We start from the raw sequence: 57,264 nt of genomic DNA on the forward strand, positions 1-57,264 counted from the left end.
ACCTTCCAGTGCCATACGTGCCGAACCCTTGATGATTGGCAGGTCGTCGCCCGGGAACTCGTACTTCGAGAGCAGCTCGCGCACTTCCATTTCGACCAGTTCCAGCAGTTCTGCGTCGTCGACCAGGTCGCACTTGTTCAGGAACACGATGATGTAAGGCACGCCAACCTGACGGGCCAGCAGGATGTGTTCGCGGGTCTGCGGCATCGGGCCGTCAGCTGCGGAGCACACCAGGATCGCGCCGTCCATCTGCGCGGCACCGGTAATCATGTTCTTGATGTAGTCGGCGTGGCCTGGGCAGTCAACGTGCGCGTAGTGACGCGATGCCGTTTCGTACTCGACGTGAGCCGTGTTGATCGTGATGCCGCGTGCTTTTTCTTCCGGTGCTGCATCGATCTGGTCGTAGGCTTTCGCTTCGCCGCCGAATTTCTTCGACAGGACGGTTGCGATTGCTGCGGTCAGCGTGGTTTTGCCGTGGTCGACGTGACCGATGGTGCCAACGTTGACGTGCGGTTTGGTCCGCTCAAACTTACCTTTTGCCATTTTATTTCTTCCTTAGAACTTTGATTTAAGGTTGTCCGGCCGGGAGGGTCGCCCCCGGCCGATAAACGCTATTGTGATTTATTTTGCTTTCGCGGTCACGATCGCGTCGATAACGTGCTTCGGCGCTTCGGAGTAGTGCTTGAATTCCATCGTGTACGTTGCACGGCCTTGCGTTGCGGAACGCAGCGAGGTCGAGTAACCGAACATTTCCGACAGCGGGACTTCGGCCTTGATGATCTTGCCGCCGCCGCCCGGGATTTCGTCCATGCCCTGCACCATGCCGCGGCGGGACGACAGGTCGCCCATCACGTTACCGGCGTAGTCTTCCGGCGTTTCCACTTCCACGGCCATCATTGGCTCCAGGATGACCGGCGATGCTTTGCGGCAGCCGTCCTTGAAGGCCATCGAACCGGCCATGCGGAACGCGTTTTCGTTCGAGTCCACGTCGTGGTACGAACCGAAGGTCACGGTGACTTTCACGTCGACGACCGGGTAGCCGGCCAGCACGCCCGAATTCAGCGTCTCGCGCACACCCTTTTCCACCGCAGGGATGTATTCGCGAGGAATCACACCGCCCTTGATGGCGTCGACGAATTCGAAGCCCTTGCCCGGTTCCTGCGGCTCGATCGACAGCACGGCGTGGCCGTACTGACCGCGACCACCGGACTGCTTGACGAACTTGCCTTCGACGTCGGTGACGGCCTTGCGGATCGTTTCGCGGTAAGCCACCTGTGGCTTGCCGACGGTCGCTTCCACGCCGAATTCGCGCTTCATGCGGTCGACGATGATTTCCAGGTGCAGCTCGCCCATACCACCGATGATGGTCTGGCCCGATTCTTCGTCGGTCTTGACGCGGAACGACGGATCTTCCTGTGCCAGGCGGTTCAGCGCCAGGCCCATTTTTTCCTGGTCGGACTTGGTCTTCGGCTCAACGGCCTGCTGGATCACCGGCTCAGGGAAGACCATGCGTTCCAGGATGATCATGGCGGACGGGTCGCACAGCGTTTCGCCGGTCGTCACGTCCTTCAGGCCCACGGCAGCGGCGATGTCGCCAGCGCGCACTTCCTTGATCTCTTCACGCTGGTTGGCGTGCATCTGCAGAATACGACCCAGGCGCTCTTTACGGTTCTTGACCGAGTTCAGCACGGTGTCGCCGGAGTTCACGGTACCGGAGTACACGCGGAAGAACGCCAGCTGGCCCACGAACGGGTCGGTCATGATCTTGAAGGCCAGCGCCGAGAATTTCTCGTCGTCGGCGGCCTTGCGGGTGATCGGCTCTTCGTCGTCGTTCGTACCAGCGACCGGTGGAATGTCCAGCGGCGACGGCAGGTATTCGATGACGGCATCCAGCATGGCCTGCACGCCCTTGTTCTTGAACGCGGTACCGCACATCATCGGCACGATCTCGGAAGCGATCGTACGGGCGCGCAGCGCCTGCTTGATCTCGGCTTCCGTCAGGTCGCCTTCTTCCAGGTACTTGTTCATCAGTTCTTCGTTCGACTCGGCAGCCGCTTCGACCATCTTCTCGCGCCACTCGGCAGCGGAATCAGCCAGTTCGGCCGGGATCTCGACGTAGTCGAACTTCATGCCCTGGGAAGCTTCGTCCCACAGGATGGCCTTCATCTTGACCAGGTCGATCACGCCCTTGAAGTTGTCTTCGGCGCCGATCGGGATCTGGATCAGGACCGGGTTCGCCTTCAGGCGAGCGCGCATCTGCTCGTAGACCTTGAAGAAGTTGGCACCGGTACGGTCCATCTTGTTCACGAAGGCCAGGCGTGGCACCTTGTACTTGTTCGCCTGACGCCACACCGTTTCCGACTGCGGCTGCACGCCACCGACGGCGCAGTAGACCATGCATGCGCCGTCCAGCACGCGCATCGAACGTTCCACTTCGATCGTGAAGTCGACGTGGCCCGGCGTATCGATGATGTTGATGTGGTGCTCTGGGAAGTTGTTCGCCATGCCTTTCCAGAAGCAGGTCGTCGCGGCCGACGTGATCGTGATGCCGCGCTCTTGTTCCTGCTCCATCCAGTCCATGGTTGCTGCGCCGTCGTGCACTTCACCAATCTTGTGGTTCACGCCGGTGTAGAACAGCACGCGCTCGGTGGTGGTCGTCTTACCGGCGTCGATGTGAGCGGAAATACCGATGTTGCGGTAACGCTCGATGGGGGTCTTGCGGGCCATAATGGGATCCTAAATCTTTGAATGGACAAAACCGAGCAACATTCTTTCATGAAAAATGCGCCCGGCTTGAACAAATGGCCGGATTGCTCCGGCCGGACATATTAGAAGCGGAAGTGCGAGAACGCCTTGTTCGCTTCAGCCATGCGGTGCACTTCGTCACGACGCTTCATCGCGCCGCCGCGGCCTTCCGCGGCTTCCAGCAGCTCGCCACCGAGGCGTTGCGGCATGGATTTTTCGCTGCGCTTGTTGGCAGCTTCACGCAGCCAGCGCATCGACAGGGCCAGGCGGCGCACTGGACGCACTTCAACCGGCACCTGGTAGTTGGCGCCACCGACGCGGCGGGACTTCACTTCCACCATCGGCTTGGCGTTGTTGATCGCTGCGGTGAACACTTCCAGTGGATCCTTGCCGGATTTCGACTGGATGTGATCGAATGCACCGTAGATGATGTTCTCTGCGACCGATTTCTTACCGGACAGCATCAGAACGTTAACGAATTTGGCGACTTCGGTGTTGCCGAACTTTGGATCCGGCAGAATTTCGCGCTTGGGTACTTCACGACGACGTGGCATGTCTTTTCCTTCCTGTCTTCAGTTGAGTGCCGCATTTCAGCACTCGCGCGGGCCATCATGACCTCGCACTTACTCGGTCTCGCGACCGCCTCAACTCAAATGAATGTGCACGCAATGTGCACGGCGATTACTTCTTGGCAGCCTTGGCGCGCTTGGCACCGTACTTCGAGCGAGCCTGCTTGCGATCCTTGACGCCCTGGGTATCCAGCGAGCCGCGAACCATGTGGTAACGCACACCCGGCAAGTCTTTCACACGGCCGCCGCGCAGCAGCACGACACTGTGTTCCTGCAGGTTGTGGCCTTCGCCGCCGATGTACGAAATGACTTCGAAACCGTTGGTCAGGCGCACCTTGGCGACTTTACGCAGTGCCGAGTTAGGCTTCTTAGGAGTGGTGGTGTACACACGGGTGCACACGCCACGCTTTTGCGGGCAGTTTTCAAGTGCCGGCGATTTGCTTTTCACGACCAGAGCGGTACGTGGGCTGCGAATCAGTTGATTGATGGTTGGCATCGTTCTAAATCCAACAAAATTACTGCAGTTGACATCCCGGGCAACGAGTTATGTGCCGCCGGGGGCTAAAACCAGTCTCATGGCACCGACGCAAACAGCCACCTTCACAAAAGGCGGCTCGAAAAAGGCGTATACGAGGTGCAGGCTAAAATGAGAACTCGCGAGTATAGAGGTTCCGCAAGGCTCAGTCAACCGCTTTGCCAACCAATCGAACGGTGGACGGCGGCCGCGGCCGGCTGCCCGGCGCGGCAAAAGCACTCCATAATAGCGGCCGTCCCAATCTGTCCTGCCGAGCCACCTTGCCACGCCTGCCCCGCTTTCTGCAACTGCCGCCCTTTTCCGCCTTCGCGCCGGCACGTCGGGCCGCCGGTTCCTGGTCGTCCAGCTTTCTACTGCTGAGCTATCTGGCACTGTCCGCGGTACCGTGGATCCGCGTTCTGCTGGACAATCCCGTGCCGGAAGGCTGGCAGATCCTCGGCATCGAGATCGCCGCCTGGACCGCCGTCTGGGCCTTGTTCAGCCGTCCCGCCTGGTTCCACTGGCTGCTGATTCCCGCCTTCATGGCGCTGCCGACCGAAATCTACCTGCTGGTGTTCTACGGCCAGGGCATCTCCACGCACCACCTGGGCATCCTGGCCGAGACCAGTCCGATGGAGGCGATGGAGTTCCTCGGCAGTAAAGTCTGGACGATGCTGGCCGTGATGGCCCTCGTCGCGGCCTGGTGGGTGCTGACCTTCCGCGCCGCGCGGCAGGCCCGCCACCTGGACTGGACCGGCCCGTCGCGCTGGGTCGCCCTCGGCCTGCTGGCCGGCTTCGGACTGCTGGCGACCTATGCGTGGGAGTTCGGCGCCGGCGTGCCGCCCGCCGCTTCGGCGTCGGCCTCGGCGTCCGCATCGAAGGGCGCCAGCGGCACGCGGGGCGCGCACGTCACCGGCTGGACACTGGCGCCGCTGCCCGAATGGGCCCGCCCGCCCGTGCATTTTTCCGCCTTCATCGATTCCTGGCCGTTCGGGCTGGCCGCGCGCGGCGTCGACTTCTACCGCGAGCGGCGCTATCTCGCCGAGCTGAACGAAACCAGCCGCCGCTTCACCTTCCATGCCAACCAGCCAGCGGCGGACGACGTGCCGGAGACCGTGGTGATGGTGATCGGCGAATCGTCGCGCCAGGACCGCTGGCAGCTGTTCGGCTACGGGCGCGAGACCAACCCGCTGCTGGGCCAGGAGAAGAACCTGGTAACGCTGCCGGACGTGATCACCTCCGTTTCCGCCACCCGCCTGTCGGTGCCCGTGATCATTTCCCGCAAGCCGGCGCGCCAGAGCCTGAAGGATGGCTTCAACGAGAAGTCCTTCATCACCGCCTATAAGGAAGCGGGCTTCCGGACCTGGTGGCTGTCGAACCAGGTCTCGTTCGGCAAGTTCGACACGCCCGTCTCCGTGTTTGCCCGCGAGGCGGACGTGGTGCAGTTCCTCAACCTGGGCGGCTTCTCGAAGACCTCCAACCACGACGCCGTGCTGTTCGAGCCCCTGCGCCGGGCGATGGCCGATCCGGCGCCGAAGAAGCTGATCGTGCTGCACACGCTGGGCAGCCACTGGAACTACAGCCAGCGCTACCCGCAGGCGTTCGACAAGTGGCAGCCTTCGCTGTTCGGGGTCGACAACCCCGTCTACACGGACCTGGCCATCAAGACGCCGCTGAACAACAGCTACGACAACGCCATCCTCTACACCGACTGGTTCCTGGCCCAGGTGGTGGACCGCCTGAAGACGACGCTGACCTCCACCGCCCTGGTGTACGTGGCCGACCACGGCCAGACGCTGTACGACGGCACCTGCCGCCTCGCCTTCCACGGCCACAACACGCAGTTCGAGTTCCGCGTGCCCGCCTTCATGTGGTACTCGGACCAGTACCGCGACCGCTATCCGGACAAGGTCAAGCAGCTCCTCCGCCACCGCAAGGCGAAACTGGCAACGGAAAACATGTTCCATACGCTGCTGGACGTGGCCGACATCCGCTATCCGGACGACCGCCTCGAATGGAGCTTCCTGTCGCCCGCCTTCCAGCGCCACACCCGCTGGGTCGACAGCTACGGCTGGACCGACTACGACAACGCCACCTTGAAGGGCGACTGCCGCGAGATCATCGCGAAGAAGCCGAAGGCGCCGAAAAGCCGCTGACCGCTGCACTGCTCAGCCCGTGTCACATGGTGCCAGGCACCATGACACGAACTCATCCATGTCCTGGTGCCTGGCACCGGGACAACAGTTCAGCTCGTGTCAGGGTGCCAGGCACCATGACACGAACCCGGCAGTATCGGACGGTCGCGGACAGCGCGGACACCGGACAGCGGCGCGCCGAATCCAATGAAATCAAGCACTTGGCATCTGGCACGGTTCCTGCAGAGCATTGCGTATCTTCCACCGACCCGGCCCGACATGATCCGCGACACCTCCTTCCAGGACACCGCCCTTGCCCCGCCCCGCACGCAGGCATGGCGGCGCCGTGCGCTGATCGCTGGCGGGGCGGTCGCGCTGGTGGCCGCGTTTGCCGCCGCGGTCGGCAGCTGGCAGGCGGGCGAGCACAGCGTGGGCGCGGCGCGGCTGCGCATCGCCGAGGTCACGCGCGGCACGCTGGTGCGCGATGCCGCCGTCAATGGCCGCATCGTGGCCGCAATCAGTCCCACGCTGTATTCGACGGCGCCGTCGTCGACGGTGACCCTGCAGGTGCGCGCCGGCGACACGGTGAAGAAGGGCGACGTGCTGGCGACGCTGGAATCGCCCGACCTGGCCGACGAACTGAAGAAGGAACAATCGAGCTACCAGGAACTGGCGGCGGAGGTGGCCCGGCAGCAGATCCTGGCACGCAAGCAGAAGCTGCTGGCGCAGCGCGATGCCGACACGGCGGAGATCGAACGCCTGTCCGCGCAGCGCACGCTGGAGCGCTACGACAGCGTGGCCAACGAAGGCGTGGTCGCCAAGATCGATTACCAGAAGGCGAAGGATGCGCTGCACGCTGCCGAGATCCGCGCGAAGCACGCCACGCAGGCCTCGACCCTGGAGCAGGACGACGTGACGCTGGCGCTGCAGACCAAGACGGCCCAGCTGGCGCGCCAGAAGCTGTCGCTGGCCAATGCCCAGCGGCGCGTCGACGAGCTGACGGTGCGCGCGCCAGTCGATGGTTTCGTCGGCACGCTGAACGTGGCCAACCGCAGCGTGGTGCAGGCGAATACGCCGCTGATGACGCTGGTGGACCTGTCCGCGCTGGAAGTCGAACTCGAGGTGCCCGAGACCTATGTGACGGACCTGGGCCTGGGGATGCGCGCCGAGATCACGGTGAACGGCGCCACCGCTACCGGCAAGCTGTCGGCGCTGTCGCCGGAAGTGGTGAAGAACCAGGTGCTGGCGCGCGTGCGTTTCGATGGCGCCCAGCCGGACGGCCTGCGCCAGAGCCAGCGCGTGCAGGCGCGCCTGCTCATCGACGAGAAGCGCAACGTGCTGACGCTGCCGCGCGGCCCCTTCATGGAAGCCGAGGGCGGGCGCTACGCCTACCGGCTGCAGGACGGCGTGGCCGTACGCACGCCGATCCGCGTGGGCGCCACCAGCATCGGCGCCGTCGAGATCCTGGGCGGCCTGCAGCAGGGCGACAGGGTCGTCATCGCCGGCACCGACGCCTTCGACCATGCCCCGCGCATCCGCATCAACGACTGAACGCGTCGCTACACTCACCCACCGCATCACGTCACCGACAGGAGCCCCGCCATGCTGCGCATGCAGAACCTGAGCAAAGTCTACCGCACCCACATGATCGAAACGCACGCGCTGCGCGGCTTCGAGATCCACGTGAAGAGCGGCGAATTCGTCACCGTCACGGGCCCGTCCGGCTCCGGCAAGACCAGCTTCCTGAACATCGCCGGCCTGCTGGAGGAATTCACGGACGGCGAATACATCCTCGATGGCATCAACGTGAAAGGGCTGGACGACAATGCCCGCTCGAAGCTGCGCAACGAGAAGCTGGGCTTCATCTTCCAGGGCTTCAACCTGATTCCGGACCTGTCGCTGTTCGATAACGTCGACGTGCCGCTGCGCTACCGCGGCTTCAACGCGGCCGAGCGCAAGGAGCGTATCGAGGAAGCGCTGGCGAAGGTGGGCCTGGCCTCGCGCATGAAGCACTACCCGGCCGAACTCTCGGGCGGCCAGCAGCAGCGGGTGGCGATTGCCCGCGCGCTGGCCGGCGCACCGAAGCTGCTGCTGGCCGACGAACCGACCGGCAACCTCGATACGCAGATGGCGCGCGGCGTGATGGAACTGCTCGAAGAGATCAACGCGCAGGGCACCACGATCCTGATGGTCACGCACGATCCCGAGCTGGCCGCGCGCTCGCCGCGCAACGTGCACATCATCGACGGCCAGGTGTCGGACCTGGTGCGCAAATCACCCACGCTGGTGGCCTAGGAGCGCCGATGTTCACCTACTACCTGAAACTGGGTGCGCGCAACCTGCGCCGCAATCCCGCGCTGACGGCCCTGATGGTGCTGACGCTGGCCATCGGCGTGGCGGCCAGCGTGGCCACGCTGACGATCCTGCACGTGATGTCCGGCGACCCGCTGCCGCACAAGAGCAGCCGGCTGGTGGTACCGGCGTTCGACGTGGGAACGCTGGACCGCTGGACGCCCGGCACGCCGGCGGACGATGACCAGCACACCTACCGGGACGCGATGAACCTGCTGGCCGGCGGCCAGGGCGAACGGCGCACCGCGCTGATGGGCGTGGCCGGCCCGCTGCAGCCGGAGCGCCGCGACCTGCCGCCGTTCGACGTCGACGGCGGCGGCGCCACGCGCGATGTCTTCGCCATGTTCGAGATCCCGTTCCGCTTCGGCCAGGCGTGGAGCGCCGCGGACGACAAGGCCGGCGCGGATGTCATCGTCCTGACCCGCAAGCTGTCCGAAAAGCTGTACGGCGACGCCAATCCGGTCGGCCGGCGCGTACGCTTCAGCGGCTTCGATTTCGTCATCACGGGCGTGATGGAGCACTGGGATCCGGTACCGCGCTTCTACCGCGTGCTCGGCATGGGCGCGTTCGACCGCGAGGACGAATTCTTCCTGCCGCTGGCAAGCGCCGTGCGGCACGAGTTGCGCAACAATGGCAGCACCTGGTGCAACAAGCCGTTCGGCGCCGGCTACCAGGCGTTTCTCGACTCCGAATGCACCTGGCTGCAGGTGTGGTTCGAACTGCCGTCGGCGGCCGACCGCCCCGCCCTGCAGGACTGGCTGAACGGCTACACGGCCGAGCAGCGGCGCCTGGGCCGGCTGCCGCGCAAGGCGCCCGTCTACCTGTACGACCTGCCGGAGTGGCTGGTGCACCTGAAAGTGGTCGGCAACGACAACCGCCTGTCTGCCTGGCTGGCGCTCGGCTTCCTGGCACTCTGCCTCGTCAACACGATCGGCCTGCTGCTGGCGAAGTTCTCCGTGCGGGCGTCCGAGGTGGGCGTGCGGCGTGCGCTGGGCGCCACCCGCGGCGACATCTTCCGCCAGTTCCTCACGGAGAGCGCCGTCATCGGCCTGGCCGGCGGCGTGCTGGGCCTGCTGCTGGCGTTCGGTGCGCTGGCCCTGATCTCGCTGCAGTCGAAGGAGCTGGCGCTGGTGGCGCACATGGACTGGCTGATGCTGGCGGCCACGTTCGCGATGGCGGTCGGCGCCGCCGTGCTGGCCGGGCTGCTGCCCACCTGGCGTGCCTGCCAGGTGACGCCGGCGCTGCAGCTCAAATCCCAATAACCGCAGTTCCCACCACGGAGCCACGATCATGGAAATCCGCCCCATCCTGTCCGCCCTGCTGCGCAACAAGACCGGCCCGGTGCTGGTGGCCGTGCAGGTCGCGCTCAGCCTCGCCATCCTGGCCAACGCGCTGCACATCGTCAGCGTGCGCCAGGCAGTCGTCACCCGGCCTTCCGGCGTGGCACAGGAAGACGCCATCTTCACGCTGAAGGTCGGCAACGCGAACGTGAACGCCGGCTTCAACGAGCTGCGCTCCAGCCAGGAGCGCCACCTTGCCCTGCTGCGCGCCCTGCCCGGCGTGGCTGCCGCCGCACAGATCAACCAGGTCCCCCTGTCGACCTCCGGCAACGTCACCAGCATGTCGACCGATCCGAAGCGGGAGCAGGAGCCGGTCGGCGTGTCCTACTACGTGTCGCCCGGTGGACTGATCGATACCTGGGGCCTCAAGCTGGTCGAAGGACGCGCCTTCCTGCCGGCCGAGACGATGGAGATCGAGGTCGGGAAAAGCATGGACAAGCCGGACGTCGTCATCGTCACGAGGGCGCTGGCACGCAAGCTGTGGCCGGCGGGCGGCAGCCATGTGGGCAAGCTGGTCTACTTCGGCGGCGGCGACAGCAGCGCGCGTGTCGTCGGCGTGCTGGAGCGCCTGCAGACCACCACCGGCCAGGTCGACGAGGAAGGGGAATGGTCGATCCTGCAGCCGCTGCGCCGCGTCGCCGCCGGCGCCGCCTACACCGTGCGCGCCGCACCGGGCCAGCGCGACCGCGTGATGGCCGAAGCCGAAGCGGCGCTGCGCAAGGAGGCCAACAACCAGGTTGTGATCCATGCCAAGACGTTCGACCAGGTGCGGGCCGACCGCTACCGCGCCGACCGCGGCCTGGCCTGGATGCTGGTCGCCGTCAGCGTGCTGCTGGTGCTGGTGACGGCCAGCGGCATCGTCGGCATGGCCAGCCTGTGGGTCACGCAGCGCCGCAAGCAGATCGGCGTGCGCCGCGCGCTCGGTGCGCGCAAGGTGGACATCCTGCGCTACTTCATCACCGAGAACGTGATGATCACCAGCGCGGGCGTGGCGGGCGGCGTGCTGGGCGCGCTGGCGCTGAACCACCTGCTGGTCACGCGCCTGGAACTGGCGCGGCTGCCGCCCGGCTACCTGCTGGCCGGCGCCGCCGTGTTCTTCGTGCTCGGCATCGCCGCCGTGTATGGCCCGGCATGGCGCGCCGCCAGTACCTCGCCGGCCATCGCCACCCGCGGGGTCGTTTGAACCCCGGCACCGATGGTATGCTCGCGCCATGCCCACCGTACTGATCATCGACGACAACGCCGCCATCGCCATGGCGCTCGACGTGCTGTTCTCGCTGCACGACATCGACACGCTGCGCGCCGCATCGCCGCAGGAAGGCCTGGCGGTGCTGGAGCGCGCCGGCGCCGTCATCGACCTGGTGATCCAGGACATGAACTTCACGGCCGACACCACCTCCGGCGCGGAAGGCGTGGCGCTGTTCCGTGCGATCCGCGCCCGCCATCCCGACCTGCCGGTGATCCTGCTGACGGCCTGGACGCACCTCGATGCGGCGGTGGACCTGATCAAGGCCGGCGCCGCCGACTACCTGGCCAAGCCGTGGAACGACCACCGCCTGATCGCCACCGTGAAGAACCTGCTGGAACTGGGCCAGGCCAACCGCGCGCTGCGCCAGCGCCTGCAGGGCGACCTGCGGCAGCGCCGTGAACTGGAACAGCATGACCTGCGCGGCCTGGTGTGGCAGGACCCGGCCACCGAACGGGTGATCCACCTGGCCTGCCAGGTGGCGCGCGCCGATGTGCCGGTGCTGGTCAGCGGCCCGAACGGCACCGGCAAGGAACGCATCGCCGAGATCATCCAGGCCAACTCGCCGGTGGCGCACGGTCCGTTCGTGGTGCTCAACTGCGGCGCGCTGCCGGCCGAGCTGATCGAGGCCGAGCTGTTCGGCGCCGATGCGGGTGCCTACACGGGCGCGTCGAAGGCCCGGGAAGGCAAGTTCGAGGCGGCCGATGGCGGCACGCTGTTCCTCGACGAGATCGGCAACCTGCCGCTGGCCGGCCAGATGAAACTGCTGCGCGTGCTGGAAACGGGCCGCTTCGAGCGCCTCGGCTCGAACCGCGAACGCCAGGTGCAGGTGCGCATCGTCAGCGCCACCAATGCCGACCTGCCGGCAATGATCCGTGCCGGCACCTTCCGCGAAGACCTGTATTACCGCCTCAACGTGATCGAGCTGAAGCTGCCGGCGCTGGCGGCCCGGCCCGGCGACGTGCTGCCGCTGGCGCGCCACTTCCTGGGCGGGGAGAAGCGCCTGCGCCCGGACGCGGAGGCGGCGCTGCTGGCGCATTCCTGGCCTGGCAATGTGCGCGAGCTGAAGAACGTGATGGCGCGCGCGCGGCTGCTGGCCAGCGGCAGCGAGATCGGTGCGGCCGACCTGGGCCTGCCGCCGGCACCCGTGGCAGCCGTGGCGCCTTTGCCCGACGTGGAACCGGACCGCGACGCGATCGCCGGTGCCCTGGCGCGCGCCAGTGGCGTGGTGGCGCAGGCCGCCGCGGAACTGGGGCTGTCGCGCCAGGCGCTGTACCGCCGCATGGAGCGGCTCGGCATCGCGCGGCCCTGATGGCGGGGCAACCGGCGTCCGGCACGGGCCGGCGGCCAGCGCGCTTCCGCGTTTCCCTGCTCGTGCGCTGGTCCGCGCTGGTCGGCACGCTGCTGGCCGCCGCCGTCGTGTTCGCGCTGGTGCTCGACCGGTATCTCCCGCCTGGCCTGCCGCACCGTCCCGTGCTCGTCGTGGCGCTCTGCCTGCTGGGCACCCTGCCGCTCGCCGTGCTGGTCATCCGCGCCCACCTCGCGCCGGCCCTGTCGCTGTATCGCGCGCTGGCCGGCACCGTCACGAGCTACCGCGACGGCGACTTTTCCTTCGGCCTGCACTGGCCGCACGACGACGAACTGCGCGACCTGGTCGACGGCCACAATGCGCTGGGCGAAGTGCTGCGCGAGCAGCGCCTGAACCTGGTGCAGCGCGAACTGCTGCTCGACACGATGGTGCAGAACACGCCGGTGGCCATGCTGCTGGTGGCCGATGGCGTGGCCGAGAAGAAGCCCGAGAAGCAGGACGACGGCGCCGCCATCGTCTACGCGAACATCGCGGCGCGCCACCTGCTGGGCGAGGGCCGCAAGCTGGAAGGCCAGCGCCTGCCCGCCGTGCTGGAGCGCGCCGCGTCGGCCCTGCGCGAAGCCGTGGCGCGCGGCGGCGACGGCCTGTTCACCATCGGCGAAGGCGAGACCGAGGAAGTGTTCCACCTGGCGCGGCGCCGCTTCAACCTGAACGGGCGGCGCCACGAACTGCTGCTGCTGCGCCAGCTGACGCTGGAACTGCGCCGCCAGGAGGTGCAGACGTGGAAGAAGGTCATCCGCGTGATCAGCCATGAGCTGAACAATTCGCTGGCGCCATTGACGTCGCTGGCCCATTCCGGCGCGGAGCTGGTGCGGCGCGGCCAGGTGGAGCGCCTGCCGCAGATCCTGGCCACGATCGAGGAGCGCACGCGGCACCTGGAGAGCTTCATCCTGGGCTACGCCCGTTTCGCCAAGCTGCCGGCACCGCGCCGGGAAGCGCAGGCGTGGGCACCGTTCCTGGAGCGGCTGGCCGCGCAGGCCACCTTCATGCTGGCCGCGGAACCGCCCGCCGAGCCGGCCGCGTTCGACGCCGCGCAGCTCGAACAGGCCCTCCTGAACCTGGTGAAGAACGCCCACGAATCCGGCTCGCCGGCAGGCGCCGTCACGCTGGAAATCCGCCACCTGCAGGGCATGGCACGGATCGACGTGCAGGACCGCGGCCCCGGCATGAGCGACACGGTGCTGGCCAACGCACTGGTGCCCTTCTATTCGACCAAGCGCAGCGGCACGGGCCTGGGGCTGGCGCTGGCGCGCGAGATCGCCGAGGCGCATGGCGGGCGCATCACGCTGGCCAACCGCGCCGGCGGCGGCCTGGCCGTGACGCTCATCCTGCCGGTCGAAGGCAGCGGCGCGGCGCACTAGGAGGTGCCGCGTTCGAACGCGTCGGCGCGCTTGACGAATTGAGGGTCCGCACGCGGGCACGACAAAGCCCGGCCGGCGCTGCCGGGCAATCCTATTGTGTCCTTTGGGCGGTCCGCGGTGGACTGCCATTTTCTACGGGGACCATCATGAAACCGAGCATGCAACATCTTGCTGGCAGGTCGCTGCGACGGGCGGCACTGGCCATCGCGCTGCTGGCGGGCGGCGCCGTCCAGGCGGACGACATCGTCACCAACGTCAACCTGGGCGGCGACGTGCCCGGCGTACTGTCCGGCGGGTTCGGCGTCACGCACCTGGAAAGCGGCGCCTTCGAGGACAGGATCCACCTGTCACCCACCAGCGGCAGCTGGTTCGTCGATTCGTCCATCATCACGGTGGGCCTGCAGCCGGCCACGAACCTCGATTTCACGGCGGCGGACATCAACGGCTACGCCATGACGCTGACCGCGCCGGGGATTTTCGAGTACGGCTCGCTGATCGGCCAGGGCCCCATCACGGGGCCGCTGGTGCTCACCGTTCATGGCAATGTGCAGGGGATCGGCGGCGTGGCATCGGCCAGCTACGGCGGCACCGTCAATATCAGTCCGATACCGGAACCATCGACGGGTGCGATGTTGTTGGCTGGCATGGGGCTGGTGGCATATATTTCCCGGCGGCGACGTAATTAGTGCCTAAAAGCAGCGAAAATACGCTAAAAGATGCCAGAACGAAATTTTCGGCATCTTTTAGCATATAAATGTGTAACATTCTTAAGATACGATTGACTCAAGCTTAGAGCTCGCTTAACTTAGCGCTTCGACAAGAATGTCAATCAATTGAGGAAACACATGAACCTGAAATCACTCGTCCTGGCCGCCGCCCTCCTGCCTGCCGCCATCGGCTCCGCTTACGCTAACGACTACACGTCGCCGGTCATCGACCTGGCGGGCGGTCCGACCCAGTGGTCGACGTTCTTCGGCGCGACCCACACCGCTGGCGCGTTCACCGATACGTACACGTTCAGCTACTCGGGCGCCGATGCAGTCGCTCGCGGCCACTTCCTGAACACCGGCTTCCTGGGCATGTTCGACATCGACTTCACGTCGGCCACGCTGAACGGCACCGCCCTGAACACGTTCAACCTGGGCACGCCACTGCTGTCGGCCTCCGGCTCGCTGTTCAACGAAGTGCCGGTCGACGGTCTGGTGACCCTGGTCATCAAGGGCAACACCAAGAGCGATATCGCCAGCTACGCCGGCACGCTGAACCTGGTGTCGGCCGTGCCGGAACCAACCACCTACGGCATGCTGCTGGGTGGCATGGGCGTGCTGGCCTTCCTGGCCCGTCGCCGCAAGCAGAAGTAATCCGGATTCATTCCGAACAAAGGCGCTCCGGCGCCTTTTTTTACGCCCGCTGGCGATGCTGGCGTGGGCTGGTAAACTCACGCCATGCAGAACCTCCGTTTCGACCAGCCTGGCCACCCTCCCGCCACCATCACCGAATTCCAGGGCGTACGCTCGCTGCACCTCGGCACCTCCTGGGTGCAGGGCGCCATGCGCCTGGCGAAGCCCGATGCCATCGAGCTCGAATACGTGCAGATGATGATGATGTGGATGCTGTTCGTCGAGCAGCCACGCGCCATCGCGCAGCTGGGCCTGGGCAGCGCCGCACTCACCAAGTTCTGCTACCAGCGCTTCCCGCAGGCGCGCGTGGCGGCGGCCGAACTGAATCCGAACGTGATCGCGATCTGCGCATCGCAGTTCGGCCTGCCGCCCAACGATGCGCGGCTGGACGTGCGCGAGATGGATGCGCTGGACTTCGTCAACGACCCCGCCAACCATGGCCGCTTCGACGTGCTGCAGGTGGACCTGTACGACGAGGAAGCCCGCGGTCCCGTGCTCGACTCCCCCGAGTTCTACCAGGCTTGCAGCGACTGCCTTGCCGAAGGCGGCGTCATGACCGCCAATGTGTTCGGCGAATTCGACAACTACGACCGCAACCTGCAGCACATGGCGCTGGCGTTCGACGCGGTGGTGTGGCTGCCCGAGGTACACGATGCGAACATCGTGGTGGTGGCGTTCAAGAATGCGCCCGTGCTGGATTTCTCGGTGCTGTACGAGCGCGCCGCGGCCATCCGCAAGACCTACAACCTGCCGGCGAAGAAGTGGGTGGACGGCCTGAAGGAGTGGATGCTGGACCAGGCGTAGCCGGCCGCATGCGGGCACCGGCTTGCGCCCTGCAATTGTTGCAGAAAGGTTACATCGATCCCGATTTTCCAGCCACAAACGTGCCGAAGGGACAAGAGAATACGGGAGAGCCCGATATAAATCGAGCAATATTTTCACCCCGTCCATTCGACGCAACACCCATGTTACAACTTTGTTACGGGGCGGTTAGACTCAGCGCGGAACACCTCACCGCATGCTTCGCTAACCATACTACCGACGACAAAGACACATGAAGCAGACCACCTACCGCCGCACCGTACTGGCCAGCGCCGCACTGCTGCTGGCCGCCCAGGGCTACGCTCAAAATGCCGCCGCCCAGAATGCCTCTGCCGATCCCCAGGCCGAGCAACAAAGTGTGGTCGTGCTGGGCTCGCGCTCGGCGGCCCGTACCGCCCTCGACACCGCCGCGCCGGTGGGCCTGATCAACGTGAAGGACATGCAGACGGCCGGCCCGCTGGAACTGGGCAAGCTGCTGCAGACGCTCGACCCGTCGTTCAACTTCTCGTCGACCTTCATCAGCGACGGCACCGACATCATCCGCCCCGCCACCCTGCGCTCGCTGGGCCCTGACCAGCTGCTGGTGCTGATCAACGGCAAGCGCCGCCACCAGCAGGCGCTCGTCAACGTGCAGCAGACGGTGGGCCGCGGTTCGGCCGGTACCGACATCAACGCGATCCCGCTGTCCGCCATCCACCATATCGAGGTGCTGCGCGATGGCGCCGCCGCGCAGTACGGTTCCGATGCGATCGCCGGCGTGATCAACATCGTGCTGAAGTCGAACATCAACGAAACGCAGGTCTCCGGCCAGCTGGGCACCACGTCCGAAGGCGATGGCGACATGATCTCCGGCAGCGTCAACCGCGGCTGGGCGCTGGGCACCGATGGCGGCTACATCAACGTCTCCGTGGAAGGCCGCAGCCGCAAGGAAACCAATCGCGCCGGCCTCGATACGGCGCGCACCGATCCGCCCCGCGTCACGCAGCGCATCGGCGACAGCGATGCCAAGGATGCCTACCTGTGGGCCAATGCCGCGCTGCCGGCCGGCGCCGGCGGCGAGTTCTACGCGTTCGGCGGCGCCTCGAAGCGCAAGGGCGATTCGTCCGGCTTCTTCCGCCCGGCCGGCGACGACCGCACCGTGGCCGCCGTGTACCCGGACGGCTACCTGCCGAACATCCGCACCACGGTGAAGGATGCCTCGCTGGCGGTGGGCTTCCGCCAGGACCTGCCGAACGACTGGAAAGCCGACGTCTCCATCACCCACGGCCGCAGCGAACTCGACTTCCACGAGAAACAGACGATCAACGTCAGCTACTGGTACGAGCCCCGCCCGAACGGCGGCATCTATGGCGAATCGCCACTGGAAGCCGATACGGGCAAGCTGAAATTCAACCAGACCACGTTCAATGCCGACCTGAAGGGTCCCCTGACGACGGGACCGAACGGCCTGTTCTTCGCCACCGGCTTCGAGTGGCGCCGCGACGGCTACGAGATCGTGGCGGGCGACCCCGTGTCCTACCAGTACGGCCGCACCAACAACCCGGGGATCCAGATCCTGACGCCGGCCGGCACCATCGCCGGTTCCGGCACGCAGGGCTTCCCGGGCTACACGCCATCCACCGAGGTCGACGCCAGCCGCCACAACATCGCGCTGTACGGCGAACTGGAATGGCGCCCGGCCGACACGCTGGTGCTGAGCGGCGCGGCGCGCTACGAAAAATACTCGGACTTCGGCAACACCACCACCGGTAAAGTCACCGCGCGCTGGGATCCGTCGAAGCAGGTGGGCGTGCGCGGCAGTTATTCGTCCGGCTTCCGCGCCCCGGGCGTGCAGCAGGCGTTCTACAGCTCCGTGTCGACCAACCTGAACGCCGCCGGCGTGCTGACCGAAACGCTCACGGCGCGCCAGGACAGCGCCGTCACGCGTGCGCTGGGCATCGCGCCGCTGAAGGAGGAAACCTCGCGCAATGCCAGCGTGGGCCTGGTGCTGCGGCCCCTGCCGAACTTCTCGCTGACGGCGGACCTGTACCAGATCAAGATCAAGGACCGCATCGTGTTCTCCAGCACGATCGCGCCGGAAGCGAACGGCGGGCCGATCGCCAATGTGCTCACGCCGCTGAAGGTGGGCCAGGCGCAGTTCTTCACGAACGCCGTCGACACCAAGACGAAGGGCCTGGACATCGTGGCCGAGCACACCACGCGCTGGACCGGTTCCACGCTGGTGCTGTCCGGCCAGCTGGGCTTCAACAAGACGGAAGTGACGGGCCGCCACTCCACCTCGTCGATCCTGACGGGCGAGCAGCTGTTCGACGCCTCGCAGGTGACGCTGATCGAGCACGGCCAGCCGCGCAAGCACCACGTGCTGTCGGCCGACTACACCACCGGCCCTTGGAACGGCAATGTGCGCGCCAACTACTACGGCGAGGTGCAAGGCCAGGGCTTCACGCCGGGCTTCATCCAGACCTGGGAAGGCAAGTGGATCGCCGACATGACGCTGCGCTACAGCTTCACGAAGAAGCTCAGCGCGCAGTTCGGCGTGAACAACGTGTTCGACACCTATCCGACGGAGTGGGACAAGACGCGCGCCGCACCGTTCCCGCAGCTGGGCTTCACGCGCTGCTGGGAGACCTGCCCGTTCGGCATCAACGGCCGCAGCCTGTACGTGCGGGGTGACTACGCCTTCTGACGGCGCGGCGCCTGACGCACCCGAAGCGCCGGCTTGCCGGCGCTTTTCTTTTGCGCGTCCGGCGTGCCTCGTGCATTACTCTGGTATGCGGCCAGGTGGATCACGGCCGCCAGCCGTTTCACCAGGTCATCCATCTGCCCGGCCGGCACCTGCGCGTAGCCCAGCATGAGGCCATTCCACTGCGCGTTCCACTGGCCAGTGTTGCCAGGCGCCTCCCCCACCGCGTGCGCCGACAGCGCATTGACGATGATGCCCTCCTCCCGCGCCCCCGCGCGAATCGCGTCATCGTGCAGCGCATCGGGCAGGCGCAGCGACAGGTGCATGCCGGCCGAGGCGCCGTGCACTTCGGCGATGCTGCCCAGGTGCTGCCCGAGCGCCGCCACCAGCGCATCGCGCCGCTGCCGGTACAGGCGGCGCATGCGGCGCAGGTGCAGCGCGAACTGGCCGCTGCGCAGGAAAGCGGCCAGCGCCAGCTGCTCGGCCGGCCGGCCGCTCGATGCCGACTGCGCGCGCATCACAGCCAGCGCCGGCGCCAGTGCCGCCGGCACCACCAGGTAGCCGATGCGCAGGGCCGGGAACATCGTCTTGCTGAAGGTGCCGCTGTACAGCACCGGTGCATCGTCGGCCAGGCCCTGCATCGCCGGCAGCGGCGGGCCATCGTGGCGGAACTCGCTGTCGTAGTCGTCTTCGATGATCAGCGCGCCGGCGCGGCGGGCACCGTCCAGCAGGGCCAGGCGCCGCGGCAGCGACAGCACGGTGCCCACCGGGTACTGGTGCGATGGCGTGGTGTAGATAAGGCGGGGCCGGCGCGTCTTCCAGTCATCCGCCGCGGGTGCCATGCCATCGCCGTCCACAGCGATGCCTTCCACCGCCAGCTCGGCGGCGCGGAAGGCCGCCAGCGCGCCCTGGTAGCCGGGGTTTTCCATCCAGACGGTCTCGCCGCGGTCGGCGAAGGCGCGCGCGCACAGGTCCAGCGTGGCCTGGCTGCCGTCCGTGATGAACACCTGGTCCGCCTCGCACACCACGCCGCGCGAGGCGCGCAGGTAATCGGCGATCGCCGCGCGCAGCGCCGGTTCGCCGGCCGGGTCGCCGTAGTTCAGCTGCGCCGCGTCGAGCTCGCGCCAGGCGCGGTCCAGCAGGCGGCGCCAGTGCGCCAGCGGAAAGGCGGCCAGGTCCGGCACGCCCGGCACGAAGGCCGCGCCGCTGCGTGCGCCGGCCACCATGCGCCGCAGGTCCAGCGCACGGCGTGCCAGGCCCGCTTCCGGCACGGCCGCCGCATTGCGCCGTGGCGGCTTCACCGCACCGTTGTCGATGCGCGCGACCACCGTGCCACGCCGGTCCGGCACCACGAAGCCTTCGCTGGCCAGCTGCTCGTAGGCATACAGCACCGTGTTGCGTGCCACGCCCAGTTCGGCCGCCAGCGCGCGCGTGGCCACCAGCCGCGTGCCGGGCGCCAGCGTGCCGGCGCGGATCGCGTGGCGCAGGCATTCGTGCAGCAGGCGCTGGCGCGGCCAGCCATGGTGGCCGTGCTCGCGGCCGAACGAAGACAGCAGCAGCGCATAGTCCATCGTGGTTCCATCTTTTGATGCGCTCCTGGACCTGTTCCGGGAGCCAGCCAGGCCATTATAGTGGGCTGCATCACGACCATTCCACCACCGCCATTCATCCATGATCGGAGAGCATGAACACCCAGTCCCCTTCCCCGCGCACGCAAGTCAAACGGTCCGCGCACAATGCCAGCTACGAGCCCGCCCTGCTGCATGCCATCCTCGATGCGGCCTGGATCTGCCACATCGCCTTCGGGGATGCGAAGGGCATCCACTGCATTCCCACCGCGTGCTGGCGCAGCGGCGAGTACCTGTACATCCATGGTTCCAACGGCAGCCGCATGGTCAGGCAGCTGCTGGAACAGGAGTGCTGCGTGACGGTCACGCACGTGGACGGCCTGGTGCTGGCGCGCGCCGCGTTCAACCATTCGATGAACTACCGCAGCGCCGTGATCTATGGCCGCTTCGAGCTGGTCGAAGACGCCGGCAAGCGCGCCGCGCTCGATGCGTTCATGGCGCACCTGGTGCCGGGCCGCGAGCACGAAGCACGCCCCGGCAACGACCGGGAATTCGCCGCCACGACGGTGCTGCGCCTGCCGCTGGCGGAAGCCGCCTGCAAGACGCGCACGGGTCCGCCGAAGGACGACGAGGCGGACCTGGCGCTGCCCGTCTGGGCCGGCGTGCTGCCGCTGCGCGCGGCCGGCGGGGTACCGGTACCCGCGGAAGGCTGCACGACGCCGGCGCCGGCGTACGTGAGCGGCTGGCAGGATCGCCCGGACAACTAGGAAGCCCAGGACAGCCGGCTTAGAGGACGCTTGACCGCGCGATGTTTATTGCACATCATCGGCGGCACGCAGCCGCCGGCTGCATCAAGGAGACCCGCATGAAATTCATACTCGCCGCCGTACTGGCAGCCAGCTGCAGCGCCGCCGCCATGGCCGCACCGGCGCAGGACCAGGCATTGCAGGCCGCGCTGGCCGGCAGCCAGCGCACGCCGGACAACGTCAAGCGTGACACCTACCGCCACCCGTATGAAACGCTGACGTTCTTCGGCATCCGGCCGGACATGACGGTGGTGGAGCTGTCGCCGGGCGGCGGCTGGTACACGGAGATCCTGGCGCCCTACCTGCGCGACAAGGGCAAGCTGATCGCGGCCGGCGCCACGCCCGATTCGAAGTCGGCCAACGTGGCGAAATCGGGCGAGCGCTTCAAGGCGCGCCTCGATGCGAATCCCGGCGCCTTCGGCAAGGTGCAGCTGGGCGCGTTCGAGCCGGCCAACGGCGTCTATACGTATGCGCCGGCCGGCAGCGCAGACATGGTGCTCACGTTCCGCAACATCCACAACTGGATGGAAGATGGCGATGCGCGCCTGAAGGCAGTCTTCAAGAGCGCGCACGAGGCGCTGAAACCGGGCGGCGTATTCGGCGTCGTCGAGCACCGCCTGCCCGCGGCGAAAACGCAGGATGCCAGCGCATCGAGCGGCTACGTGCACGAGGCCTATGTGATCAAGGTGGCCGAAGCGGCCGGCTTCAAACTCGAGGGGAAATCGGAGGTGAACGCCAACCCGAAGGACACGGCCGACCATCCGGGCGGCGTGTGGGCGCTGCCGCCGACCTATGCGAACAAGGATGCGGACCGGGCGAAGTATGCGGCGATCGGCGAGAGCGATCGCATGACGCTGAAGTTCGTGAAGCGCTAGGCTTCACGGACCGGTGAAGATGGATCAGCGAGCCTTGCGCTGGAGGCGGCTCATCAGGGTACAGAAGGCCACGAAGACCACCACCATGGAGCCGCACACCGCGGCTACCGACAACATCAGCTCGTTCATGCTCACGCAACTTTCACTCTATGACAACAACGAGATTATGCTGCATTTGCACATGAAACATTCTCACTGAAACTCACTGTTACAACCATTTACTTGTTTCTTTTCATCACCAGCGGCTTGTGCAGTGCGATATGCGTGCTTCCCCTGCCAACGCGCGTGCTTCTCGACATATCGGACCGGCGCCCGGCCTTGCAAACCAGTGTTGCAAATCGGTTCCGCCGGGCTGTTCCGATACGCCGCGCGTGACTGCTAGTCCGGCGTGGCGGCCGTCGCAGCCTTCACCGGCGTCAGCGCCAGGTCATGGAAGTCGTAGCTGAAGTCCGTCTCGTCCGAGATGGCGGCCATCTTCACCCGCTCGATCGAGCCGTCCGCATTCAGGGCGAACGTCACGTAGGCATCCGCGTTGAAGTTGCGCTCCTTCCAGCGCACGATGAAGGTGTCGTGCTGGAAGTGCTCCAGTTCGCCTACCAGGTCCGGCGTGCGCGTGAAGGCCAGCACCTGCTTCCGGCCTTCGTGGCGGATGACGACCTTGCCGTACCACGGGTCCGTGTACTCGCCGTCATACGCTTCGCGCGGCAGCGAAGGCTTCGACCCGGCGGCACGCGCGGCCTTCGCCTTGCCCTGCTTTTCCTGGTCCTTGCGGTGCGTCTCCTGTTCCTGCGCCGCGTAGACGCCGATCCAGTCGGTCGGCGCCACGCCCAGGTAGTGATCGAGGATGCGCCACTGCAGCGCCGTCATCGCGCTGCCGTTTTCCGCATTCGTGAAGATGGCCACGCCCAGCTTCTCCTCCGGCATCATCAGCACGCGCGAATAGAAGCCCTGCAGCGCGCCGCCGTGCAGCACCAGCTTCTTGCCGCGGTAGTCGCGGATATTGAAGCCCAGGCCGTAGAAATTGAAGTTGGCGCGGGTGGCGGCCAGTGCCCCCTTCGGTTCACCCACCTTCATCGGCGTGACGGGCGACCAGATCTCGCGGCCCTGCGCGGCACTGAACAGGCGCTTGTCCGAACCGGCCACCTCGCCGCCGGCCAGCAGCACGTTCATCCACTTCGCGATGTCTTCGGCGTTGGTGTCGATGCCCACGGCGCCCACGGCATTATCGACCGGCATCGGCTTGACGACGGCCGCCTTGCCATCGATCCTGCTGTGCGGCGCCGAGTAGTCAGGCGAGCGCAGCATCGCGGCCACGCTCGTCGTGGTGGCCGTCATGCCCAGCGGCGCCAGGATCCGTTCCTGCACCGTGTCGCCCCAGCTCTTGCCGGTTTGTTGCGCGATGATGCGGCCCGCCACGATGTACAGCAGGTTGTCGTACGCGTAGGCGGAGCGGAAGCTGGTGGAAAGCTTCACGTAGCGCAGGCGCTGGATGATCTCGTCCGTCGAGAACGTCGTGGTGGGCCACCACAGCAGGTCGCCGGCACCGAGACCCAGGCCGCTGCGGTGCACCAGCAGGTCGCGGATCGTCATTTCCTGCGTCACGTACGGGTCGTGCATGCGGAAGTCCGGCAGGTACTTGATGACGGGATCGTCCCACTTCAGTTTTCCTTCGTCCACCAGCTGCGCCAGCGCGACGGCCGTGAAGGCCTTCGAGTTCGAGGCGATCTCGAACAGCGTCTTGCCGGTGACGGGTGCCGGATCGCCTTTCCTGCGCACGCCGAAGCCCTGCGTGGCGACGACCTTGCCGTCCTTGACGATGGCGATCGCGATGCCGGGCACGTCGAACGTCTTCAGGGCCAGGTTGACGTCGCGGGCCAGGTCGAAAGCGGGTGCCGTGGCGGCGGTGGTTGCAGTGACTGCATCGGCCGCGCCGGCGAACGGCATGGCAAGGGCGGCGCAGGCGCACAGCACCAGCGCGGCCAATGGTTTCTTGAGGATCATGGTGGCCTTATTTCTTCAGCAGCTTGTCGACGGATTTCTGTGTTTCGGGGTGGTAGTGCGCGCGCGCCTTGGCATAGACACCCTTCGCCCAGGCGGCATCCTGCGGATTCTTCAGCAGCGCCGTGTACAGCGGCAGCACGAACTTCTGGCGGCCCACGCTCATCAGGAAAGCGTTGAGCTGCTCGCGCACGTCGTAGCCGGCATGGACGGAGGCCAGGTAGAAGCGGTACGCGATCTCGTTGTTCCTGCTGTTCTTGAGATTGAACGTCTGGTCCAGTTCGCGCAGCTGCGCCACGCTGGCCTTGCCGTCGATGTCGTTCAGGAAGTGCATCCATTCGGTGGCGATCCAGCTGCGCGCCGTCAGGTCGGCGGTGGGCTGCTCGCCCTTCAGCCACGCATCGCGCTGCGCATCGACCGCGAGGAAGCGCTGCGAGACCACGCGCTTGGCATTGGCCGGAATGCCGGGACCATACAGCCACTCGTCGAGTTCGGCCTGCGTGATCACTTCGGGGTGCTTGTCCAGCAGGTTGGTGCGCAGGTAGGCCAGGAACTGCTCGGTCGTCGCCGACTGGAATGCATGCTGGTCGAACCAGCCGCGCAGGAACGGGTCGAACACCTCGCGGCCGGCGCGCTGCTCGAGCGTGCGCAGGAACCACGCGCCCTTCGGGTAGGCCAGGCCTTCGTCCGTGTAGGTGTTCGGGTTGACGTCCGGATCGCGGCTGACCAGCGCCTGCTTCGCGGCCGGGATGTCCTTCAGCGAGGCGATGGCTTCTTCCTGCTCCACCTGCAGGTTCATGTCCGCCACTTCGGCGCCGTACAGCGTCTCGAGGATGCGCGTCGTCACGTAGGTGGTGAAGCCTTCGTTCAGCCACCAGTGCTTCCACGAGGCGTTCGTGACGAGGTTGCCGGACCACGAGTGCGCCAGCTCATGGGCGATCAGGTCGTTCAGGCTGCGGTCGCCGGCGATCATCGTGGGGGTGAGGAACGTCATGCGCGGGTTTTCCATGCCGCCGATCGGGAACGAGGGCGGCAGCACGATCATGTCGTAGCGCCCCCACCGGTACGGGCCGTAAAGCGCCTCGGCGGCGGCGATCATCTTCTCCGTGTCGGCCAGCTCGAAGGCGGCCGCTTCGATGCGGGCCGGTTCGGCGTAGACGGCCGAGCGCGGGCCGATATTGCGCACGTCGATCTCGCCGATCGCAATCGCCAGCAGGTAGGAAGGAATCGGCTGCGGCATGCGGAACGTCCAGCCGCCCTTGCCCGTGCCGTTCTGGTCGTTCTCGGCGCTCATCACCACGCGCATGCCGGCCGGTGCCTGCACGCGCGCGGCGTAGGTGAAGCGCACGGCCGGCGTGTCCTGCACCGGCGCCCAGGAACGGGCATCGATCGATTCGGACTGGCTGAACATGAAGGGGCGCTTGCCGGACAGCGTCTGCGCCGGCGTCATCCACTGCAGCGCACTGGCGGTGGGCGCCGTGTGGTAATACACGCGCACCTTCTTCGGCTGGTTGCGCAGCGAGATGCGCAGCGCCTGGCCCTTCTTCGGATCGGCCTTGTCCAGCATGTACGAGGCGGCCACCCACTTGCCGGCCGCGTCCTGCACCTGCACGCGCGCGATCGACAGCTGGCGCGTGTCGAGCACCAGCGTGCGGGCATTGCGGTCGATCCAGTTCAGCGTCAGTTCGGCGTAGCCCGTCAGCGTCTTGCGTGCGAAGTCGGCCTTCAGGTCGAGGAACAGGTCGGTGGTGCGGACCTCGTTGTAGCGGGCGTAGCTGAGCGGGTCCTGGGCATGGGCGGCCGTGGCCAGCAGCGCGAACGCGGCGGACAGCGTGGCCGAACGCACCAGGCGCAAAGAAGGTTGTCGCATGTGCTTCCTTTAAAAGTGTGTGCCGCCCGCGCGGGATCGCCGGCGCGGGCGCGGTGGAGGATAGCATATGCGATGCGGTTTTCTGGCCCCCGCCGGGCACCTCTGCTATCATGGCGACCGTTCTTTGGGGAGTAGCCTCCTGTGCTGCGCCGGCATCGTCGGCATGGACAGAACCTGCATCAACATGATCGGCCCGCAGGCCGTGGTGCAGGTGGCCGCAAGCATCGTCTTGCCGGCCTGGCGAGACCAATGATCCACGGGCGGCCCATTACTTGCACCAGGGGCCGGAGCTGCGCGTGGATCTTTGGTGAATTTCCGGCCCCCAGCCACCTTCAATGGAAGCCTTCCTCGTTTCAACGGGCATCGTCGCCCTCGCCGAAATCGGCGACAAGACCCAGCTGCTTGCCTTCGTGCTCGCCACCCAGTTCCGTCGTCCGCTGCCCATCGTGGCCGGCATCTTCGTCGCCACCGTCGTCAACCACTTCTGCGCCGCCGCCGTCGGTACGTGGCTGACGGAGCTGATGGGACCGAACGTGCTGCGCTGGATCCTCGGCCTGGGCTTCATCGCGATGGCCGCCTGGATCATGGTGCCGGACGAGATCGACGAGGACGACAAGCCCTCCGGCAACCACGGCGTGTTCGTCGCGACGCTGATCGCCTTCTTCCTGGCCGAGATGGGCGACAAGACGCAGATCGCCACCGTGGCCCTCGCGGCGCGCTTCGACGACATGGCGTCCGTCGTGATGGGCACCACCCTGGGCATGATGCTGGCGAACGTGCCGGCCGTTTATCTGGGCAGGAAGGCTGCCACGGCGGTCAACCTGAAGCTGGTGCACGGCATTGCGGCCGCGATCTTTGTCGTGCTGGGGATTGCCACGCTGATGGGGGTTGGGGAGGCGGTGGGGTTGTAGAAGAGATCGGGGACAGGCACCTGTCCCCGATGTTCGGTGCATGTTTACACGCGCAGCTCGACGGCGTGCTCGCGGCCATCATCGACCAGCGCGATCTCCATGGCCGGCTGCGCCGCGCCATCGACCGTCAGCGACGGCGTGCCGCGCGAGACGCGGATTGCATAGCGGCTCCTGCCATAGCGGTAGTTGAGCGTGAAGCCCTCCCACTCGTCCGGCATGCGCGGCGCGAGCGCCAAGCGGTCGGCGTTGCGGCTCAGGCCCAGCAGCGACTCCAGGATCAGGCGGTACATCCAGCCCGAAGAACCCGTGTACCAGCTCCAGCCACCGCGACCCACGTGCGGTTCGACCGCGTAGATGTCGGCCGTCACCACATACGGCTCGACCTTGTAGGTGGCGATGTTGTCCGCGCTGCTGCCATGCTGCACCGGGTTGATGAGCCGCATCAGCTCCCAGGCCTTGGCCGTGTCGCCCATCTTCGCGAAGGCCATCACGGTCCACACGGCGGCATGGGTGTACTGGCCGCCGTTTTCCCGCACGCCCGGCACGTAGCCCTGGATGTAGCCGGGGTTCGGATCGGCCTTGTCGAACGGCGGGTCGAGCAGCTGGATGAAGCCCGCGTCGCGCTTCACCAGCCGCGCATCGACCTGCGCCATCGCGCCATGCACGCGCTGCGGATCGGCGGCGCCGGACAGCACGCCCCAGCTCTGCGAGATGGAGTCGATCTGGCATTCCTCGTTCTCGCTCGAGCCGAGCGGCGTGCCGTCGTCGAAGTAGGCGCGGCGGTACCACTGGCCGTCCCACGCGTTCTGCTCCACGTTGGCCGCCAGCTTCTTCGCCTCGTCGCGGCACTCGTTCGCGAAGCCGGTGTCGCCACGCGCTTCGGCCACCACCGCGAACTGCTGCAGCACGTCGAACAGGAACCAGGCCAGCCACACGCTCTCGCCCTTGCCTTCCGCGCCGACCTTGTCCATGCCGTCGTTCCAGTCGCAGGAGCCGATCAGCGGCAGGCCGTGCACGCCGAAGCGCAGGCCGTTGCGGATGGCGCGCACGCAGTGCTCGTACAGGTCGCCCGACTGGGGCGAACGGCCCGGCATGTCGTAATACGAATCCTCCTCCGGCTTCAGCGGGCGGCCTTCCAGGTACGGTGCCTGCTCGTCCAGCACGGTCGCATCGCCCGTGATCTGGATGTAGCGTGCGGTTGCCAGCGGCAGCCACAGGTAATCGTCCGAGCAGTGCGTGCGCACGCCACGGCCGGTGGGCGGATGCCACCAGTGCTGCACGTCGCCTTCCACGAACTGGTGCGCCGCGCACAGCACCAGGTGCTCGCGCAGCAGGTGCGGTTCGGTGTGCACCATCGCCATCGCATCCTGCAGCTGGTCGCGGTAGCCGATGGCGCCGCCGGACTGGTAGTAGCCGCTGCGCGCCCACAGGCGGCAGGCGATGGTCTGGTACATCAGCCAGCCATTGGCGATCACGTCCAGCGCCGGGTCGGGAGTCTGGATCGTGACGGCACCCAGCGTTTCCTTCCAGTGGCCGTGCACGGCGGCCAGTGCTTCCTGCGCGGCGGCGATCCCGCCATGCTTCTGCACCATCGTGGCCGCATCCGCATTGCGGCGGCCGCCGATGCCCAGCACGAACACGATCTCGCGCTCCTGGCCCGGCTGCAGTTCGAACGGCACCTGCAGCGCGCCGCAGCTGTCCAGGCCCGTGCCCACCTTGCCGGACAGGCGCTGGCGCCGCAGCGCCGCGGGACTGGCCAGCGTGCCGTTCCGGCCCAGGAATTCGGTGCGGTCGGCCGTCACCGTGCGCGTCGCCGCATCCACGTGGAAGAACGCCACGCGGCCGGAGAACTCGGTGTTGTACGGATTGCGGGCGAACAGCGCGCCGCTCACGGGGTCCTGCTCCGTGATCACGTGCATGCCGGACTTCGAACGCATCTCGCCCAGCACCCATTCCACGTAGCCGGTGGCGGACAGCTTGCGCGTCACGAGCGAATCGTTGCGCACCTTCAGAATCGTGTAGCGCACCGGCGCTTCGTTGGCCACGTAGGTCGTCAAGGCCGACGTGATGCCCGCTTCCGTGTGCTGGAAGGTGCTGTAGCCGAAACCATGGCGCGTCACGTAGTCGCCGCTGCCGCGGGCCGGCAATGGCGTTGGCGACCAGAAGTGGCCGCTGGCCTCGTCGCGCAGGTAGAACGCTTCGCCGCTGGCATCCGTCACCGGATCGTTGTGCCATGGGGTGAGGCGGAATTCGTGGGCGTTCTCGTGCCAGGTATAGGCCTGGCCGCTTTCCGAGACGATGCTGCCGAACTGCGGATTGGCCAGCACGTTCGACCACGGTGCCGGCGTGCGGCGGCCCGGTCCCGTCACGATCACGTACTCGCGGCCATCCGGCGTGAAGCCGCCGATACCGTTCGACAGGATCAGGTCATGCGGGATGTGGGTGTGCGGGCCCGCGTCGTCGTACTCGCCGCGGCTGTCGGCCAGCAGCGGCGGCATGCGCAGCGTCTGGACGCCGGTGCGCTTGACCTGTTCGGCCAGCGTGCCGCGCCCGTCGTTGACGATCACGCGCGCCACCGTCTGCAGCAGGATGCGGTCCTCGGTCGAGATCTGGTCCAGCGGGCGCACGTACACGCCGCCCGGCCGGTCGATCGCCTGGGCATCGATGCCGGAGGCGATCAGTCCCATGATCTGGTCGTACAGCGCCTGGCGGTAGCCGGACGTGTCCTCGAACCAGATCACCAGGTCCACGACGAGCCCTTTCAGGCGCCAGTAGGCATGCGCCTGCACCATCTGCTTGGCCAGCTCGATGTTCTCGGAGTCCTTCACCTGCAGCAGCACGATCGGCAGGTCGCCGGAGATCGCGTACGGCCACAGGCCGGACTGGCCGCGATGGTTCTTGATCAGCACGGCCGCATCGGCACGCAGCGCCGCGTTCGGGTAGATCACGTGGTTGGCCAGGCTGCTGTACAGCTGGCCGTCCGCCTCGCTGGCGTTCAGCTGGCGCAGCACTACCTGGCTGTGCGTCCAGGCCAGTTCGAACACGCGGTCGGCCATGTGGCGGTCCTGGTACTTGTCGATCAGGTACCGGGCCGCCTCGCGCGTGTCCGTCATGCCGGTGGCGATGTCGATGGTGGCCTGCTGGTCCGGTGCCAGCGTGATGCGGTAGCGGATCGCCACGATCGGATCGAGCACCGAGCCCTGGCCGCCGGCCAGCGGGCCCGCCTCCACCAGCGCCTGCGGCGCGCGCACCGTGTTGCCGCGGCCGATGAAGTGGGCGCGGTCGGTCTCGTACGACACCTCGACCACCTGCGCGTCATGCACCGTCATCACGTGCAGCATGAACGGCGTGTGCTCGCCCTTGCCGCGCGGGCGACGGGTGCACAGGATCGCGCTGTCGTCCGGCAGGATCTCGGTCTGCACGAACAGCTTAGAGAAGGCCGGATGGGCTTCGTCGGCCGCGGCCGGGGCCAGCACCACTTCGGCAAAGCTGGTCAGCTCGATCGTGCGGCTGCGCGAGGAGTTGTTCGTCACGCGCAGGCGGCGCATCTCGATGTCGTCTTCCGGCGAGACGACGATCTCCGTGTAGGTGTCGATGTCGCGGTCGCCGCGGCGGAATTCGGCGCGGCCTTCGGAGAAGATTACCTCGTAGCGCTCCGGCTCCGTCAGGGTCGGTTGATAAGTGTTCGACCAGAAGTGGCCGTCCTCGTCGCGCACGTAGCAGAACTGGCCCCAGTTGTCGCGCGTGGTGTCCTCGCGCCAGCGCGTGACGGACAGGTCGCGCCAGCGGCTGTAGCTGCCGCCGGCTGCGGTGACCATCACGTGGTAGCGGCCGTTCGACAGCAGCTGGGTTTCCGGCACCGCCGTGTTCGGCTGCGACAGCACGCGCATCGGTGCCGCCTGTTCGTTGCCGTTGGTACGCACGGCCGCGGCCTGCTCCGAGCTGGTGGAGTAGAACGCGCCGATGCGCGGGCTGCGTTCCTGCAGCATCAGCAGCGCCGACTGCAGCATCGGATCGGATTCGAAGCGGCGCTGCATCGGCCGGTCGTGCAGCAGGTAGGACAGGGACAGGAAACCCATGCCCTGGTGGTGCACCATGAACGACTTGACGATGCCGAAGGCCTGGCCGCGCGGCAGGCGCGACTGCGTGTAGTCGACCGCCTCGTAGAAGCCGTAGCGCCCCATGAAGCCCAGCCCGGCCATCTTCTGCAGGTTCTGGCAGGCCGCTTCCGGTTCCACCATCAGCGCCATCATGGAGGCGTAGGGAGCGATCACCAGGTCGTCCGCCAGGCCGCGCTTCATGCCGGTGCCCGGCACGCCGAACGCGCGGTACTGGTAGTTCATGGAGGCGTCCACCGTCGTGTAGCCGGATTCGGAAACGCCCCACGGCACGTTGCGCTGGCGGCCGTATTCGATCTGCGCCGCCACCACCGAGTGATAGGTCTGGTCCAGCAGCGTGTCCGGATAGGTCGGCATCACCAGGAGCGGCATCAGGTACTCGAACATCGAGCCGCTCCACGACATCAGCACGGGCTGGCCGTGCACGATGCACAGCTGGCGGCCCAGCGCGAACCAGTGCTCCTGCGGCAGCTGGCCCTGGGCCACGGCCACGTAGCTGGCCAGGCGCACCTCGGAGGCGAGCAGGTCGTAGTAGCTGGCGTCCAGGCGGCGGTCGGTGACGTTGTAGCCGATCGCCAGCAGCTTGGTGGTGCGGTTGAACAGGAAGCCGTAGTCCATCTGCGCGAAGTCGCGCGCCTGCGCCGCCAGTTCCTGCAGTGCGGCCATGCGCACGCGCGCCACGTCGGCGCCCTGCTCCAGCAGCACGGCGAGATGCTGGCGCCGCTCGCGCTCTTCCGGCGCCAGGTCGGACATGACCGCGCCGGCCGGCGGATACGCCGCCAGTTCGCGCAAGGTGGGAATGCGCAGCAGGCCCGGATCGATGATGGCGCCGGTATGCGCCACGATCCACGGTGCCAGCAGGTCCAGGTCGTCCAGCGCGGCATGGCATTGCGCGGCCAATGCCCCGGCCCACATGCGCACGGTGGCGTCGTTGGCCAGGATCGGTTCGGCCAGCAGCGCGTCGGCCGCCGTCATGGCGCGGCACAGCCAGGCGCGCAGTTCCGGCAGGTTGGCCGGGTACAGCGGCTGCGCCGGCATCACCGCTTCCTGCAGCGGCGCCAGCAGCGCGTGGTCGATGCCTTCGGCGGCCTCGAAGGCTTCCTGCAGCACGTGCAGCGTGGTGGCGATGCCGTCGACGATCTGCGGGCCGAGGATCGCGTCGTCCGGCGCGCTGGCCAGGCCGGCCTGCAGCGTCAGCAGGTGGCCGGCCAGGTTGCCGCTGTCCACCGTCGACACGTAGACGGGATGCAGCGGCTTCTTCGACTGCGTGTCGTACCAGTTGTAGAAGTGGCCCTGGTAGCGTTCCAGCTCGGCCATCGTGGCCAGCGTATTGCGGGTGCGCTGCAGTACCTGGGCCAGCGTCACGTAGCCGAAGTCGTAGGCCGTCAGGTTGGCCAGCAGCGCCATGCCGATATTGGTGGGCGAGGTGCGGTGGGCGATCACCGTGTTCGGATGCTCCTGCACGTTATCCGGCGGCAGCCAGTGGTCGTCCGGTCCCACGAAGGTTTCGAACCAGGCCCAGGTCTTGCGCGACAGGACGTGCAGGAACTGGCGCTGGTCGGCGGAGAGCTGCGCCTGCAGGCGCGCCACCGGGCGGCTGATCCACCAGGCCACCACCGGCGCGAGGAACCAGGCGACGAGGAAGATCGTGGCCGCCTCGAAGGCCTTGATGCGCCACATCGCCAGCGCGGTGCCGGCCACCAGCGCCAGCACCGGCGACACCCACATGGCGCGCCAGCTGCTGGCCAGGCCGCCGTTGGCACGCGACAGTGCCGAGGGACGCCACTGCAGCAGGTGCTGCTTCGAGACGAACATGCGCCAGCCGGTGCGCACGATGGCGTCCAGGCTGAAATACGCCTCGTACGGCAGGAACACCAGCGTGAGCACGGCATGCGCGAGATGCAGGCCGCTGCGGCGCGCCGCGTTCGGCAGGTGCTGGCGCCACAGCGTGTCCGGCGACTTGTGCGTGAAGTCGTAGGCGATCGCCACGAGCGACGGCACGAAGAGGATGGCCAGCACGGCGGCGGTCCAGAACCACGGATGCGGCAGCACGGCGAAGGCCAGCAGCAGCGACAGGGTCAGGGCCGGCGCGACGAGGCTGCGGCGCAGGTTGTCGAACAGCTTCCAGCGCGACAGCGCGGACAGGGGATTCTTCTCGCGCTGGCCATGCGCATTGCGCACGCGGCCGAACAGCCAGCCGGCCAGCTGCCAGTCGCCGCGGATCCAGCGGTGGCGGCGGCTCACGTCCTCGCGATAGCGCTGCGGATACTGCTCGAACAGCTGAGCGTCGGACAGCAGGCCGGCGCGCAGGTAGCAGCCTTCCAGCAGGTCGTGGGACAGGATGCGGTTTTCCGGGAAGCGGTCGTCCAGCACGCTCTCGAACACGTCCAGGTCGTAGATGCCCTTGCCGATGAACGAGCCCTCGGCAAACACGTCCTGGTACACGTCCGACACGGTGCGCGTGTACGGGTCGATGCCCGGCTCGCCGCCGCACAGGCGCTCGTACAGCGAGGCGTCCGGGCTGGGCAGGCTCACCGCCACGCGGGGCTGCAGGATGCCGTAGCCGGCCACCACGCGGCGCGTGTGCGGGTCGATGCGCGGCTGGTTCAGCGGATGGCGCATCGTGGCGATGAACTGGCGTGCCGAATCGCGCGCCAGCTGCGTGTCCGAGTCCAGCGTGATGACGTATTTGACGGTATGCAGCCCGCCCGTTTCGCCGACGATCAGCGCGAAGGCAGCGCGTGCGTTGTCTTTCAGGCGCAGGAAGCGGTTGAGGTCGGAGAGCTTGCCGCGCTTGCGTTCGTGGCCCATCCACGTGCGTTCCGTTTCGCTCCAGCGGCGCGGGCGGTGCAGCAGCACGAACGGCGCTTCGTTGTCGGCATGGCCGTATTTCGCGTTCAGCGACTCGATGTGGCCGCGCGCCCGTTCCAGAAGCGCCGCATCGGTGGGCAGCGTTTCGGACGGCGCATCGGCGAAGTCGGACAGCAGGCAGAAATGCAGGTTCGGATCGCGGTTGGCCAGGAAGCGCACTTCCAGCTGTTCGCACAATTCATCCACATTCGCCACGCTGTAGAACAGCGACGGCACCACCACGACGGCGCGCGCATCGGACGGAATGCCGCCCTTGAAGTCCATGCGCGGCAGCGGGTGCGGCCGGGTGACGAGCGTGGCGACCCAGTTCACCAGCGCCAGTGCCAGCTGGCTGCTGCCCATCAGACCGACGATGGCGACGAGCGCCAGCAGCCAGCCCGTGACGCCGTCGCGCAGCGCCCGTTCCACCATCAGCCCGGTGGCGACGACGGACAGCGCCGCGATCGAGCCAAGGTAAGACACCAGCGGCGCCGCACGCAGCGTGGCCTGCAGCGCCTCGCGCGGCGGGCGCCGCAGTTCGGCCTTGCGCTCCAGGAGCAGCACGCCCTTGTCGATCAGGTAGAAGCCGATGTGGCCATGGTGCGGGTCGCGCGATTCGCTGCCCTGCCCCTGGTGCATGCGCGCCAGTTCCAGCGCCAGGCCGGCCACTTCCGCCTCGGCCAGCGCGGAGCCCCGCGCGATGCGTTCGATCACGTGGCGGTACTGGTCGCGCGTGGCGAATTCCATCGCACCGTACACGCCGGCCGGGTCCTCGCGCAGGATGCGTTCGACGGTGCTCATCGTCTCGACGAATTCCTGCCAGTCCATCGTGCCCAGGAAGCGCAGGCTGCCGATGCTGTTCGCCAGCGACACCTGTTCGGCGGCCTGCTGGCCGATCTCGGCCTGGATCTGCTGTTCGATGGTCTGGCCTTCGTCGGCCAGCTTGTAGGTGATCCACGTGAGCGCCAGCGTCAGCGCCGGGCTCTGGCCCTGCAGGCGGCGCGACATCTCGGCAACGAAGCCGCTGGTGACGGGCGGGTTCGAGCGCGCCATGTCGGCCACCAGCAGGATCAGGCCGGACGGATTCTTGTCGGCCGTTTCCAGCATCTGGTCGGCCCAGCTGTTGGCCAGGTCGCGCTGGTAGCGGTTGGCCGCCACCCGCGCGGCCACGCGGCGCATGTTTTCCAGCAGGGCCAGGCGCAGCATGATCGGGATCGCCCACAGTTCGCCGAGGGTCAGCGGCGCGGCTTCCTGGTAGGCCTCGACGAAGCGGCACAGGCTTTCCGGATCGACGCGGCCGTCGCCATGCGCGATCACTTCCAGCGCCAGCTTGTAGACGCGCGGCGTGCCCGGTGCCGCGCCTTTTTCCAGACGGGGCAGCTCCTTGCTGTAGTCCTTCGGCAGGTGGCGCCGCGCGATGCGGATCTGTTCTTCGATCAGGTAATAGTTATCGAGCAGCCATTCGGAGGCGGGCGTGATCTGCCGGCCTTCCTTGACGGCCGCCGTCAGCTCTTCCGCCGTCTGGCGCAGCAGGGCGGCATTGTCCGTCAGGCGGGACAGCAGGCGGTCGGGACCGCCCTTCTTGCTGAGCACGTGGGACTGCGCCAGCACGCGGCCATGGTTGGCCATCTGCTGGGCGCTGTAGAGCTCGGCCCTGAGCGGCAGGTCGTCTTCGTCGGGCGGGAGGGCGGCGGAACCGGGTTGCGATTCCTGGAAGCTGGCGGTCACGGCACGCCAGGGCTGGAAGAATTCTTTCAAGAGTGCCTCGCTTCTGAGGCGGGCAATCGGCCCACCGCGGCTAACAGTATATTTCAGGCAATATTATTCTCGCTTGCGGGTTACAACTGTTCGCTAGCGAACATACGAATGATGCAGTGCAAAAGAACGGCCCTGTCACTCTGCAGTACGAATGAAAACGGCGGCCCGGAGGCCGCCGCATGCGCATTTGGTTGACCAGAAGTGTCATGCGGCCAGGGCGAATGGCCGCTGCGGGGTGCCGGCCAGGGCCACGCCGCCGGACAGGCTCCAGGCCATCGGATAACCGAGATCGCGCAGGCATTGCGCGGCGCGCACGCTGCGGTTGCCGGCGCGGCAGAAGAACACCAGCGGCACCGGGCGCGCCAGCCAGGCGGGGATCTGCTGCGCCAGGCGGCCGAGGGGGACGTTGATGGCATCTGACTTTGCAGCGGCATGCTCGAACGTTTCGCGCACATCGACCAGCACGGCATCCGGATGCGCGGCCAGGAAGGTGGCGAGATCCGCCGCGGCCAGGTGCAGGTCCACGTCCTCTTCCCGCCGCGACTGCACGCCGGTGCAGAACGGTGCCACCGCTTCCGTGGCGGGGCACAGGAGCATGCCGGCCGGCAGGTCATCGGCCAGCAGGTCATCGGCCAGCAGCATAGCGGCCAGCGAGGCCGGGGCCATCGTGCCCGTGAAGGCGTGGGTGTCGTCCAGCAGGTAGCACACGCCAGCTGCCGACACAATGCGGCGCAGCGTGCGTTCGCCCAGCGCGATGGTGTCGTCTCCTGCCGGCGCCTCGGCGCGGGTCGACAGGCTGGCCACCGGCCGGTAGCCGCACAGCAGCGCCGCAATGCGTGGCGCCAGGGCCGGCTGGGCATCGATCACGGCGGCCGTGCGGCTGGCCGCATCGAGCACCAGCCAGGTGTGGGCGCCGTTGGCGGTCAGCTGCAGCAGGCCGCCGGCAACGGGCGTGTCGCTCGTGTCCAGCAGGCCGGCGGCGCGCAGCGCCTGGCCGCAGCGGGCGATGCAGGCGCAGGCTTCGGTGATCGTGGCGGCATCCATCAGCGGGCCGTACGACAGCCGCACGGCACTGCTGCTGCGCCACACGGGCAGGCCCATCGCATCCAGCACATACGAGGGTTTGGCGGCCTTGGCGGAACAGGCGCTGCCGCCGGAGACGCGCACGTCGGCCGCATCGAACAGGTCCAGCAGCTCCTTGCTGGACAGGCCCGGCACGGAGAAATTGAGCGTGGTGGGCAGCGCGTGGTTGAACGGCGCATTGAACACGACACCCGGCAGCGCGGCGCGCAGCGCGTCCGCTACTTGTTCGCGGAAGCCGCACAGCTCGGCGTGCGTGCGGAACGTGCCGCCCGCTTCCAGCGCGGCCAGCACGGCGCCGAGTGCGGCGATGCCCGGCATGTTCTCGGTGCCGGAGCGCTGGCCCCCTTCCTGGCCGCCGCCCATCAGCAGCGGCGTGAACGGCGCCCCTTCACGCACGTACAGCATGCCGGTGCCCTTCGGCGCATACAGCTTGTGGCCGGAGAACGGCGCGTAGTCGATGCGCGTGTTCGCCAGTGCCAGCGGCAGCTTGCCCAGTGCCTGCACGCAGTCGACCATCCACAGCGCCGGGCTGCCCGCCAGCGCGGCGGCAATGCCGTCCAGATCCGAGACGATGCCCGTCTCGTTGTTGGCGGCCATGGTGCAGACGAAGGCGGCGTCGGGCGCCAGCGCGCGCATGGCGGCCAGGTCGTGGCGGCCGTCGGCATCGACGGGCAGCGCGACCAGCTGCAAGTCCAGTCCGAGCAGCGCGTTCCAGTGCGCCAGGCTTTCCGGCACGGCCTTGTGCTCCGTCGCACCGTAGACGAGCAGTGACCCGGCGCCCGCGCCCTCGGCACGCCGGGCGCGGATGGCGCATAGCGCGGACAGCACGGCGGTCTGGATGCCTTCCGTGGCGCCGCTGGTGAACATCAGCCGGCCGGTGGGGGCACCCAGCACGCGGCGCGCGCAGGCCCGCACCTCGTCCAGCACGGTTTTCGCGCGCAGGCCGGTGCCGTGGACGCTGCTCGGGTTGCCGTACTGGTCTTCCATTACCTGGAGCGCGGCGCGCAGGGCGGCAGGCAGGATGGGCGTGGTGGCGTTGCTGTCGAGGTCGATGGTATCCATGGCTTTAGCTTAACGAATCGGCACAAGCCATTCATGCCAATTGCATTGCGTCAATGCGTTAATATTGGCATGAATATTCCACTTTTAAGGAGTTCATAGCATGAATGATCTCGACAAGTTCGATTACGCCATCCTGGGCGCCCTGCAGGTGGACGGCACGCTGTCCGTCGCCGAGCTGGCCACGCGCGTGGGGCTGACCAGTACGCCGTGCTGGAAGCGGCTGAAGCGCCTCGAGGAGGAGGGCTACCTGGACCGCCGCGTGGCCCTCGTCAACCGGCACCAGGCGGGCCTGCCCGTCACCGTCTTCGTCAGCGTGCGCACCAGCCAGCACGACGAGAAATGGCTGGCGAAATTCGCCGCCGCCGTCATTGCGCTGCCGGAGGTGATGGAGTTCCACCGCATGAGCGGCGACGTGGACTACCTGCTGAAAGTGGTCACCACCGACATCGAAGGCTACGACCGCTTTTATAAAAAACTGATCCGCGCGATCAACCTGACGGGCGTGTCGTCGGCCTTCTCGATGGAGCAGATCAAGTACACCACGGCCCTGCCGCTGGACCTCGTGGCCCATGGCGCCATGTCATAATGAAATGATGCATGTAAGATCTTTATTTGTTTCCCTCCTGCCCGCGCCCGGCACGGCCAGTCCCACCGAACGCCTGCGCGCCAGCGGCGGTGCCCTGCTCGGCCTCTTCGTGACGGGGGCCGGCGCCCACTTTTTACTCGGGGCCGACGCGATCTGGCTGGTGGCGCCGATGGGCGCCTCGTCCGTGCTGCTGTTCTGCCTGCCCGCCAGCCCGCTGGCGCAGCCCTGGTCCGTCATCGGCGGCAACGTGATTTCCGCCCTGGTGGGCGCGGCCTGCGTACGCTGGCTGGGCGACGTGCTGCCGATGCCGGCGCTGGCCGCCGTCGGTGCGGCCCTGGCGATCGCCGCCATGTTCACGACGCGCTGCCTGCATCCGCCCGGTGGCGCCGCGGCCCTGACGGCCGTGATCGGCGGGCCGGCCGTGCATGCGGCCGGCTTCGCGTTTCCGCTGGGTCCCGTGCTGATCGACTCGCTGCTGCTGGTGGGCGCCGCGATCGTCTACAACAACCTCACCGGCCGGCGCTACCCGCAGCGCCAGGCGCCCGTCCACCCGAACCCGCATGCGACGAAGGATGACGTGCCCACCGTACGCCTGGGCTTCAGGCCGGAAGACCTGGACGCCGTGCTGCAGCGCTACGGGCAGGTGCTCGACATCAGCCGCGACGACCTGGAAGCGCTGTTCCTGGCGACCGAGATGCGCGCCTACCAGCGCCGCTTTGGCGTGATCACCTGCGGCGACATCATGTCAAAGGATGTCGTGACGGCCGAATTCGCCAGTCCGCTGGCCGAAGCCTGGCAGGCACTGCGCGGCCACCGCATCGCCGCGCTGCCCGTGCTGAATCCGGCGCGGCGCGTGATCGGCATCGTCACGCAGGGCGACTTCCTGCAGCATGGCGGCCTGGACGACTACCGCACCCTGCGCACCCGGCTGGCCGCGTTCCTGCGCCCCTCCGGCCTGTCGCACACGGAGAAAGCGGAAGTCGTCGGACAGATCATGACGGCCAAGCCGCGCGTGGCGCAGGCCGATACGCCGATCGTCGACCTGGTGCCGCTGATGGCCGATGCGGGACTGCACCATATTCCCGTCGTCGACTGCGAGGGGCGGTTCGTGGGCATCGTCACGCAGTCCGATGTGGTGGCCGCGCTGTACGAACACCGCCTGGCGGAAGCGGCCGGGCCGGCCTGAGCTCATCCACGGCATTGACAGGGCCGCGTGAAGCATCGCAAGATCACGCACCGCCCTCACCATGGACTCCCGATGAAACACCGCTTCGCCATCGGCGCGCTGGCCACGAGCCTGCTGCTTGCCTTTGCTCCTGCCCACGCCGGCCAGCCCGCCAATCCCGCCCCGGCCGGCAAGGTCTCCGCCACCGTCTCCGCCCAGGAGAGCAAAAAACTCCTGGCGCTGGCCGACGAATACTACGACGCCAATGCCCGTTTCCAGCCCGTGGGCGCGACGGAAAACGGCGATGCCCGTTTCGACGACCAGCTGGGCAAGGCCATCTTTCCCGCCGAGCGCGCGAAGCAGTACGCCCGGTACCGCGACTACACGCGCCGCCTGGCAGCCATCGACCGCAACAAGCTGACGCACCGCGACCTGATCAACTACGACGTGCTGGCCTTCGAGCTCAAGACACTGCTGTCGTACGAGCCCTTCCCCACCCACCTGCTGCCGATCAGCCAGATGGACAGCATGCCCGTCACGCTGGCCAACTACGCCAGCGGCGAAGCCTCGCAGCCGCTCACCACCGTGAAGCAATACCGCGCCTACCTGAGCCGCCTGCAGCAGCTGCCGGGCTGGATCGACCAGGCGATCGCCAACATGCGCGAAGGCGTGCGCACCGGCGTCACGCAGCCGAAGGCCATCATGGTGTCGGCGCTGCCGCAGTTCCAGAAGCTCGTCAGCACCGTGCCAGAGCAGAGCATCTTCTACACGCCGGTCGGCAAGCTGCCGGCCAGCTTCTCCGCCGCGGACAAGGCCGCGCTGACACGCGACTACCGCGCCGCCGTGGCGAAGCTGCAGCCGGCCCTGGCCCGCCTGGCCACGTACATCGAGCAGGACTACATTCCCGCCTGCCGCACCTCGACGGGCCTGGGCGACGTGCCGAATGGCCGCGCCTGGTATGCGGCCAGCATCGCCGACACCACGACGACGGACCTGACGCCCGAAACGATTCACGCCACCGGCCTGAAGGAAGTGGCGCGCATCCAGGGCGAGTTCGCGAAGCTGGGCCCGCAGCTGGGCTACACGGGCGCGCCGGCCGGCCTCCCCGTGTGGGTGTCGCAGCAGCCGCGCTTCTTCCCGTTCAAGACGGAGGATGAAGTGCAGGCCGTGTACCGCCAGCTGAACGGCGTGCTGGACGAAAAACTGCCGGCCATGTTCACGCTGCTGCCGAAGGCGAAGCTGGACCTGCGGCTGGAGCCGGAACTGTCGCGCGACACGGCGTCCGACCACTACACGTCACCGGCCAGCGACGGCTCGCGGCCCGGCGTGTTCTGGTCCGTCGTTACCGATCCGGCCAAGTACGGCAGCACGGGCATGACGACGCTGTTCCTCCACGAAGGCAAGCCCGGTCACCACTTCCACATCGCGCTGATGCAGGAGCTGGGGCTGCCGAACTTCCGCAAGTTCGGCGGCAACACGGCGTTCACGGAAGGCTGGGCGCTGTATGCCGAAACGCTGGGCCGCGAGATGAAGCTGTTCGACGACCCGGCCCAGTACTTCGGCCACCTGAACGACGAGCTGCTGCGCGCCACCCGCCTCGTGGTCGACACGGGCATGCACGCGAAAGGCTGGACGCGCGAGCAGTCGATCCAGTACATGAAGGACACGCTGGGCTACGATGCGGTGGCGAAAAGCGAGACGGAACGCTACATGGCGTGGCCGGGCCAGGCGCTGGCCTACAAGATCGGTGCGCTGAAGATCCAGGAACTGCGCCAGCGTGCGCAGGCGGCACTGGGCGACAAGTTCAGCCTGCCGGCCTTCCACGAACAGGTGCTGGGCGACGGCACGTTGCCGTTGAGTCTGCTGGAGGCGAAGATCGACCGCTGGATCGCGGCACGGAAGGGATAGTCTGAAAGTGGGTGCATCTGCAATGGGTGCACCCGGCCCATCTTCGCGCGGCACCGGGCGTGCCGCGCTGTTGGCTGCCATCGCTTACTTCTTCAGCGCATAGCGCTTGATGCGCTTGATCACCAGCTCCGGCATCGCCTTGATCTGCTTGGTGTGGCTGGCAAACACGATCTGCTGGCGCCCCACCGACACCGGATTGCCGTTCGCATAGAAGCGGAACTCCAGCCAGAACGAGCAGCGCTTCACATCGTAGGCATTCACTTCGCAGGTGATTTCCTGGAACGGGAACGTTTCAAGCAGGTAGTCCTGCTGCGCATGCTTGGTGATGAACACCCCTTCCTGTTGCAGCATGTCGCGCGAAATGCATTCGTAGAACCATTTTTCGCGGCAGATGCCCTGCCATTCGAAATACCGGGCAAAATAAGTATTGCCATAAGCATTCGAGTCCTTCAGGTAGATCGTCAGGTGGTGGTGGAAGGTCTGTGCGGCGTTGAGGTCGTTGCTGGTCCCTGCATCGTTGGCGACGTTGGCATGCATAAACATTTTATTCTCCCTAGTGGTGGTAGCGTCTGTTGGCGACAGTTCGTTTTACTTTCCGAACACCTCTACTTTTTGCCGTAAAGCATTTTCGCCGTTTGACTTGCCGCAAAGCCATAGCGAATAGCGTGCAGTTGAGCAAGACATCACCACAATCTGTTGCTAAGATCGGTTGCCTGTTAAGAAAAATTTAATGGCCAAGGAGCGCGCATGTACTCGATCTTGCCGGCACTGGTGTCCCTCGTTTTTCTCAGCTACGGCGCCTACGTGCTCAACTCGCGCGGCACGACGAGCATCAGCCTGACATTCTTCCTGGTCTGCATCACCACTTTCAGCTGGCAGGCCACGTGGGCACTGCTGTTCCAGGTACACAATCCCGAGACAGCCTTGATGCTGGCCAGGCTAGGCTACCTGCCGATCCTGTTCCTCCCCACCACGCTGTACCACTTCATTGCCGAACTGACGGGCCAGCGGGGCGAGAAGCCCTTCGTGCAGGCCAGCTATGCGCTGGCCGCCCTGCTGACCCTGCTGACGGCCTCGACGGACTGGTTCCTGTCCGGCATGTACACCTACTTCTTCGGCTACTACCCGAAAGCGGGCTGGCTGCACCCCGTGCACCTGGTGCAAACGGTGACCGTGGTGCTGCGCGGCCTGTACCTGCTGTACCGCCGGCAAGGGCTGGCGATGTCGACGGAAAAGGCGCGGCTGCGCTATTGCCTGTTCAGCATCCTGATCTATTTTTTCGCGGCGGTGGATTACCTGTGCAACTACGGCGTGGAGTTCTATCCGCCGGGCGTGCTGTTCATTGCCGCCAGCCTGGGGCTGATCGCCCAGGCGATGGTGCGGCACAACCTGCTGGCCGATCCGCTGGCCACGGCGGCCAGCATCGCCCACGAGGTGCGCACGCCGCTGGCCACGATCCGCAGCCAGTCGCGCGTGCTGGCGCGCAACCTGCCGGAGCTGATCGCCGGCTACCGGCGCTCGCAGACGTCCGGCCTGAGCGACGACCAGCTGGCCTACCTGAGCGAGATCGCCCAGCACATCGAGGCCGAAGTGTCGCGCTCGAACTTCATCGTCGACATGCTGCTGGCCTCGGCCCGCATCGGCAGCCTGGAACGGGACACGTTCGCGCTGCACTCCGTGAAGGGAGCGGTGGAGGAGGCGCTGGCCTGCTATCCCTTTACCGAGCACGAACGGGAACGCGTGAGCGTGGCGGTGCGCGACGATTTCCGCTTCTACGGCTCGGATACGCTGCTCGTCTACGTGCTGTACAACCTGCTGAAGAACGCGCTGCAGGCCACGCGCGTGAAGGGCCGCGGCACCGTGCGGGTGGAAGCGCTGCGCGATGGGGACCAGAACCTGCTGATGGTGACGGACACCGGCCACGGCATCGCCGCGGACGTGCTGCCCCACGTGTTCGAGCCGTTCTACACGACCCGCAAGACGGGCGGCGGCACGGGCATGGGCCTGGCGTTCTGCCACAAGGTCGTCACCGCCTTCGGTGGCACCATCCGCTGCGAGTCGGAGGTAGGCAACTACACCCGCTTTACCCTGGTTTTTCCGAAGGAGCGCCCGCTGCCGGCCCCGTCAGCGGCGCTCCCTGACCCCTTTCCCGTCCCCGACCGCGCCCGCTGAAAATAGGGACAGACCCCATTTTTCAGGAAACAATTGCCGAGAAAATGGGGTCTGTCCCTATTTTTGCTATTTTTGAAGCAACGCCGTCTTCACGATCTCGTCCAGCACCTCCTGGTGCCCCAGCACGAACACCTTCCGCCCGTCGAGCATGTTCAGGATGAACCCCTGCCCGTCCCGCACGCGGCGCTGGAAATCGGGGAGCGAATACAGGTTGGGATTGATCTTGCGGCGCAGCAGCCGCTCCGCCGCCGGCAGCCGGTTCAGCAGCTCGCCATACGTGGTGTTCTCGCCGATCAGCAGCAGCTCCACGGCATCGGTGGACGCATCGTCTTCCTGCGCCGTCTTCCCGTACACGAAGGCCACGTTCAGCGCCTTGCGCATCGGCGCCAGCACGGAATGCAGCACGCTGACGACGCTGAACGTCTTGCGCACGATGCTCGCCAGCTCGTCGTACACGGGGCTGTCCTTGTTGGGCCGGAACTGGCGCACATTGCCGATGCGTTCCGAGACGATCAGCCCGGCCTCGTGCAGCCGCTTCAGTTCGCGCTGCGCGGAGGCGCTGCCGAGCCCCGTCTGCCGCATGATCTCGTTCAGGTGGAAGCCTTCGTTGACTCGTACAAACAACAAGCCCAGCAGTTTCTGCTGGGCGGGGGAAAACAGGGCCGAGGGAATCATGGACCAAATCTTAGCATGGCAGATCCGCGACGGCGCCACGCCACGGCCCGTGCCGGACGCTACAATCGCCGGATCAGATTACTGGGGTTCAGTGAAATGGAAAACGCCATGAAGACGCATCAGGGCAGCTGCCACTGCGGCGCGGTGCGGTATGCCGCCACCTTCGACCTGGCGGACGGCACCCTCCGCTGCAACTGCTCGATCTGCACGAAGAAACGCTGGTGGGGCGCGACGATGCCGCGGTCACGGTTCGTCCTGCTGCAGGGCGAGGACGCGCTGACGGACTATACCTTCGGCCGCCACGTGGAGCGGCACCGCTTCTGCCGCCATTGCGGCGTGCAGCCGTTCATCTTCACCACGTCGCCAACGCACGGCGATTTCGTCATCGTCAACGTGGCAACGCTCGATGACGTGAGCGACGAGGAACTCGCCGCGGCGCCGGTGCGATACGTCGATGGCCGCCATGACGACTGGCAGACACCTCCTGCGGTGACGTCGCACCTCTAGGCAGCCAAGGCGACAGTCAAAAAAAAACGGCACCCCAAGGTGCCGTTCTTGTTCCAGGCCGTCAGGCCCGAATGTGGATCAGGGTGAGACTTACGCCTCGCCACCATCCAGGTGCTGCTCGGCCGGGGCGCTTTCCAGCGCTTCCAGTTCGGCACCGGCTGCGGCACGTTCTGCCTGCAGCAGCGCGGTGCGTTCTTCCGCTTCCCAGACTTCCTTCTCGCGGCGGGCGCGGTGGAAGGCCAGGCCGGTACCGCCAGGGATCAGGCGGCCGACGATCACGTTTTCCTTCAGGCCACGCAGACCATCGCGCTTGCCCATGATCGCAGCTTCCGTCAGCACGCGGGTGGTTTCCTGGAACGAGGCGGCGGAGATGAACGAATCCGTCGACAGCGAAGCCTTGGTAATACCCAGCAGCACGTTTTCATACGTGGCCGGCAGCTTGCCTGCGGCGTTCATCTTGTCGTTCTCGCCCAGCAGTTCCGAACGTTCCACCTGTTCGCCCACGATGTAGTCCGTGTCGCCGGCGTTCTGGATCTGCACGCGGCGCAGCATCTGGCGAACGATCACCTCGATGTGCTTGTCGTTGATCTTCACGCCCTGCAGACGGTACACGTCCTGCACTTCGTCGACGATGTAACGTGCCAGCGCTTCGATACCCAGCAGACGGAGGATGTCCTGCGGATCGGCCGGGCCGTCCACGATCATCTCGCCCTTGTTCACCACCTGGCCGTCGTGCACCAGCACCTGCTTGTCCTTCGTGATCAGGAACTCGTGCTTGTTGCCGTCCATGTCGGTGATTTCCAGGCGCTGCTTGCCCTTCGTCTCCTTACCGAATGCCACCGTACCGGTGACTTCCGCCAGCATGCTGGCGTCTTTCGGGGAGCGGGCTTCGAACAGCTCGGCAACGCGTGGCAGACCACCGGTAATGTCGCGGGTCTTCTGCGATTCCGTTGGAATACGTGCCAGCACTTCACCGACCGATACCTGCTGGCCGTCCTTCACCATGATCAGCGCGCCGACCTGGAAGCCGATCGCCACGGCGTGTTCCGTGCCGGCGATCTTCACTTCATGGCCTTCTTCGTTCAGCAGTTTCACCTGCGGACGCACCGTCTTCGTCAGCGAGCCACGACGCTTCGCATCGATCACCACCAGCGTGGCCAGGCCGGTCACTTCATCGACCTGGCGTGCCACCGTGACGCCTTCTTCCACATTCTCGAAGCGCACCGTACCGGCGTACTCGGTAATGATCGGACGGGTCAGCGGATCCCACGTTGCCAGGGCGATGCCGGCTTTCACCGTCATGCCGTCCTTGACGTTCAGCGTCGCGCCGTAAGGCACCTTGTGACGCTCGCGTTCACGGCCGTGATCGTCCGTGATCAGCACTTCGCCGGAACGGGAAATGACGATCTGCGCGCCCTTGCCGTTCGTGACGTAACGCATGGTTGCCGTGAAGCGGATGATACCGTTCGACTTCGCTTCGACGGACGAGGCCACCGCAGCGCGCGATGCCGCACCACCGATGTGGAACGTACGCATCGTCAGCTGGGTACCCGGCTCACCGATCGACTGTGCTGCCACCACACCGACGGCTTCGCCGGAGTTGACCAGCATGCCGCGGCCCAGGTCGCGGCCGTAGCACTTGGCGCACAGGCCGAAGCGCGTGTCGCAGGTCAGCGGCGTACGCACCTTCACTTCGTCGATGCCCAGGCGCTCGATATCCTCGACCATGTCTTCGTCCAGCAGCGTGCCGGCTTCGTACACGGTTTCCTGGGTTTCAGGATTGACGATGTCGTTGTTCGCAACGCGGCCCAGGATACGGTCGCGCAGCGCTTCGATGACTTCACCACCTTCGACCATGGCCTTCATGTGCGTGCCGTTGGACGTACCGCAATCGTCCTCGATCACCACCAGATCCTGCGTCACGTCGACCAGGCGGCGCGTCAGGTAACCCGAGTTTGCCGTCTTCAGCGCCGTATCGGCCAGACCCTTACGGGCACCGTGCGTGGAGATGAAGTACTGCAGAACGTTCAGGCCTTCACGGAAGTTCGCCGTGATCGGCGTTTCAATGATCGAGCCATCCGGTTTCGCCATCAGGCCGCGCATACCGGCCAGCTGGCGGATCTGTGCCGCGGAACCGCGGGCGCCCGAGTCGGCCATCATGTAAATCGCGTTGAACGATTCCTGGGTCGTCTGGGTGCCGTCGCGCTTGACGACGTCTTCCACTTTCAGCTGGTCCATCATGGCCTTGCCGACTTCATCGGACGTCTTGCCCCAGATGTCGACGACCTTGTTGTAACGCTCGCCGGCGGTGACCAGACCCGAAGCGTACTGCTGCTCGATCTGTTTCACTTCCGATTCGGCCGTGGCGATCAGCGTCTTCTTCACGTCCGGCACCAGCATGTCGTCCACGCAGATCGAGATACCGGCGCGCGTCGCCAGGCGGAAGCCCGACTGCATCAGCTGGTCGGCAAACACCACGGTGGCACGCAGGCCGCACTTGCGGAACGACGTGTTGATCAGCTTCGAGATTTCCTTCTTCTTCAGCGAGCGGTTCAGCACGCTGAACGGCAGGCCTTTCGGCAGGATCTCGGACAGGATGGCGCGGCCGACCGTCGTTTCGTAACGGGTCAGCGTGCGGACGAATTCGCCCGTTGCCGGATCGCGCGGGTTTTCGACGATACGCACGGTGATGCGCGTGGCCAGTTCCACTTCCTTGTTGTCGTACGCGCGGATGACTTCCGACACGTCCGGGAACAGCATGCCCTCGCCCTTGGCGTTGATCGCCTCGCGCGTTGCGTAGTACAGACCCAGCACGATATCCTGGGACGGCACGATCGACGGTTCGCCGTTCGACGGGAACAGGATGTTGTTCGACGCCAGCATCAGCGTACGCGCTTCCATCTGCGCTTCGATCGACAGCGGCACGTGGACGGCCATCTGGTCACCGTCGAAGTCGGCGTTGAACGCGGCGCAGACCAGCGGGTGCAGCTGGATCGCCTTGCCTTCGATCAGCACCGGCTCGAACGCCTGGATACCCAGGCGGTGCAGCGTTGGTGCGCGGTTCAGCATGATCGGGTGTTCGCGGATCACGTCTTCCAGGATGTCCCAGACGACCGGTTCCTGCTGCTCCACCAGCTTCTTCGCGGCCTTGATGGTCGTGGCCAGACCCATCAGTTCCAGCTTGTTGAAGATGAAGGGCTTGAACAGCTCCAGGGCCATCAGCTTCGGCAGACCGCACTGGTGCAGTTTCAGCTGCGGACCCACCACGATGACCGAACGGCCCGAGTAGTCGACGCGCTTGCCCAGCAGGTTCTGACGGAAGCGACCGCCTTTACCCTTGATCATTTCAGCCAGCGACTTCAGCGGACGCTTGTTGGCACCGGTCATCGCCTTGCCGCGACGGCCGTTGTCCAGCAGCGAGTCCACTGCTTCCTGCAGCATGCGCTTCTCGTTACGCGTAATGATTTCCGGTGCGCGCAGTTCCATCAGGCGCTTCAGGCGGTTATTACGGTTGATGACGCGGCGGTACAGGTCGTTCAGGTCGGACGTGGCGAAACGGCCGCCATCCAGCGGGACAAGCGGGCGCAGTTCCGGCGGCAGCACCGGCAGCACTTCCATGATCATCCAGTCCGGCTTGATGCCGGAACGCTGGAACGCTTCCAGCACTTTCAGGCGCTTGGCGTATTTCTTGATCTTCGCTTCGGACTTCGACTCCTTCAGCTCCACGCGCAGCGTTTCGGCATCGCGATGGATGTCGATCGAGCGCAGCAGTTCACGGATGCCTTCGGCGCCCATGAATGCGGTGAAGTCGTCACCGTACTCTTCGTACTTGGCGGCGTAGTCGTCTTCCGACATGATCTGGCACTTCTTCAGCGGCGTCATGCCCGGATCGGTCACGACGTATGCTTCGAAGTACAGCACGCGTTCGATATCGCGCAGCGTCATGTCCAGGACCATGCCCAGGCGCGACGGCAGCGATTTCAGGAACCAGATGTGGGCGACCGGCGAGGCCAGCTCGATGTGGCCCATGCGCTCGCGGCGCACCTTGGCCAGCGTGACTTCGACGCCGCACTTCTCGCAGATCACGCCGCGGTGCTTCAGGCGCTTGTACTTGCCGCACAGGCACTCGTAGTCCTTGATCGGGCCAAAGATCTTAGCGCAGAACAGGCCGTCGCGTTCCGGCTTGAAGGTACGGTAGTTGATGGTTTCCGGCTTCTTGACTTCGCCGTAGGACCACGAACGGATTTTTTCAGGCGAGGCGAGACCGATCTTGATCGCGTCAAAGGTCTCGTTCGTCTGTACTTGCTTGAATAGATCGAGCAGGGCTTTCATGTATCACTCCAGGTAGTGATGAATTCTTGAAGTTGCCCGGGAAGCGCTGGCTTCCCGGGCGGCGTGCAGCTTAGGTGCGTTCCAGGTCGATATCGATACCCAGGGAACGGATTTCCTTCACCAGCACGTTGAACGATTCCGGCATGCCGGCCTCGATCACGTGATCGCCCTTGACGAGGTTTTCGTACACTTTGGTACGGCCATTCACGTCATCGGACTTCACGGTCAGCATTTCCTGCAGCACGTACGATGCGCCGTACGCTTCCAGTGCCCACACCTCCATCTCGCCGAAGCGCTGGCCGCCGAACTGGGCTTTACCGCCCAGTGGCTGCTGCGTCACCAGCGAGTAAGGACCGGTGGAACGGGCGTGCATCTTGTCGTCGACCAGGTGATGCAGCTTGAGCATGTGCATCACGCCGACGGTGACCTTGCGCTCGAACGCTTCGCCGGTGCGGCCGTCGTACATCGTGACCTGGTTCTTGGACGGGGTCATGCCCAGTTTCGCGGCGATCTCGTCCGGGTACGCCAGGTCCAGCATGCGGCGGATTTCCGATTCGTGCGCACCGTCGAACACCGGCGTCGCGAACGGCACGCCCTTCTTCAGGTTGACGGCCAGATTCATGATTTCGTCGTCGCTGAAGTTGGCGATGTCTTCCTTCGCGCCGGACTCGTTGTACACGGTCGTCAGGTACTTGCGCATCTCTTCGACCTTGATCTGCGCCTGCAGCATTTCGCCGATGCGGATGCCCAGGCCCTTGGCTGCCCAGCCCAGGTGGGTCTCGAGGATCTGACCCACGTTCATGCGGGACGGAACGCCCAGCGGATTGAGCACCACGTCCGCCGGCGTGCCGTCGGCCATGTAAGGCATGTCTTCCACCGGCACGATACGCGAGACCACACCCTTGTTGCCGTGACGGCCGGCCATCTTGTCGCCCGACTGCAGGCGGCGCTTGACGGCCAGGTAGACCTTGACCATCTTCTGCACGCCAGGCTGCAGCTCGTCGCCCTGCGTCAGCTTCTTGCGCTTCTCTTCGAAGGCCAGGTCGAACTGGTGGCGCTTCTCGTTGATCGATTCCTTGATCGCTTCCAGCGCGGTGGCCGCATCGTCATCGGCCGGGCGGATGTCGAACCAGTGGTACTTGTCCAGATCGGCCAGGTAATCCTTGGTGATCGCGGCGCCCTTCGCCAGCTTCTTCGGACCGCCGTTGACGACTTTACCGATCAGCATTTTCTCCAGACGCTGGAAGGCATCGCCCTCCACGATACGCATCTGGTCGTTCAGGTCCAGGCGGTAGCGCTTCAGCTCGTCGTCGATGATCTGCTGGGCGCGCTTGTCGCGCGGGATGCCTTCGCGGGTGAACACCTGCACGTCGATGACGGTACCGACCATGCCGGACGGCACGCGCAGCGACGTGTCCTTCACGTCGGAGGCTTTTTCACCGAAGATCGCGCGCAGCAGCTTCTCTTCCGGCGTCAGTTGCGTCTCGCCTTTTGGCGTGACCTTGCCGACCAGCGTGTCGCCGGCCTGCACTTCGGCGCCGATGTACACGATGCCCGATTCGTCCAGGCGGGCCAGCTGGTTTTCCGCCAGGTTCGAGATGTCGCGCGTGATCTCTTCGGCACCCAGCTTGGTGTCGCGAGCGACCACGGACAGTTCTTCGATGTGGATCGAGGTGTAACGGTCGTCCTTGACGACGTTTTCCGAGATCAGGATCGAATCCTCGAAGTTCAGGCCGTTCCATGGCATGAAGGCCACGGTCATGTTCTGGCCCAGCGCCAGTTCGCCCAGGTCGGTCGATGCGCCGTCGGCGATCACGTCGCCCTTGGCCACGCGGTCGCCCACCTGCACGATCGGACGCTGGTTGATGTTGGTGTTCTGGTTCGAACGGGTGTACTTGATCAGGTTGTAGATGTCCACGCCGACTTCGCCAGCCTGCGCTTCTTCATCGTTCACGCGGATCACGACACGGCCCGCATCGATGTAGTCCACCACGCCGCCGCGCAGTGCCTGCACGGTGGTGCCCGAGTCGACTGCCACGGTGCGTTCGATGCCGGTACCGACCAGCGCCTTTTCAGGGCGCAGGCAAGGCACGGCCTGGCGCTGCATGTTGGCGCCCATCAGTGCACGGTTCGCGTCATCGTGTTCCAGGAACGGAATCAGCGAGGCAGCGACGGAGACGATCTGGCCCGGCGCCACGTCCATGTACTGGATGCGTTCCGGCGAGACCAGGATCGTTTCGCCGGCTTCACGGGCCGACACCAGTTCGTCGTCCAGGATGCCGTTTTCATTGATGCGGGCATTTGCCTGCGCAATGATGTAGCGGCCTTCCTCGATGGCGGACAGGTAGTCGATCTTGTCGGTGACCTTGGTGCCTTCGACCTTGCGGTACGGGGTTTCCAGGAAGCCGTATTCATTCAGGCGGGCGTACAGTGCCAGCGAGTTGATCAGGCCGATGTTCGGGCCTTCCGGCGTTTCGATCGGGCACACGCGGCCGTAGTGGGTCGGGTGCACGTCGCGCACCTCGAAGCCGGCGCGTTCGCGTGTCAGGCCGCCCGGGCCCAGTGCGGAAACACGGCGCTTGTGGGTGATCTCGGACAGCGGGTTGGTCTGGTCCATGAACTGGGACAGCTGCGACGAACCGAAGAATTCGCGGATCGCGGCCGAAATCGGCTTGCTGTTGATCAGGTCATGCGGCATCAGGTTGTCGGCTTCGGCCTGGCCGAGGCGTTCCTTGACGGCGCGTTCCACGCGCACGAGGCCGGCGCGGAACTGGTTTTCCGCCAGTTCGCCCACGCAGCGCACGCGACGGTTGCCCAGGTGATCGATGTCATCGACTTCGCCGCGGCCATTGCGCAGCTCGACGAGGATCTTGATCACGGCCAGCACGTCTTCGTTGGCCAGCGTCATCGCGCCGGTCAGTTCGTCACGGCCGATGCGGCGGTTGAACTTCATGCGGCCGACGGCGGACAGGTCGTAACGGTCGGAGCTGTAGAACAGGCCGTTGAACAGCGCTTCCACCGATTCTTCCGTTGGCGGTTCGCCAGGACGCATCATGCGGTAGATCGCCACGCGGGCGGCGGTCTGGTCGGCGGTGTCGTCGATGCGCAGGGTCTGCGAGATGTACGCACCCTGGTCCAGGTCGTTCGTGTACAGCGTCTGCACGGAGGCGATGTTGGCGTCGCGCAGGCGGCCCAGCAGCTCTTCGGTCAGCTCGTCGTTGGCCGAGGCCACCACTTCGCCCGTTTCCGGATCGACGATGTTCTTGGCCAGCACGCGGCCCAGCAGGTAGTCTTCCGGCACCGAGATATGGGCGATGCCGGCGGCTTCGATCTCGCGCACGTGCTTGGCGTTGATGCGCTTGTCCTTCGTGACGATCGTCTTGCCATCCTTCGGATTGACGATGTCGAAGCGCGCGACTTCACCGCGCAGGCGTTCGGCCACGAACTCGAGTTCGCCGCCTTCCGAGCGCAGGTTGAAGTTGTCGAACACGAAGAAGTTCGCCAGGATCTGTTCCGGCGTCATGCCGATGGCCTTCAGCAGGATCGACACCGGCATCTTGCGGCGACGGTCGACGCGGAAGTACAGGATGTCCTTCGGGTCGAACTCGAAGTCGAGCCACGAGCCGCGGTAAGGAATGATCCGTGCCGAGAACAGCAGCTTGCCGGACGAGTGCGTCTTGCCGCGGTCGTGCTCGAAGAACACGCCCGGGGAACGGTGCAGCTGCGACACGATGACACGCTCGGTGCCGTTGATCACGAACGAGCCGGTGGTCGTCATCAGGGGCAGTTCGCCCATGTAGACTTCCTGCTCCTTCATTTCCTTGACGACCGGCTTGGTTGGCGATTCCTTGTCCAGGATCACCAGGCGCACTTTCGCGCGCAGCGGCGAAGCGAAGGTCAGGCCACGGAGCTGGCACTCTTTCACGTCGAAGGCGGGATCGCCCAGCACGTAGGAGAGGAACTCCAGGCGTGCAAAGCCGTTATGCGAAACGATCGGGAAGATGGAACTGAAGGCCGACTGCAGGCCTTCGTTCTTGCGGGTCGCCACCGGAGTGTGCTCTTGCAAGAAGTTTTCGTACGACTCGAGCTGGGTCGCCAGCAGGAACGGAACGTTGTGGACGTTGGCGCGTTTCGCGAATGATTTGCGAATGCGTTTCTTCTCAGTAAATGAGTAGTGCATGGACACTCCGTGAGTGACAGGAAAGGGTAGAGAATTCAGGTTTCGGCTTGTATGCTCGCGACAGCGGGGCTAACATTCAGGCGAAACCTCAAGGCACTACCGCTCCTGCGGGGAAACAAAAGGCACAAAAGAAGCTACTTCAACAACTAAATACAGCAGAGACGACAAAGGAGCCAAAGCCGGCCCTCCCCCTTTTCAGAAGGAGAGCCTGGACTTTGGCTCGGGCGCTAAGTGTTGCCGGCGCCGATGATACGAATTACTTCAGGTCAGCCTTGGCGCCTGCATCTTCCAGCTTCTTCTTGCCGGCTTCAGCGTCAGCTTTCGACAGGGCTTCCTTCACGACCTTCGGTGCGCCGTCGACCACGTCTTTGGCTTCTTTCAGGCCCAGACCGGTGATTTCACGCACGGCCTTGATGACGCCGACCTTGTTCGCGCCGACTTCCGACAGGACCAGGTTGAACTCGGTCTGCTCTTCAGCAGCAGCTGCAGGGCCTGCGCCGCCAGCTGCAGGTGCCGACAGGGCAGCTGCCGACACGCCGAACTTCTCTTCGAACGCCTTGACCAGGTCGTTCAGTTCCAGCACGGTCAGGTTGCCAACGGCTTCCAGGATATCTTCTTTGCTAATTGCCATTTGAAACTCCTAATTGATTTGTATGCTTACAGATTGATTACTTGACTTGTCCAACAACGGGCAGCAATCAAGCGGCCGGCGCTTCTTCAGCCGCTGGGGCTGCGTCTGCTGCAGGCGCTTCGGCGCCTTCGCTGTTTTTGGCTGCCAGGGCAGCCAGACCACGTGCAAAGCTCGACACCGGAGCCAGCCAGACACCAGCCAGCTGGGCCAGCAGGACTTCACGGCTCGGGATGTTCGCCAGTGCCGACACGCCAGCCACATCGAGCTGCTTGCCTGCAAAGTTACCTGCCTTGATGACCAGCTTGTCGTTGGTCTTGGCGAAGTCGGAAATGACTTTCGCTGCGGCCACGGCATCGTCCGAGATCGAGTAGATCAGCGGACCGGTCATTGCGTCGGACAGGTTGGCGAACTGCGTGCCTTCGACAGAGCGACGGGCCAGCGTGTTCTTCAGAACACGCAGGTACACGCCCTGGGCACGCGCGGTTGCACGGAGTTTCGTCAAGTGAGCAACCTGGATGCCACGGTACTCAGCCACGACGATCGTTTGCGCAGATGCTACTTTTGCGGAAACTTCGGCGACGACGGCCTTTTTGTCATTCAGATTGAGACCCACGGTCAATCTCCTTAAAGGATGCAGAAAAATTTCCGCATCGGTTTCGAACAACGGCGTCCGAGGTTAGGAGTCCAATGGACTGCAAAACTTGTTCGGGTACACCATCTGCGTTGGGGAACATCGCTGTTCATTAACCAGTTGCCTGCCTGCTGCTTCCGGCCCAACGGTCTTTGATTGCCTGGCCCGCACTTCCGTACGGACCAGCCCAAAGATGTGCCCGGTTAGTATTCCACCGGGGCTTGATTCTGTTGCTTAGGCAGCCAGCGTGGTCTGATCCACGCGAACGCCCGCGCCCATCGTCGACGACAGGGAGACCTTGCGCAGGTACACGCCTTTCGACGAGGCCGGCTTGGCCTTGTTCAGCGCATCGATCAGGGCAACCAGGTTGCTCTTCAGATCTGCGTCGGTGAACGACTTGCGGCCGATCGTGGCGTGGATGATACCTGCCTTGTCGGTACGGTACTGGACCTGGCCGGCTTTGGCGTTCTTCACGGCGGTGGCGACGTCAGGCGTCACGGTACCGACCTTCGGGTTCGGCATCAGGCCGCGTGGGCCCAGGATCTGGCCCAGGGTACCGACGATACGCATGGTGTCAGGCGAGGCGATCACGATGTCGAACGGCATGTCGCCGGCCTTCACGCGTTCTGCCAGGTCTTCCATGCCGACCACGTCTGCACCGGCTGCCTTGGCAGCTTCGGCCTTGTCGCCGGAGGCGAACACGGCGACGCGAACGGTCTTGCCGGTGCCGGCTGGCAGCACGACGGAGCCGCGAACGACCTGGTCCGATTTCTTCGGATCCACGCCCAGCTGGACGGACACGTCGATCGATTCATTGAACTTGGCGGTGGCCAGTTCCTTGATCAGCGAGACGGCGTTGTCGAAGGCGTACACTTTGGTACGGTCTACTTTAGCCTTGATGGCTTGTGCGCGTTTGGACAGTTTTGCCATGATCAGATCCCCTCGACGGTGATGCCCATCGAACGAGCGGAACCGGCGATGGTGCGTACAGCGGCTTCCAGGTCGGCGGCGGTCAGGTCCGGGGTTTTCAGTTTTGCGATTTCTTCAGCTTGTGCGCGCGTCAGCGTGCCGACCTTGTCGGTATGTGGCTTCGGCGAACCTTTTTGCACGCCCGAGTGCTTCTTGATCAGGAACGTGGCTGGTGGGGTCTTCATCACGAAGGTGAAGGACTTGTCCGCGAAGGCGGTGATCACCACCGGAATCGGCATGCCTGGTTCCATGCCCTGCGTCTGGGCGTTGAACGCCTTGCAGAATTCCATGATGTTCAGGCCGCGCTGACCCAGTGCCGGGCCGATCGGTGGGGATGGGTTTGCCTTACCAGCTGGCACTTGCAGCTTGATAAAGCCAATGATTTTCTTTGCCATGATGGCGTTTCCTATCGTTGGGATTTGAGTGGTAGCGCCCCGCCGGTACTATCTGGCAGGGCTCCTCGTACGGATTGACGCTCCGTTGGGCGTGGACTACATCAGACTTTTTCGACCTGGCCGAATTCGAGCTCGACCGGGGTTGCGCGACCGAAGATCGTGACCGACACGCGCACCTTGGATTTCTCGTAGTTGACTTCTTCGACATTGCCGTTGAAATCGGTGAACGGACCATCCTTGATGCGGACCTGTTCGCCCACCTCGTACAGCACTTTCGGCCGCGGCTTCTCGACGCCTTCCTGCATCTGCATCATGATCTTGTCGATCTCGCGTGCAGGGATCGGCGTCGGCTTGTTCGATTTGCCGCCGATGAAACCGGTGACCTTGGCGGTATTCTTCACCAGGTGCCACGTTTCATCCGTCATTTCCATTTCCACCAGCACGTAGCCCGGGAAGAAACGGCGTTCGGTCACGGACTTCTGGCCATTCTTGACTTCGACGACCTCTTCGGTCGGAACCAGGATCTGGCCGAACTGTTCCTGCATGCCGGCGCGCTCGACGCGCTCCGTCAGGGCGCGCTGCACGCTCTTCTCCATGCCGGAGTAGGCATGCACAACGTACCAACGCTTATTGCTGACTGGGACGCTGAGCGGTGCGCCAGCGTCTTGCGCCGGAACTTCGCCGGTCGCGTCGTCCTGCTCTTGCACGTTATCGCTCATTTAATTTTTCCAACCCAGAATCAAGTCGTACAACAGGAATTCAAGCAGCTTGTCCGTACCCCACAGGAAGATCGCCATCACGACCACGAAGGCAAACACCAGCAGGGTGATTTGCGTGGCTTCCTTGCGGGTGGGCCAGACGACCTTCTTGGTCTCGCGAACGGCTTCTTTCGCGAAATTGATGAAATCACGACCGGAAGTGGAGGTATAGGCAATGCCGACGGAAATAAGCAAACCAACCACAAGCGCAGCTGCCCGCACCAGGGTTGGTTGACCTGCCAGATAGAAGAACCCGGCGACGCCTGCAATCGCTGCAACCACCGCCAGCACGACCTTGAACTTGTCGCCGCTCGTGCCAACGGTTTGCACGGATTGATTAGACATTCTTTTTACTTTCGGTGCCCTGCACCAGAATTCGGTGGCAGGGGCGGAGGGCCTCGAACCCCCAACCTTCGGTTTTGGAGACCGACGCTCTGCCAATTGAGCTACGCCCCTACGAAAACTTCCCAATGGAATCCGCTATTCTAGCACCCAACGCTGTTGGGCGCTAGTCCTACCTGGCGGCGGATTCTTACTGCAACTACAACTGCTTAGGCGATGATTTTAGCAACCACGCCGGCGCCGACGGTACGGCCGCCTTCGCGGATTGCAAAACGCAGGCCTTCTTCCATCGCGATCGGGTTGATCAGCTTGACGGTGATCGACACGTTATCGCCTGGCATGACCATTTCCTTGTCCGCTGGCAGCTCGATCGAGCCGGTCACGTCCGTCGTACGGAAGTAGAACTGAGGACGGTAGTTGTTGAAGAATGGCGTGTGACGGCCACCTTCATCCTTCGACAGAACGTAGATCTCGCCCGTGAAGTGGTTGTGCGGCTTGATCGAGCCCGGCTTGGCCAGAACCTGGCCACGCTGCACGTCTTCACGCTTGGTGCCGCGCAGCAGCAGACCGACGTTGTC

At 65.4% G+C, this 57,264-nt stretch carries 39 protein-coding genes, 1 tRNA gene and 1 riboswitch; of the genes, 19 read left to right on the plus strand and 21 right to left on the minus strand.

Going from position 1 to position 57,264, the window contains the following annotated elements; translation table 11 throughout:
• The 4 genes from IP91_RS25375 to rpsL all read right to left on the minus strand — a co-directional run.
• Positions 1-543 (minus strand): GTP-binding protein (locus IP91_RS25375; RefSeq protein WP_145653313.1); only part of this gene is annotated, 543 nt, incomplete at its 3' end.
• 78 nt (positions 544-621) lie between these two features.
• Positions 622-2,727 (minus strand): elongation factor G, encoded by a 2,106-nt coding sequence (gene fusA, locus IP91_RS25380; RefSeq protein ID WP_145653315.1) that lies wholly within the window; start codon positions 2,725-2,727, stop codon positions 622-624.
• A gap of 101 nt (positions 2,728-2,828) precedes the next feature.
• Positions 2,829-3,299, minus strand: coding sequence for a 30S ribosomal protein S7 (rpsG, locus tag IP91_RS25385; RefSeq protein WP_145653317.1), 471 nt, complete (start codon positions 3,297-3,299; stop codon positions 2,829-2,831).
• 127 nt (positions 3,300-3,426) lie between these two features.
• Complete coding sequence (gene rpsL, locus IP91_RS25390) at positions 3,427-3,810, minus strand: 30S ribosomal protein S12 (RefSeq protein ID WP_145653319.1); 384 nt, start codon at positions 3,808-3,810, stop codon at positions 3,427-3,429.
• Positions 3,811-4,109: 299 nt separating this feature from the next.
• On the opposite strand from rpsL, the gene IP91_RS25395 reads away from it, so the two are divergent.
• The 11 genes from IP91_RS25395 to IP91_RS25445 all read left to right on the plus strand — a co-directional run bounded on the left by IP91_RS25395 (position 4,110) and on the right by IP91_RS25445 (position 18,539).
• Positions 4,110-5,984 carry a phosphoethanolamine transferase gene (locus IP91_RS25395; RefSeq protein WP_229474964.1) on the plus strand — a complete coding sequence of 625 codons (1,875 nt, stop codon included), beginning with the start codon at positions 4,110-4,112 and terminating at the stop codon, positions 5,982-5,984.
• Between the two features lie 258 nt (positions 5,985-6,242).
• Positions 6,243-7,514, plus strand: a complete 1,272-nt coding sequence (locus IP91_RS25400) for an efflux RND transporter periplasmic adaptor subunit (protein ID WP_145653321.1) — start codon at positions 6,243-6,245, stop codon at positions 7,512-7,514.
• A gap of 51 nt (positions 7,515-7,565) precedes the next feature.
• Positions 7,566-8,258 carry an ABC transporter ATP-binding protein gene (locus tag IP91_RS25405; protein ID WP_145653323.1) on the plus strand — a complete coding sequence of 231 codons (693 nt, stop codon included), beginning with the start codon at positions 7,566-7,568 and terminating at the stop codon, positions 8,256-8,258.
• An 8-nt stretch (positions 8,259-8,266) separates the two neighbouring features.
• Positions 8,267-9,577, plus strand: coding sequence for an ABC transporter permease (locus IP91_RS25410; protein WP_145653325.1), 1,311 nt, complete (start codon positions 8,267-8,269; stop codon positions 9,575-9,577).
• 28 nt (positions 9,578-9,605) lie between these two features.
• Positions 9,606-10,838 carry an ABC transporter permease gene (locus IP91_RS25415; protein WP_145653327.1) on the plus strand — a complete coding sequence of 411 codons (1,233 nt, stop codon included), beginning with the start codon at positions 9,606-9,608 and terminating at the stop codon, positions 10,836-10,838.
• A 28-nt stretch (positions 10,839-10,866) separates the two neighbouring features.
• Entirely contained in the window at positions 10,867-12,213 is a 1,347-nt protein-coding gene (locus IP91_RS25420; protein ID WP_145653329.1) for a sigma-54-dependent transcriptional regulator, read from the plus strand.
• On the plus strand, positions 12,213-13,631 hold the full coding sequence (locus IP91_RS25425; protein ID WP_145653331.1) for a sensor histidine kinase: 1,419 nt from the start codon (positions 12,213-12,215) through the stop codon (positions 13,629-13,631). Before IP91_RS25420 ends, IP91_RS25425 begins: the two co-directional genes overlap by 1 nt.
• A 158-nt stretch (positions 13,632-13,789) precedes the next feature.
• Positions 13,790-14,317: an FxDxF family PEP-CTERM protein gene (locus IP91_RS26315; protein ID WP_199754768.1), complete on the plus strand. Its 528-nt coding sequence runs from the start codon at positions 13,790-13,792 to the stop codon at positions 14,315-14,317.
• 159 nt (positions 14,318-14,476) lie between these two features.
• Positions 14,477-14,992, plus strand: a complete 516-nt coding sequence (locus tag IP91_RS25435) for an FxDxF family PEP-CTERM protein (protein ID WP_145653333.1) — start codon at positions 14,477-14,479, stop codon at positions 14,990-14,992.
• Between the two features lie 84 nt (positions 14,993-15,076).
• A complete protein-coding gene (locus tag IP91_RS25440) occupies positions 15,077-15,835 on the plus strand; it encodes a fused MFS/spermidine synthase (RefSeq protein WP_145653337.1) in 759 nt (252 codons plus the stop codon).
• A 250-nt stretch (positions 15,836-16,085) separates the two neighbouring features.
• Positions 16,086-18,539, plus strand: a complete 2,454-nt coding sequence (locus IP91_RS25445; RefSeq protein ID WP_145653339.1) for a TonB-dependent receptor plug domain-containing protein — start codon at positions 16,086-16,088, stop codon at positions 18,537-18,539.
• Here the strand turns inward: IP91_RS25445 and pdxR are convergent.
• Positions 18,527-20,107 (minus strand): MocR-like pyridoxine biosynthesis transcription factor PdxR, encoded by a 1,581-nt coding sequence (pdxR, locus tag IP91_RS25450; protein ID WP_145653355.1) that lies wholly within the window; start codon positions 20,105-20,107, stop codon positions 18,527-18,529. The two genes, IP91_RS25445 and pdxR, sit on opposite strands and share 13 nt — an antisense overlap.
• A 113-nt stretch (positions 20,108-20,220) precedes the next feature.
• On the opposite strand from pdxR, the gene IP91_RS25455 reads away from it, so the two are divergent.
• Both IP91_RS25455 and IP91_RS25460 read left to right on the plus strand, forming a co-directional pair.
• Positions 20,221-20,871: a pyridoxamine 5'-phosphate oxidase family protein gene (locus IP91_RS25455; protein WP_145653356.1), complete on the plus strand. Its 651-nt coding sequence runs from the start codon at positions 20,221-20,223 to the stop codon at positions 20,869-20,871.
• A gap of 98 nt (positions 20,872-20,969) precedes the next feature.
• Positions 20,970-21,785, plus strand: coding sequence for a class I SAM-dependent methyltransferase (locus IP91_RS25460; RefSeq protein WP_145653358.1), 816 nt, complete (start codon positions 20,970-20,972; stop codon positions 21,783-21,785).
• Positions 21,786-22,163: 378 nt separating this feature from the next.
• Here IP91_RS25460 and IP91_RS25465 read toward each other — a convergent pair whose 3' ends face one another.
• Together IP91_RS25465 and IP91_RS25470 are read right to left on the minus strand one after the other, a co-directional pair.
• A complete protein-coding gene (locus tag IP91_RS25465; protein WP_145653360.1) occupies positions 22,164-23,786 on the minus strand; it encodes a serine hydrolase in 1,623 nt (540 codons plus the stop codon).
• A gap of 7 nt (positions 23,787-23,793) precedes the next feature.
• Complete coding sequence (locus IP91_RS25470; protein ID WP_145653362.1) at positions 23,794-25,653, minus strand: M1 family metallopeptidase; 1,860 nt, start codon at positions 25,651-25,653, stop codon at positions 23,794-23,796.
• A gap of 114 nt (positions 25,654-25,767) precedes the next feature.
• A riboswitch (yybP-ykoY riboswitch) is annotated at positions 25,768-25,975 on the plus strand.
• A gap of 13 nt (positions 25,976-25,988) precedes the next feature.
• On the opposite strand from IP91_RS25470, the gene IP91_RS25475 reads away from it, so the two are divergent.
• The gene (locus IP91_RS25475; RefSeq protein WP_145653364.1) at positions 25,989-26,564 is read left to right on the plus strand and encodes a TMEM165/GDT1 family protein; all 576 of its coding nucleotides are present in this window, start codon (positions 25,989-25,991) and stop codon (positions 26,562-26,564) included.
• Positions 26,565-26,608: 44 nt separating this feature from the next.
• Here the strand turns inward: IP91_RS25475 and IP91_RS25480 are convergent, their stop codons facing one another.
• Together IP91_RS25480 and IP91_RS25485 are read right to left on the minus strand one after the other, a co-directional pair.
• Positions 26,609-35,290: a glycoside hydrolase family 94 protein gene (locus IP91_RS25480; protein WP_371860652.1), complete on the minus strand. Its 8,682-nt coding sequence runs from the start codon at positions 35,288-35,290 to the stop codon at positions 26,609-26,611.
• 204 nt (positions 35,291-35,494) lie between these two features.
• Positions 35,495-37,435 carry an aminotransferase class V-fold PLP-dependent enzyme gene (locus IP91_RS25485; RefSeq protein ID WP_145653365.1) on the minus strand — a complete coding sequence of 647 codons (1,941 nt, stop codon included), beginning with the start codon at positions 37,433-37,435 and terminating at the stop codon, positions 35,495-35,497.
• Positions 37,436-37,535: 100 nt separating this feature from the next.
• Between IP91_RS25485 and IP91_RS25490 the strand changes: the two genes are divergently transcribed.
• The 3 genes from IP91_RS25490 to IP91_RS25500 all read left to right on the plus strand — a co-directional run bounded on the left by IP91_RS25490 (position 37,536) and on the right by IP91_RS25500 (position 41,094).
• The gene (locus tag IP91_RS25490; protein WP_145653367.1) at positions 37,536-38,021 is read left to right on the plus strand and encodes an Lrp/AsnC family transcriptional regulator; all 486 of its coding nucleotides are present in this window, start codon (positions 37,536-37,538) and stop codon (positions 38,019-38,021) included.
• A 4-nt stretch (positions 38,022-38,025) separates the two neighbouring features.
• Complete coding sequence (locus tag IP91_RS25495) at positions 38,026-39,207, plus strand: HPP family protein (protein WP_229474967.1); 1,182 nt, start codon at positions 38,026-38,028, stop codon at positions 39,205-39,207.
• 72 nt (positions 39,208-39,279) lie between these two features.
• Positions 39,280-41,094: a DUF885 domain-containing protein gene (locus IP91_RS25500; protein WP_145653369.1), complete on the plus strand. Its 1,815-nt coding sequence runs from the start codon at positions 39,280-39,282 to the stop codon at positions 41,092-41,094.
• A gap of 84 nt (positions 41,095-41,178) precedes the next feature.
• Here the strand turns inward: IP91_RS25500 and IP91_RS25505 are convergent, their stop codons facing one another.
• Positions 41,179-41,637 carry an acyl-CoA thioesterase gene (locus IP91_RS25505; protein WP_145653371.1) on the minus strand — a complete coding sequence of 153 codons (459 nt, stop codon included), beginning with the start codon at positions 41,635-41,637 and terminating at the stop codon, positions 41,179-41,181.
• Between the two features lie 204 nt (positions 41,638-41,841).
• Here IP91_RS25505 and IP91_RS25510 point away from each other — a divergent pair, with 204 nt between their 5' ends.
• On the plus strand, positions 41,842-43,266 hold the full coding sequence (locus IP91_RS25510) for a sensor histidine kinase (protein WP_145653373.1): 1,425 nt from the start codon (positions 41,842-41,844) through the stop codon (positions 43,264-43,266).
• Positions 43,267-43,332: 66 nt separating this feature from the next.
• Here IP91_RS25510 and IP91_RS25515 read toward each other — a convergent pair whose 3' ends face one another.
• Complete coding sequence (locus IP91_RS25515; protein WP_145653375.1) at positions 43,333-43,941, minus strand: winged helix-turn-helix domain-containing protein; 609 nt, start codon at positions 43,939-43,941, stop codon at positions 43,333-43,335.
• Positions 43,942-44,049: 108 nt separating this feature from the next.
• Between IP91_RS25515 and IP91_RS25520 the strand changes: the two genes are divergently transcribed.
• Positions 44,050-44,448 (plus strand): GFA family protein, encoded by a 399-nt coding sequence (locus IP91_RS25520; protein WP_145653377.1) that lies wholly within the window; start codon positions 44,050-44,052, stop codon positions 44,446-44,448.
• Between the two features lie 90 nt (positions 44,449-44,538).
• On the opposite strand, the gene rpoC is transcribed toward IP91_RS25520, so the two are convergent.
• The 10 genes from rpoC to IP91_RS25570 all read right to left on the minus strand — a co-directional run.
• Positions 44,539-48,780: a DNA-directed RNA polymerase subunit beta' gene (rpoC, locus tag IP91_RS25525; RefSeq protein WP_145653379.1), complete on the minus strand. Its 4,242-nt coding sequence runs from the start codon at positions 48,778-48,780 to the stop codon at positions 44,539-44,541.
• A 70-nt stretch (positions 48,781-48,850) separates the two neighbouring features.
• Positions 48,851-52,960, minus strand: coding sequence for a DNA-directed RNA polymerase subunit beta (gene rpoB / locus IP91_RS25530; protein ID WP_145653381.1), 4,110 nt, complete (start codon positions 52,958-52,960; stop codon positions 48,851-48,853).
• Between the two features lie 256 nt (positions 52,961-53,216).
• Positions 53,217-53,591: a 50S ribosomal protein L7/L12 gene (rplL, locus tag IP91_RS25535; RefSeq protein WP_145653383.1), complete on the minus strand. Its 375-nt coding sequence runs from the start codon at positions 53,589-53,591 to the stop codon at positions 53,217-53,219.
• A 67-nt stretch (positions 53,592-53,658) separates the two neighbouring features.
• On the minus strand, positions 53,659-54,204 hold the full coding sequence (gene rplJ / locus IP91_RS25540; RefSeq protein ID WP_145653406.1) for a 50S ribosomal protein L10: 546 nt from the start codon (positions 54,202-54,204) through the stop codon (positions 53,659-53,661).
• 252 nt (positions 54,205-54,456) lie between these two features.
• Positions 54,457-55,152: a 50S ribosomal protein L1 gene (gene rplA, locus IP91_RS25545; protein WP_145653385.1), complete on the minus strand. Its 696-nt coding sequence runs from the start codon at positions 55,150-55,152 to the stop codon at positions 54,457-54,459.
• Between the two features lie 2 nt (positions 55,153-55,154).
• Positions 55,155-55,586 (minus strand): 50S ribosomal protein L11, encoded by a 432-nt coding sequence (gene rplK / locus IP91_RS25550; RefSeq protein WP_112939725.1) that lies wholly within the window; start codon positions 55,584-55,586, stop codon positions 55,155-55,157.
• Between the two features lie 101 nt (positions 55,587-55,687).
• Positions 55,688-56,305 carry a transcription termination/antitermination protein NusG gene (nusG, locus tag IP91_RS25555; protein ID WP_145653387.1) on the minus strand — a complete coding sequence of 206 codons (618 nt, stop codon included), beginning with the start codon at positions 56,303-56,305 and terminating at the stop codon, positions 55,688-55,690.
• The gene (secE, locus tag IP91_RS25560; protein WP_145653389.1) at positions 56,306-56,689 is read right to left on the minus strand and encodes a preprotein translocase subunit SecE; all 384 of its coding nucleotides are present in this window, start codon (positions 56,687-56,689) and stop codon (positions 56,306-56,308) included.
• A 35-nt stretch (positions 56,690-56,724) separates the two neighbouring features.
• Positions 56,725-56,800, minus strand: a tRNA-Trp gene (locus IP91_RS25565).
• Between the two features lie 95 nt (positions 56,801-56,895).
• On the minus strand, positions 56,896-57,264 hold a 369-nt coding region (locus IP91_RS25570), incomplete at its 5' end, for an EF-Tu C-terminal domain-related protein (protein WP_145653391.1).

Origin of the sequence: Pseudoduganella lurida (assembly GCF_007830455.1) — a bacterium.
Lineage (GTDB): Bacteria > Pseudomonadota > Gammaproteobacteria > Burkholderiales > Burkholderiaceae_D > Rugamonas > Rugamonas lurida.

Coding starts and splice junctions, on each gene's coding strand:
- fusA (WP_145653315.1), bottom strand. CDS start 2,727: ATGGCCCGCAAGACCCCCATCGAGCGTTACCGCAACATCGGTATTTCC.
- rpsG (WP_145653317.1), bottom strand. CDS start 3,299: ATGCCACGTCGTCGTGAAGTACCCAAGCGCGAAATTCTGCCGGATCCA.
- rpsL (WP_145653319.1), bottom strand. CDS start 3,810: ATGCCAACCATCAATCAACTGATTCGCAGCCCACGTACCGCTCTGGTC.
- IP91_RS25400 (WP_145653321.1), top strand. CDS start 6,243: ATGATCCGCGACACCTCCTTCCAGGACACCGCCCTTGCCCCGCCCCGC.
- IP91_RS25405 (WP_145653323.1), top strand. CDS start 7,566: ATGCTGCGCATGCAGAACCTGAGCAAAGTCTACCGCACCCACATGATC.
- IP91_RS25410 (WP_145653325.1), top strand. CDS start 8,267: ATGTTCACCTACTACCTGAAACTGGGTGCGCGCAACCTGCGCCGCAAT.
- IP91_RS25415 (WP_145653327.1), top strand. CDS start 9,606: ATGGAAATCCGCCCCATCCTGTCCGCCCTGCTGCGCAACAAGACCGGC.
- IP91_RS25420 (WP_145653329.1), top strand. CDS start 10,867: ATGCCCACCGTACTGATCATCGACGACAACGCCGCCATCGCCATGGCG.
- IP91_RS25425 (WP_145653331.1), top strand. CDS start 12,213: ATGGCGGGGCAACCGGCGTCCGGCACGGGCCGGCGGCCAGCGCGCTTC.
- IP91_RS26315 (WP_199754768.1), top strand. CDS start 13,790: ATGCAACATCTTGCTGGCAGGTCGCTGCGACGGGCGGCACTGGCCATC.
- IP91_RS25435 (WP_145653333.1), top strand. CDS start 14,477: ATGAACCTGAAATCACTCGTCCTGGCCGCCGCCCTCCTGCCTGCCGCC.
- IP91_RS25440 (WP_145653337.1), top strand. CDS start 15,077: ATGCAGAACCTCCGTTTCGACCAGCCTGGCCACCCTCCCGCCACCATC.
- IP91_RS25445 (WP_145653339.1), top strand. CDS start 16,086: ATGAAGCAGACCACCTACCGCCGCACCGTACTGGCCAGCGCCGCACTG.
- pdxR (WP_145653355.1), bottom strand. CDS start 20,107: ATGGACTATGCGCTGCTGCTGTCTTCGTTCGGCCGCGAGCACGGCCAC.
- IP91_RS25455 (WP_145653356.1), top strand. CDS start 20,221: ATGAACACCCAGTCCCCTTCCCCGCGCACGCAAGTCAAACGGTCCGCG.
- IP91_RS25460 (WP_145653358.1), top strand. CDS start 20,970: ATGAAATTCATACTCGCCGCCGTACTGGCAGCCAGCTGCAGCGCCGCC.
- IP91_RS25465 (WP_145653360.1), bottom strand. CDS start 23,786: ATGATCCTCAAGAAACCATTGGCCGCGCTGGTGCTGTGCGCCTGCGCC.
- IP91_RS25470 (WP_145653362.1), bottom strand. CDS start 25,653: ATGCGACAACCTTCTTTGCGCCTGGTGCGTTCGGCCACGCTGTCCGCC.
- IP91_RS25475 (WP_145653364.1), top strand. CDS start 25,989: ATGGAAGCCTTCCTCGTTTCAACGGGCATCGTCGCCCTCGCCGAAATC.
- IP91_RS25485 (WP_145653365.1), bottom strand. CDS start 37,435: ATGGATACCATCGACCTCGACAGCAACGCCACCACGCCCATCCTGCCT.
- IP91_RS25490 (WP_145653367.1), top strand. CDS start 37,536: ATGAATGATCTCGACAAGTTCGATTACGCCATCCTGGGCGCCCTGCAG.
- IP91_RS25495 (WP_229474967.1), top strand. CDS start 38,026: ATGATGCATGTAAGATCTTTATTTGTTTCCCTCCTGCCCGCGCCCGGC.
- IP91_RS25500 (WP_145653369.1), top strand. CDS start 39,280: ATGAAACACCGCTTCGCCATCGGCGCGCTGGCCACGAGCCTGCTGCTT.
- IP91_RS25505 (WP_145653371.1), bottom strand. CDS start 41,637: ATGTTTATGCATGCCAACGTCGCCAACGATGCAGGGACCAGCAACGAC.
- IP91_RS25510 (WP_145653373.1), top strand. CDS start 41,842: ATGTACTCGATCTTGCCGGCACTGGTGTCCCTCGTTTTTCTCAGCTAC.
- IP91_RS25515 (WP_145653375.1), bottom strand. CDS start 43,941: ATGATTCCCTCGGCCCTGTTTTCCCCCGCCCAGCAGAAACTGCTGGGC.
- IP91_RS25520 (WP_145653377.1), top strand. CDS start 44,050: ATGAAGACGCATCAGGGCAGCTGCCACTGCGGCGCGGTGCGGTATGCC.
- rpoC (WP_145653379.1), bottom strand. CDS start 48,780: ATGAAAGCCCTGCTCGATCTATTCAAGCAAGTACAGACGAACGAGACC.
- rpoB (WP_145653381.1), bottom strand. CDS start 52,960: ATGCACTACTCATTTACTGAGAAGAAACGCATTCGCAAATCATTCGCG.
- rplL (WP_145653383.1), bottom strand. CDS start 53,591: ATGGCAATTAGCAAAGAAGATATCCTGGAAGCCGTTGGCAACCTGACC.
- rplA (WP_145653385.1), bottom strand. CDS start 55,152: ATGGCAAAACTGTCCAAACGCGCACAAGCCATCAAGGCTAAAGTAGAC.
- rplK (WP_112939725.1), bottom strand. CDS start 55,586: ATGGCAAAGAAAATCATTGGCTTTATCAAGCTGCAAGTGCCAGCTGGT.
- nusG (WP_145653387.1), bottom strand. CDS start 56,305: ATGAGCGATAACGTGCAAGAGCAGGACGACGCGACCGGCGAAGTTCCG.
- secE (WP_145653389.1), bottom strand. CDS start 56,689: ATGTCTAATCAATCCGTGCAAACCGTTGGCACGAGCGGCGACAAGTTC.